Annotated in this window: 45 protein-coding genes (1 of these 45 running past the window's edge); 22 read left to right on the forward strand and 23 right to left on the reverse strand. The window is 44.1% G+C overall.

What is annotated here, in order from left to right; translation table 11 throughout:
- Nucleotides 1-76: 76 nt before the first annotated feature.
- The 6 genes from DFP77_RS11540 to nagB all read right to left on the reverse strand — a co-directional run bounded on the left by DFP77_RS11540 (nucleotide 77) and on the right by nagB (nucleotide 4456).
- Nucleotides 77-421, reverse strand: coding sequence for a fasciclin domain-containing protein (locus DFP77_RS11540; RefSeq protein WP_309477162.1), 345 nt, complete (start codon nucleotides 419-421; stop codon nucleotides 77-79).
- Between the two features lie 97 nt (nucleotides 422-518).
- The gene (msrB, locus tag DFP77_RS11545; protein WP_114412441.1) at nucleotides 519-1007 is read right to left on the reverse strand and encodes a peptide-methionine (R)-S-oxide reductase MsrB; all 489 of its coding nucleotides are present in this window, start codon (nucleotides 1005-1007) and stop codon (nucleotides 519-521) included.
- 198 nt (nucleotides 1008-1205) lie between these two features.
- Complete coding sequence (locus DFP77_RS11550) at nucleotides 1206-1415, reverse strand: cold-shock protein (protein ID WP_113915034.1); 210 nt, start codon at nucleotides 1413-1415, stop codon at nucleotides 1206-1208.
- A gap of 202 nt (nucleotides 1416-1617) precedes the next feature.
- Complete coding sequence (nagA, locus tag DFP77_RS11555) at nucleotides 1618-2781, reverse strand: N-acetylglucosamine-6-phosphate deacetylase (protein WP_114412442.1); 1164 nt, start codon at nucleotides 2779-2781, stop codon at nucleotides 1618-1620.
- Nucleotides 2778-3659, reverse strand: coding sequence for a glucosamine kinase nucleotide-binding domain-containing protein (locus DFP77_RS11560; protein WP_114412443.1), 882 nt, complete (start codon nucleotides 3657-3659; stop codon nucleotides 2778-2780). Before DFP77_RS11560 ends, nagA begins: the two co-directional genes overlap by 4 nt.
- Entirely contained in the window at nucleotides 3656-4456 is an 801-nt protein-coding gene (gene nagB, locus DFP77_RS11565) for a glucosamine-6-phosphate deaminase (RefSeq protein ID WP_114412444.1), read from the reverse strand. Before nagB ends, DFP77_RS11560 begins: the two co-directional genes overlap by 4 nt.
- 249 nt (nucleotides 4457-4705) lie before the next feature.
- On the opposite strand from nagB, the gene DFP77_RS11570 reads away from it, so the two are divergent.
- From DFP77_RS11570 to DFP77_RS11590, 5 genes are all read left to right on the forward strand, one after another.
- Nucleotides 4706-6001: an ABC transporter substrate-binding protein gene (locus DFP77_RS11570; RefSeq protein ID WP_114412445.1), complete on the forward strand. Its 1296-nt coding sequence runs from the start codon at nucleotides 4706-4708 to the stop codon at nucleotides 5999-6001.
- 125 nt (nucleotides 6002-6126) lie between these two features.
- The gene (locus DFP77_RS11575) at nucleotides 6127-7062 is read left to right on the forward strand and encodes a carbohydrate ABC transporter permease (RefSeq protein ID WP_114412446.1); all 936 of its coding nucleotides are present in this window, start codon (nucleotides 6127-6129) and stop codon (nucleotides 7060-7062) included.
- A 10-nt stretch (nucleotides 7063-7072) separates the two neighbouring features.
- Nucleotides 7073-7936: a carbohydrate ABC transporter permease gene (locus DFP77_RS11580; protein ID WP_114412447.1), complete on the forward strand. Its 864-nt coding sequence runs from the start codon at nucleotides 7073-7075 to the stop codon at nucleotides 7934-7936.
- Between the two features lie 34 nt (nucleotides 7937-7970).
- Entirely contained in the window at nucleotides 7971-9086 is a 1116-nt protein-coding gene (locus DFP77_RS11585) for an ABC transporter ATP-binding protein (protein ID WP_114412448.1), read from the forward strand.
- Between the two features lie 65 nt (nucleotides 9087-9151).
- Nucleotides 9152-9907, forward strand: coding sequence for a GntR family transcriptional regulator (locus DFP77_RS11590; RefSeq protein WP_114412449.1), 756 nt, complete (start codon nucleotides 9152-9154; stop codon nucleotides 9905-9907).
- Nucleotides 9908-9994: 87 nt separating this feature from the next.
- On the opposite strand, the gene DFP77_RS11595 is transcribed toward DFP77_RS11590, so the two are convergent.
- A complete protein-coding gene (locus DFP77_RS11595) occupies nucleotides 9995-11323 on the reverse strand; it encodes a DUF3422 family protein (RefSeq protein WP_114412489.1) in 1329 nt (442 codons plus the stop codon).
- Between the two features lie 274 nt (nucleotides 11324-11597).
- Between DFP77_RS11595 and DFP77_RS11600 the strand changes: the two genes are divergently transcribed.
- A complete protein-coding gene (locus tag DFP77_RS11600) occupies nucleotides 11598-12149 on the forward strand; it encodes a hypothetical protein (RefSeq protein ID WP_220235538.1) in 552 nt (183 codons plus the stop codon).
- A 2-nt stretch (nucleotides 12150-12151) separates the two neighbouring features.
- Here DFP77_RS11600 and DFP77_RS11605 read toward each other — a convergent pair whose 3' ends face one another.
- Nucleotides 12152-12694 carry a lipocalin family protein gene (locus tag DFP77_RS11605; protein WP_114412451.1) on the reverse strand — a complete coding sequence of 181 codons (543 nt, stop codon included), beginning with the start codon at nucleotides 12692-12694 and terminating at the stop codon, nucleotides 12152-12154.
- 98 nt (nucleotides 12695-12792) lie between these two features.
- On the opposite strand from DFP77_RS11605, the gene DFP77_RS11610 reads away from it, so the two are divergent.
- The 5 genes from DFP77_RS11610 to DFP77_RS11630 all read left to right on the forward strand — a co-directional run bounded on the left by DFP77_RS11610 (nucleotide 12793) and on the right by DFP77_RS11630 (nucleotide 18281).
- Nucleotides 12793-14259: a glycosyl hydrolase family 79 N-terminal domain-containing protein gene (locus tag DFP77_RS11610; protein ID WP_114412490.1), complete on the forward strand. Its 1467-nt coding sequence runs from the start codon at nucleotides 12793-12795 to the stop codon at nucleotides 14257-14259.
- A 107-nt stretch (nucleotides 14260-14366) separates the two neighbouring features.
- Complete coding sequence (fepB, locus tag DFP77_RS11615; protein WP_258861147.1) at nucleotides 14367-15398, forward strand: Fe2+-enterobactin ABC transporter substrate-binding protein; 1032 nt, start codon at nucleotides 14367-14369, stop codon at nucleotides 15396-15398.
- Nucleotides 15395-16411, forward strand: a complete 1017-nt coding sequence (gene fepD, locus DFP77_RS11620) for a Fe(3+)-siderophore ABC transporter permease (RefSeq protein WP_239544254.1) — start codon at nucleotides 15395-15397, stop codon at nucleotides 16409-16411. The genes fepB and fepD overlap by 4 nt, the downstream gene beginning before the upstream one ends.
- Nucleotides 16408-17424 carry a FecCD family ABC transporter permease gene (locus DFP77_RS11625; protein WP_114412452.1) on the forward strand — a complete coding sequence of 339 codons (1017 nt, stop codon included), beginning with the start codon at nucleotides 16408-16410 and terminating at the stop codon, nucleotides 17422-17424. The genes fepD and DFP77_RS11625 overlap by 4 nt, the downstream gene beginning before the upstream one ends.
- Nucleotides 17421-18281 carry an ABC transporter ATP-binding protein gene (locus DFP77_RS11630; RefSeq protein ID WP_114412453.1) on the forward strand — a complete coding sequence of 287 codons (861 nt, stop codon included), beginning with the start codon at nucleotides 17421-17423 and terminating at the stop codon, nucleotides 18279-18281. The genes DFP77_RS11625 and DFP77_RS11630 overlap by 4 nt, the downstream gene beginning before the upstream one ends.
- A 70-nt stretch (nucleotides 18282-18351) precedes the next feature.
- On the opposite strand, the gene entS is transcribed toward DFP77_RS11630, so the two are convergent.
- From entS to fes, 4 genes are all read right to left on the reverse strand, one after another.
- Nucleotides 18352-19665, reverse strand: a complete 1314-nt coding sequence (gene entS, locus DFP77_RS11635; protein ID WP_114412454.1) for an enterobactin transporter EntS — start codon at nucleotides 19663-19665, stop codon at nucleotides 18352-18354.
- A 73-nt stretch (nucleotides 19666-19738) separates the two neighbouring features.
- Complete coding sequence (locus tag DFP77_RS11640; RefSeq protein ID WP_114412455.1) at nucleotides 19739-28264, reverse strand: non-ribosomal peptide synthetase; 8526 nt, start codon at nucleotides 28262-28264, stop codon at nucleotides 19739-19741.
- An 11-nt stretch (nucleotides 28265-28275) separates the two neighbouring features.
- Nucleotides 28276-28500: an MbtH family protein gene (locus tag DFP77_RS11645; RefSeq protein ID WP_114412456.1), complete on the reverse strand. Its 225-nt coding sequence runs from the start codon at nucleotides 28498-28500 to the stop codon at nucleotides 28276-28278.
- Nucleotides 28501-28528: 28 nt separating this feature from the next.
- Entirely contained in the window at nucleotides 28529-29842 is a 1314-nt protein-coding gene (fes, locus tag DFP77_RS11650) for an enterochelin esterase (protein ID WP_181858542.1), read from the reverse strand.
- Between the two features lie 108 nt (nucleotides 29843-29950).
- Here fes and DFP77_RS11655 point away from each other — a divergent pair, with 108 nt between their 5' ends.
- On the forward strand, nucleotides 29951-32005 hold the full coding sequence (locus DFP77_RS11655) for a TonB-dependent receptor (RefSeq protein WP_114412458.1): 2055 nt from the start codon (nucleotides 29951-29953) through the stop codon (nucleotides 32003-32005).
- 51 nt (nucleotides 32006-32056) lie between these two features.
- Here DFP77_RS11655 and DFP77_RS11660 read toward each other — a convergent pair whose 3' ends face one another.
- From DFP77_RS11660 to DFP77_RS11680, 5 genes are all read right to left on the reverse strand, one after another.
- Nucleotides 32057-32743, reverse strand: a complete 687-nt coding sequence (locus tag DFP77_RS11660) for a 4'-phosphopantetheinyl transferase family protein (protein WP_181858543.1) — start codon at nucleotides 32741-32743, stop codon at nucleotides 32057-32059.
- A gap of 92 nt (nucleotides 32744-32835) precedes the next feature.
- A complete protein-coding gene (gene dhbA / locus DFP77_RS11665) occupies nucleotides 32836-33594 on the reverse strand; it encodes a 2,3-dihydro-2,3-dihydroxybenzoate dehydrogenase (protein ID WP_114412460.1) in 759 nt (252 codons plus the stop codon).
- Nucleotides 33591-34475 carry an isochorismatase gene (locus tag DFP77_RS11670; RefSeq protein WP_114412461.1) on the reverse strand — a complete coding sequence of 295 codons (885 nt, stop codon included), beginning with the start codon at nucleotides 34473-34475 and terminating at the stop codon, nucleotides 33591-33593. The genes dhbA and DFP77_RS11670 overlap by 4 nt, the downstream gene beginning before the upstream one ends.
- A gap of 11 nt (nucleotides 34476-34486) precedes the next feature.
- Nucleotides 34487-36139 carry a (2,3-dihydroxybenzoyl)adenylate synthase gene (locus DFP77_RS11675; protein ID WP_114412462.1) on the reverse strand — a complete coding sequence of 551 codons (1653 nt, stop codon included), beginning with the start codon at nucleotides 36137-36139 and terminating at the stop codon, nucleotides 34487-34489.
- The gene (locus tag DFP77_RS11680; protein WP_114412463.1) at nucleotides 36136-37311 is read right to left on the reverse strand and encodes an isochorismate synthase; all 1176 of its coding nucleotides are present in this window, start codon (nucleotides 37309-37311) and stop codon (nucleotides 36136-36138) included. The genes DFP77_RS11675 and DFP77_RS11680 overlap by 4 nt, the downstream gene beginning before the upstream one ends.
- 317 nt (nucleotides 37312-37628) lie before the next feature.
- Here DFP77_RS11680 and DFP77_RS11690 point away from each other — a divergent pair, with 317 nt between their 5' ends.
- The 4 genes from DFP77_RS11690 (at nucleotide 37629) to DFP77_RS11705 (ending at nucleotide 44988) form a co-directional block, all read left to right on the forward strand.
- A complete protein-coding gene (locus tag DFP77_RS11690) occupies nucleotides 37629-38681 on the forward strand; it encodes a FecCD family ABC transporter permease (protein ID WP_114412465.1) in 1053 nt (350 codons plus the stop codon).
- Nucleotides 38682-38684: 3 nt separating this feature from the next.
- A complete protein-coding gene (locus tag DFP77_RS11695) occupies nucleotides 38685-39536 on the forward strand; it encodes an ABC transporter ATP-binding protein (RefSeq protein ID WP_114412466.1) in 852 nt (283 codons plus the stop codon).
- Between the two features lie 66 nt (nucleotides 39537-39602).
- Nucleotides 39603-40841, forward strand: coding sequence for an MDR family MFS transporter (locus DFP77_RS11700; RefSeq protein ID WP_114412467.1), 1239 nt, complete (start codon nucleotides 39603-39605; stop codon nucleotides 40839-40841).
- A 151-nt stretch (nucleotides 40842-40992) separates the two neighbouring features.
- The gene (locus DFP77_RS11705; RefSeq protein ID WP_181858544.1) at nucleotides 40993-44988 is read left to right on the forward strand and encodes a non-ribosomal peptide synthetase; all 3996 of its coding nucleotides are present in this window, start codon (nucleotides 40993-40995) and stop codon (nucleotides 44986-44988) included.
- A gap of 52 nt (nucleotides 44989-45040) precedes the next feature.
- Here DFP77_RS11705 and DFP77_RS11710 read toward each other — a convergent pair whose 3' ends face one another.
- The 6 genes from DFP77_RS11710 to DFP77_RS11735 all read right to left on the reverse strand — a co-directional run bounded on the left by DFP77_RS11710 (nucleotide 45041) and on the right by DFP77_RS11735 (nucleotide 51206).
- Nucleotides 45041-45268, reverse strand: coding sequence for a hypothetical protein (locus DFP77_RS11710; RefSeq protein ID WP_114412469.1), 228 nt, complete (start codon nucleotides 45266-45268; stop codon nucleotides 45041-45043).
- Between the two features lie 184 nt (nucleotides 45269-45452).
- Nucleotides 45453-46757 carry an L-fucose:H+ symporter permease gene (gene fucP / locus DFP77_RS11715; protein WP_114412470.1) on the reverse strand — a complete coding sequence of 435 codons (1305 nt, stop codon included), beginning with the start codon at nucleotides 46755-46757 and terminating at the stop codon, nucleotides 45453-45455.
- 354 nt (nucleotides 46758-47111) lie between these two features.
- Nucleotides 47112-49466 (reverse strand): zinc/cadmium/mercury/lead-transporting ATPase, encoded by a 2355-nt coding sequence (locus DFP77_RS11720; protein ID WP_114412471.1) that lies wholly within the window; start codon nucleotides 49464-49466, stop codon nucleotides 47112-47114.
- Between the two features lie 95 nt (nucleotides 49467-49561).
- On the reverse strand, nucleotides 49562-49846 hold the full coding sequence (locus DFP77_RS11725) for a hypothetical protein (RefSeq protein WP_114412472.1): 285 nt from the start codon (nucleotides 49844-49846) through the stop codon (nucleotides 49562-49564).
- Between the two features lie 187 nt (nucleotides 49847-50033).
- Nucleotides 50034-50573 (reverse strand): hydrolase, encoded by a 540-nt coding sequence (locus DFP77_RS11730; RefSeq protein WP_114412473.1) that lies wholly within the window; start codon nucleotides 50571-50573, stop codon nucleotides 50034-50036.
- Between the two features lie 33 nt (nucleotides 50574-50606).
- Complete coding sequence (locus DFP77_RS11735; RefSeq protein ID WP_114412474.1) at nucleotides 50607-51206, reverse strand: pentapeptide repeat-containing protein; 600 nt, start codon at nucleotides 51204-51206, stop codon at nucleotides 50607-50609.
- A gap of 185 nt (nucleotides 51207-51391) precedes the next feature.
- Here DFP77_RS11735 and DFP77_RS11740 point away from each other — a divergent pair, with 185 nt between their 5' ends.
- The 6 genes from DFP77_RS11740 to DFP77_RS11765 all read left to right on the forward strand — a co-directional run.
- The gene (locus DFP77_RS11740) at nucleotides 51392-53221 is read left to right on the forward strand and encodes an ABC transporter permease (RefSeq protein ID WP_114412475.1); all 1830 of its coding nucleotides are present in this window, start codon (nucleotides 51392-51394) and stop codon (nucleotides 53219-53221) included.
- Nucleotide 53222: 1 nt separating this feature from the next.
- Nucleotides 53223-54392 (forward strand): ABC transporter ATP-binding protein, encoded by a 1170-nt coding sequence (locus DFP77_RS11745; protein ID WP_114412476.1) that lies wholly within the window; start codon nucleotides 53223-53225, stop codon nucleotides 54390-54392.
- A gap of 37 nt (nucleotides 54393-54429) precedes the next feature.
- On the forward strand, nucleotides 54430-55548 hold the full coding sequence (locus tag DFP77_RS11750) for an ABC transporter substrate-binding protein (RefSeq protein WP_114412477.1): 1119 nt from the start codon (nucleotides 54430-54432) through the stop codon (nucleotides 55546-55548).
- A gap of 98 nt (nucleotides 55549-55646) precedes the next feature.
- Nucleotides 55647-56501 (forward strand): inositol monophosphatase family protein, encoded by an 855-nt coding sequence (locus DFP77_RS11755; protein WP_114412478.1) that lies wholly within the window; start codon nucleotides 55647-55649, stop codon nucleotides 56499-56501.
- Between the two features lie 32 nt (nucleotides 56502-56533).
- Nucleotides 56534-57169 carry a dual specificity protein phosphatase family protein gene (locus DFP77_RS11760; RefSeq protein ID WP_114412479.1) on the forward strand — a complete coding sequence of 212 codons (636 nt, stop codon included), beginning with the start codon at nucleotides 56534-56536 and terminating at the stop codon, nucleotides 57167-57169.
- A protein-coding gene (locus DFP77_RS11765) for a LacI family DNA-binding transcriptional regulator (RefSeq protein ID WP_114412480.1) crosses the window boundary here: on the forward strand, nucleotides 57166-57671 show its 5' end (the start). Its footprint extends 511 nt past the window's final position; the window shows 506 of its 1017 coding nt (coding positions 1-506); its start codon is at nucleotides 57166-57168; the stop codon falls past the right edge of the window. The genes DFP77_RS11760 and DFP77_RS11765 overlap by 4 nt, the downstream gene beginning before the upstream one ends.

Below are 57671 nucleotides of genomic sequence, written 5' to 3' on the forward strand. Positions count from 1 at the left end.
CAAGTGGGTTAAGTGGTGATTAAATGTCGCTTCTGAGGAAATACTGTCACAAGCTGAAAGTCAGCTAAAAATTGTCTTACTTGTTCGTATGTTCCTTAGTTAAAGCCGCTTTGTTTTCTGGTTTCAATAAACCGGCTACGGCACCCTCTGGTAATTTATCAAAAGCAGCATTGGTTGGCGCAAAGACAGTAAAAGGACCTGGGCCTTGAAGAGTTTCAACCAAACCTGCTGCTTTAACGGCAGCCACTAATGTCGTGTGATCTTTAGAGTTAACCGCATTTTCAATGATATTTTTGCTCGCATACATTGGTGCGCCACCGACCATTGGATTAGCATTGTCATCAGTCGTTTTCATACCACCAGCAGAACAGCCAGCAAGTGTTACAATTGTTGCAGCAGAAACAAGACTTAGTAATTTCATTGTTATTCTCCAGTTTGTTTTTCCATAACAATTCGCCATGGTTATAAGTACATACGCAGCGAATTTAAAATGGTTTCATTTTTTTATAAAAAAATATTTAATCAGGTTGAAATACTAAAGAAATACCATTTAAACAATGGCGTAATCCCGTTGGTTGTGGGCCGTCATCAAATATATGACCAAGGTGGCTACCACATCGACGACAATGCACCTCAGTTCGCTCCATAAAGAAACCATTGTCTTCTTTTGTTCCAATCGCATTTGGCAAGCTGTCATAAAAGCTTGGCCAACCTGTGCCACTCTCATATTTTGTATTACTCGGATAAAGAGGAAGATCACAACCTTTACAGAGATACGTTCCCTCTCGCTTTTCATTCAGCAAAGGACTACTACCAGCACGCTCTGTTTTCTCTTCTCTCATTACTTGGTATTCAAAATCACTTAACTTTGCTTTCCATTGCTGCTTAGTTCGATACACCTCAAAATGTGAGCTAGAAGCTAATACCGCTGCAGTCGCGGGCATAGTTGAAAATTTAATAACACCTGCCGCGCAAGCCGCTTGTACAAGAAAATGTCGACGATTCATAACAAAACCTCCAAATAAAAAATGCCTAAATGCTTTTAGCAAATTCAGCTCATACTTAGAAATACGAGACAGGAGCAATAAAGTTTCAGAAAAAGGCTTTAGAAAAGGTTTTGGAGAAGGGTTTAGGGAAAGTTTTAAAGACAAAAAAAGGGCAAGTTCCGAAGAACTTACCCTTTTTTAAATATTCTTAGTAGCTAATTAAACTACTGTAATATTCTCTGCTTGAGGGCCTTTTTGGCCAGCAGTAACAACGAATTCTACTTGTTGGCCTTCAGCCAATGTTTTGAAACCATCGCTAACAATCGCGCTGAAATGTGCGAACACATCTGGGCCAGACTCTTGCTCGATAAAACCAAAACCTTTAGTTTCGTTGAACCACTTAACGGTTCCTTTCACTGTATTAGACATAAATAATCACCTGAGTTTTAAATAGCCCTAATGGGCCGGTTTTGCAAAAAAAATAGACTTGTACTTAGAAACTTTCAGGACGAGGATTTTATGAATAAAACAACGTATTGCAGAGTTAATAATTTTAGACTTCTTTCTAGCTTGTGCCGCCATATTATAGAGATTAACTTAGGATAGATAGCTTTTTACAACTTATTTTAAATTACCCCCACACCTTCTGCCCATCAATCCATGTTGATGTGACAAAATAATCTTCGCTTAAACCGACGAGACTGGCTCGGTATCCCGCTTTAATACGACCAAAAGATTGTTCTATTCCTAAAAATTCAGCAGGCCTTAAAGACGCCATTTGCAACGCTTCCATAGGTGTTCGCCCGATTAGGTGAATAGTATTACGTACGGCCGTTGCCATGTCTAAATCAGACCCTGCAAGAGTGCCGTCTTCGGTGGTCACTTTACCTTCGCTGCGCAGGACTTTTTTTCCTAAAAATGGCATTTCTTTTTCATCAGATCCAACACTCTGAATCGCGTCAGTCACCAAAAGCATGTGATCGCAACCTTTCGCGGCAATCGCGACTCGCATACTCGCAGGATGAACATGATGGCCATCGGCGATTAATCCGCACCAGGTAGGCTTATCCGTTTGCAATGCTGCACCAACCACACCAGGCTCACGGCTAATTAAAGGCGTCATAGCATTAAACAAATGGGTGAAACCACGAGCACCATCCATCACAGCTTGCCTTGCTTGATCATAATTCGCAGCAGAGTGGCCAATGCAAACAATAACGCCTTCGGCAACAAGCCATTCAATAAAGCCTTCTGGCACTTGCTCTGGCGCCAATGTCACCATAAGTTTTCCGCTACGACTTACTTCCAATAAAGCGGCCAATTTGCCTTCTGTCGGCTTGCGCAATTTCGATTCATTGTGAACCCCTTTTCGAATAGGGTTAAGATAAGGGCCTTCATAATGCATCCCTAAAATACCCGCCATGTTTTGCTTGAGTGCTTGGCAAACCGCTTGATGCGCTTGCGACATAATTTCGTAATCATCGGAAATTAATGTCGGCATCATGGCCACAGTGCCAAATTGAGCATGCACAGCCACCATGCGCTCTAATGCTTCAATAGTCGGCGTATGGTTAAACAAGGCCCCGCCGCCGCCATTGACATGTACATCAATAAACCCTGGCGCCAGAATATCAACCACGTCTGTATTTTCAGTGGATTGCTCAACAGCTAAATCAGCAACAGATGTAATAGAGTCAATCACTTGCCCTTTAAAGGTCACCTTTTGATTAGTGAGCCAATTCTCTCCATCGAACAAACGCTTGGCAAACAAGGTTGTTACCTTATGTTCCATCATATTGCTTTCCTTCCTATTTGAGCTTTGGCCATCAAAATGGCACCCGCCATAGCATCACCCTTTGGCTGACAAAAGTAAGGCAAAAAACGCTCTGGCAAATATTCTAAAATGGCTTCTGAGACCCCGCCAACTAAAACTATCTTCTGTGCACCTTTAGCTACCAAAGCGTCTAAATACTGACTGACCCACTCCACTTGTTGATGGATAATTTTCAGGGCAATTGGGTCTTTTTGCTGAGCAAATTGAAATACTTGCACAGCAAAGGCACCGTATTCTTTTGGCAAGGGAGCTTTGTTTTGATACAAGACATATTCTTCTGCAGACAAAGAAAATTCCGCATTAATGCTATCGGTAAAAGGTGTCGATGGAGAAATACCATCCAAGGCCGCTAGTGAATATTCTAAAGCAGCAAGGCCGATACGCGCCCCACTGCCCTGGTCCGATAAGGGAAACCCCCAACCACCAACAATGTTGAATCGTTCATTTTGATAAACAACCCCACAGCTGCCTGTGCCCAATATCAATAACGCGCCATCTTCGCCATTAAAGGCCCCTAAACAAGCCGCATGGGCATCGGTTAATAAATAACGCTGCCCAAAAGGAGACTTTTGAGAAATCACCAACTCTTGTTCCAATGGCTGATTAGCACCCGCTAAGCCTAAACCTAAGGTAATTTTTGCATAAACTTCGGGAGAAATATTGCCTTGATGGCACGCTTCAAGACAGGCGTTGATAATATTCTGCCAAGCGGCCTCGATACCAATTCTTGGATTACCAGAGCCACCGACGGCTTCACCCAATACATTACCATCGCCGTCAACCAAGCGGGCGCGGCAAAAAGTACCGCCGCCGTCCACACCAATATATAAACCGCTCATGCCAAACTTCCCTCGTGCAATTGTTGGCGTTTTTGCTCACACCATTGGTAATACTCTTTTAACGTTAACAAGCTAGCGGCGTCCTCATCTAATACTATGGTTGCCGCTTCATGCAGTTGCAGTGCTGACGCTGGACACATGGCAGATAATGGGCCTTCAATCATGGCTTTAACCGCCTCTGCTTTCGCTTTACCAGTAGCCATCAACAACACTGACTTGCTTTCTAAAATAGTACCAATCCCCATGGTTAGCGCTAAATGCGGCTGATACTCACCTTCTTCAAAAAAACGTTTATTCGCAACAACAGTCGACTCTGACAAGGTTTTAATACGCGTTCGTGAAGCAAAACTGGAAGTGGGTTCATTAAAACCAATATGACCATTTAAGCCAATGCCTAAGATTTGCAAATCAATACCACCAGCTTGCAGAATCCACTCCTCATAGTCCTGCGCGCTGCGTTTCAATACATTAACATCCTGACTGTCTGCAATAGGAACATGCGTATTCTCATCAAAGATATCGATGTGCTCAAACAGATAACGCTCCATGAAAGCTCGATAACTTTGTTGATGGGTATCAGCAATACCTATGTATTCATCTAAATTAAAACTAACCACGCGTCGAAATGACATCTCTTTAGCATGATAGCGCGCCACCAACTCTTTATATAAAGCAATGGGCGTAGACCCAGTCGCCAACCCTAAAACAGGATTCGGTTTGGTATTAATCACATCAACCACACGATCAGCCGCATACAAAGCCACACCATGAGCAGATGGGAGAATAATAACTTGCATAAGAACCCTCTTTCCCAACATGAGCAAACACAACCAATAAAATACCAATTAAAGCGTAAGATCAAATTATTTTCCATAATATTGTCATATTTATTTGCTTGACAACATAATTGGTGCTAATTTTTAAAAACTAGCAATACCTAATAAATACCATTTAAGTTTAATTACCTAATAAATACCATTTAAGTTTAATTACCTAATAAAAAGAACACTCACATCACAATTGGAAAACACAATCGGAGAGTAATCATGTTAAATGTTCGTTCCGCTTTACTTAACAAAAAACCGACAGCAACAACGGTTACAAAGCTCACTTGCTTAGCAGCGATCATGCTCAGCAGTACCGGCATAGCGCAAGCAGCAAATGGTTTATCTATTGAAAGTTGGCGTAGTGACGACGCTAATATCTGGTCAGATGTTATTATTCCAGCCTTCAACAAAAGCCACCCAGACACAAAAGTAAATTTCGCACCGACGCCTCCAACTGAATACAACTCGGCACTGCAGGCAAAGTTAAAAGCGGGTTCCGCTGGTGACTTAATCACTTGCCGTCCATTCGATACCGCTCTTGACCTTTATAAAGACGGCCACCTTGCCAAACTTAATGATTTAGAAGGTTTAAAACAATTCTCTGATGTTGCGAAAAGTGCTTGGGTAACAGATGACGGTAAAGATCAATTCTGTATGCCTGTTGCTTCTGTTTTACATGGTTTTGTTTATAACAAAGAAATATTTGAAGAGCTCAATTTATCGATTCCCAAAACACGCGATGAGTTCTTTAGCACTCTAGAAACTATCAAGACTGAAAGCCGTTACATTCCGCTAGCTATGGGTACTGCTGACCAATGGGAAGCCGCGACAATGGGGTTCCAAAACATTGGGCCGAACTATTGGAAAGGCGAAAAAGGTCGTAAGGCATTATTAACAGGCGAAGAAAAATTAACTGATAAAGCCTATGTGGACACTTGGAAAGAGCTTGCCAAGTGGAAACCGTATCTAGGTCGAGGCTTTGAGGCACAAAAATACTCTGATTCACAGAACCTATTCACTCTAGGTCGAGCAGCCATATACCCAGCAGGTTCTTGGGATATTCAGACATTCAACAATCAAGCGGATTTTGAGTTTGGCGCCTTCCCGCCACCCGTTGCTAAAGCTGGAGACACTTGCTACATCAGTGACCATACCGATATGGGTATTGGCATAAATGCAAATTCCACTAACAAAGAAGCTGCTAAAGTTTTCTTAAACTGGATGGCCAGCAAAGAATTCGCCACACTTTATGCCAATGCGGTACCGGGCTTCTTCCCATTGTCTAATCATCAAATCGACATCAAAGACCCAGTGGCGCAAGAGTTTATGAGCTGGCGTCAGCAGTGCGAGTCGACCATTCGTAACTCTTATCAAATCCTATCTCGCGGTACGCCAAACTTAGAGAACCAACTATGGAACGTTAGTGCTCAGGTTATCAATGGCACCATGACACCAGAAGAAGCCGCCAAAGAAACACAGGACGGTTTGGAACAATGGTACAAACCTCAGCAATAAGTTACACCCAACCCTGACCCTCTCCCCTTGAAAATAAGGGGAGAGGGTAATAACTAGCCTGCTCCTCGCCCTGCCAAGGGGGAGGCTGGGAGGGGGTTAAGATTAATAACCATTTGAGATGAACTATGACGCCATCCAACCAACATGACGAAAAGAAACCTTTCCCATGGCACTTGGTGTTTTTCCTTGGGCCAGGATTGCTGATTTACGTTGTTTTCAGTGTTTACCCCTTGCTCGATACACTCGTATTAAGTCTGTATAACGAGCAACAGGGACAAAGTAGCTTTGTCGGCTTGCAAAATTTTATAACCTTGGTAACGGACGATACTTGGTCACAAGCTTTCTGGAACGCACTCGGCAACAACTTCAAATTTTTCGCCATTCATATGCTTGTGCAAAACCCTATCGGTCTGCTTTTGGCTGTTTTATTAAGCGCGCCAAAATTACGACTCTCTGGCACTTATCGAACGCTCATTTTTATGCCAACTATGCTTTCTGTGGTTATCATCGGCTTCGTTTGGCAGCTTTTACTAAGCCCTATCTGGGGAATTTCAGAAGACTTTCTTTATAACATTGGCCTTGGCCAATACTTCGATGCATGGCTTGGCAAAGAAGGCAGTGCGCTAATTACTTTGGCCTTTATCTCCGTCTGGCAGTTTGTCGGTATTCCGATGATGTTGATCTACGCCACCTTGTTGAATATTCCTGACGATATTGTCGATGCCAGCGTGGTAGATGGCGCTAATTCATTCCAGACTTTTTGGCACATTAAATTGCCATTGATTTTACCGACTATCGCCATGGTCTCGATTTTGACTTTTGTGGCGAACTTCAATGCTTTTGAATTGATATACGCCGTGAAAGGCGCTCTTGCTGGCCCTAACTTCTCAACGGATTTAATGGGGACCTTCTTCTACCGAACCTTCTTTGGCTTCCAGCTACAACAAGGCAGCGCTTCCATGGGTGCCGCGGTGGCTACTCTGATGTTCTTAATCATTTTGGTGGGCGTTATGTTGTTCCTATTCTTTATTCAACGTCGCATTCAGCGATTCCAATTTTAAGGAGGCTATGATGAAACTATTAGATCGGCTTATGCCCTCCTCTGGAATAAGACAAGTCCCAAAAAGCGTCACGATACATGCCGTGTTATTGGCCTACACCGTAATTGCCCTTTTCCCAATTATTGTTGTTGTGATCAATGCCTTCAAAGAGCGTCGTGCTATTTTCCGCGACCCACTCGGCTTGCCAGACAGTGACTCCTTTACCTTGGTGGGCTTCCAGCAAGTACTTCTGAGATCTGACTTCGGTTTGTATTCGTGGAACAGCTTAGTTGTTACTATTTTGGCCGTCGGCTTAGTACTTTTACTAGGCGCAATGGCGGCTTGGGCACTGACAGAATACAAATTTAAAGGCAACTTGCTGATTACCTTTTTGTTTGCCATGGGTATCATGATTCCCATTCGTCTGGGTACGGTAAGTATCTTGAGCCTGATGGTTAGCTTGGACCTTGTGAATACACTTACCGCTCTGGTGTTGGTATACATAGCCCAAGGCTTACCGCTTGCTGTGTACATCTTGTCAGAGTTTGTACGCACTATTCCGAAGGAACTCACCGAGGCAGCCCGTTGCGATTCCGTTAGCGAATATAAGATTTTCTTTTGTGTCATCTTGCCACTATTGAAACCCGCGATGGCGACCGTCGCTGTATTTACCATGATTCCGATTTGGAATGATTTATGGTTCCCGCTGATACTCGCTCCAGGGGAAGAAACACGCACTATTACCCTTGGCGTACAGCAATTTGTTGGGCAATACGTCACGGACTGGAACTCAGTATTATCCGCCTTAACCTTGGCGATCGTTCCTGTACTGATCCTATATACCATTTTCTCAAGACAATTGATCCGCGGCTTAACCAGCGGAGCGGTCAAATAACAGTTTATATCTTTGACCGTTGGAGGTTTATTTCATGGCTAGTGTAAAACTTAACAATATTAAAAAGCGCTTTGGCGATGTTGACGTACTTCATGGCATCGACCTTGACATTAAAGACGGTGAATTTGTCGTGTTGATTGGCGAATCCGGTTGCGGAAAATCAACTCTATTACGTTTATTGTCTGGGCTAGAAGACATCACTGAAGGTGACTTATATATTGACGAAGAGCGCGTTAACGGGCGCTCACCAGCCAAACGTGGTATTGCTATGGTGTTTCAATCGTATGCCTTGTATCCACATATGAATGTGTTCAAAAACATGGCGTTTGGCTTAAAAATCTCAGGCAAAGACAAACACTTTGTAAACAACAAGGTAATGGAAGCCGCAAAAAAGCTAAAGATTGATCATCTACTGGAACGATTACCTCGAGAGCTGTCAGGTGGCCAGCGCCAGCGTGTCGCCATAGGCCGCGCCATTGTACGAGACCCGAAAGTCTTCTTATTTGATGAACCTTTATCTAACTTAGACGCTTCCTTACGGGTTCAAACGCGTGTCGAACTTGGCAAACTTCATCAGGAGCTAAAAGCCACCGTAGTGTATGTGACTCATGACCAAGTAGAAGCCATGACATTAGGCGATAAAATTGTCGTCATGAACAAGGGTCGTGTAGAACAAGTCGGCGCACCTTTGGATTTGTACCACCATCCCAAAACCCAATTTGTTGCCGCTTTTATTGGTTCGCCAAAGATGAACTTTTTAACCGCAAAAATCAGTCAACCTGACCCAGAGAACACGCAACTTGTGCTAGAATCCGGCCGCGCCATTCAGGCTTGCATTGATACGTCATCGCTAAACAAAGGCGACATAGTGCAACTTGGATTACGACCAGAACATATTGCGCTCGAATGCGAACACAATACCGTTGAAGGTACTGTTACCTTGATAGAACACCTTGGCGAACTGTCCTATTTGTATGTCGATATCGGTCAGGAAGGCGAAATGGTGCTTAAAGTAGATGGCGATAATCAACACCAAGCAGGCGACAAAATCACCTTTGGCATTCAACCTAATCGACTGTATTTATTTGATCACCAAGGTAACGCCTTAACGAGGGTCAACGCCCATACGTCTGCGGCTATCCCCTTTTAACGCTGGAATACTTAGCCCTTAGCAATAACAAGTACGGGAACCCCTTCCCGTTCAGGACACTGACTATGAACCAAAATCGCGTTAATGAGTTATTTGGTGCTGCCGAAGAACTGAGAGAAAAAGGCATTCCTCTCTATATGCAGGTAAAGAAAGCCATTTTAGCGTCTATTTCTGCAGGTCGAGTACTTGGCGGTGATACGCTGCCGCCAGAACGCGATCTTGCTAAATATCTTGATATATCAAGGGTGACAGTACGCCGTGCAATCGATGAGTTGGTGAAAGAGGATGTTCTAACTCAACGTCAGGGTGCAGGCACTTTTGTCAGCGAGCGGGTGGAACAACCACTGAATCACTTGCGCAGTTTTACTGAAGTCATGAAAGCCCGCGGCAAAGCCATTACGTCTAAGTGGTTGGATCGTTCTTTGGGAATGCCCCACGAAGATGAGTGCAAAGCGCTGGAACTCTCTCCAGAACAAGAGGTAGTTCGCTTTTATCGTTTGCGTTATGCCGACGACAAACCCATGGCTCTCGAGTTAGCAACGATCCCAAGCAATTACATTCTTAACCCTTTTGCAATGGAAGGATCGCTATACGATTTATTAGAACAACAAGGCTGCCGCCCTGTTCGTGCATTCCAACGCTTGCGAGCAATAAGTATTGATGAACAGCGAGCCCAGTTGCTCGACATCCCAGAGCTTAGCGCTGTGCTTTACATTGAACGTACCGCAGTTACGCAAGCTGGCACGCCCATTGAGTTTACGCGCTCATGGTTCCCTGGGGATTCTTATGATTTCGTGGCGGAAATTCATAACACCATATAATCAGTATTTCTCTATTCAGACGCAAAAAGGCTTTCTACGTTAAATTAGAAAGCCTTTTTTCTAGGGTTTGGCTTATCAAAACGCCTGCTATTTTTCTTCTTTTGCTTTAGCTAACAACAAAAACCGCTTATGTATTTTTCGTGTCGCAAACCACACACTTCCAACAACAAGAGGCACTGACAAACCAATCACTAGACTTTTATCGAAATTCAGACCTTTGTCGTATACCGCTTCGATCAAAAATTTTAACAACCCAACACTGTAGTAACTAATTGCAGCAACTGACAGACCTTCAACCGTATGTTGCATGGCAAGCTGAATCTTTGAGCGACGATCCATGGAGGTTAGCAATTGCTGATTCTGAGATTGAATCGACATTTCTACTTGGGTGCGCATCATGTCTGACACCCTATCAATTCGGGTCGAAAGACTCTCTAAATGGTTACCAGCTGTATTACAAGTCCGTACGGCAGGCGTTAGTCGGCGAGTCATAAATTCGGTGATGGTTAAGTGCCCTGATACTTCGTCTTCTTTCAATTCAGTTAAGCACTTTAATACTAGCTCGTGATACGCCCTTGTAGCACTAAATCGAAACGTGGTCTTCGCTCGAGTCGCTTCTACCCAAGCGGCCATTTCAATTAATTCACTCAACAAAGCCTGTTCATCAAGAGGCTCTATTGCATCAGATAAGTTGGCAGTGGTTTTTGCCAACTCTTGATCCATAGCAACCAGCTCGGCATTGTATTTACGTGCCATAGGCAAAGCCAGTAACGCCATTAATCGGTAGGTTTCTATTTCAATAACACGCTGCACCATCCGACCTAGCTGGCTGTCACTCATGTTTTTGTTATAAATCAAAAACCGCCCACAGCCGTCGCTGTGCAACTGAAAACTAGTCCAAACTTGTGCATCGCCATTTTGTGGGCGACTGCCAACTAAACGCATCCCTTCAAAATGACTCTTCACCAAGGCTAAATCTGGTTCAGGTATCGTTCGTGCATCTTCAATAGCTATATGAAAAGCAGCGATGACGGCGCCTGGGATAGTAGAAAGCCAATCGACAGGCAAACACGACAAGGCATTTTGATCAAAAAAACCAAGCCTAGAATCGACTTGGCCATGTGTGATTATGTAAGACGTGAACTCTAAATGTTTATCACGACGTATTTTACAATGCCCAAAATCAACTTCAATACAGGCCCCATCTTCTTTTGGAGGAGTGCCAGAAAAGTATTGATACAGCGAACAAAAATGTTCGAATTCAGCTTTTTTTTGCTCCGGCCTCAAAATAACCGCAAGATAGCTTATTCTGGCTGGGCTAGGAAGAACTTGGAAAGGACGGGAATGCAATTCTGCATACAAGGAGTCACGTAATGGATGGACATCTAATCCGTACGAGTTGTTAACCTGATTCACTGTATTGTTCCAACTAATATTGGTTAATGTCTGTTCAGCAAAAATCCTATTAAGATAAACACGTGCGGAATAAAACACATAATCTACCCAGTGATATCTATAATATTCGGCTTTTGCCTCTTCTTCTTGTAACCCAAGCATATCATCAGACATAGAAATTCATACTAAATCTTACAGCTTTGTCCTCCTCCTACTTAATCAAGGTAAGGACACAGCAGCAATCTGTGCTTATACTAGAAATGAATTAAAGATGATAAAGCAGGTTAATAGCATAATGTCGATGCCAATCATAAAATCTAGCCTTCTAATACTTAGCTTAGCCATGGCAAGCAACCTTACCTATAGTAGCAGCTTGGTAGAGTTTGGAAAAAAATGCTTGGTAAAAGAGGACCGACTTAATAAAGCCCAAAATAGATTGGAAGCACTGTCTCTTCGAGCGGAAAGAAAACAAAGAAGAAGTAATAGATCAATAGATCGTTTAGATCGCTATCAGGCAGAAAAAGAACTGTTAGAAATCGATATGGCAGAGTGCAGCGAAACCACGCCAAATAGTGCTTTTTGCCACCAAGTTCGTCTTAGGTTTCACGAGATAGCCTATTTAATTCAAAGCGCAAAAACAGACAGTGTCGGAAGTGGCTGGGGTGGCAATGATGCCATCACCGATTATGAGATCACCAAAGATAACTTCAACCGTCGCTATGATGACTTTCTTGCTCTTTGCCGAGATTCAAATGCTCATTATGCCCTGATACAAACTCCAGAAGCCTACGCTGAAGTCTGTTCAAGCGAGGCGGCCAAGCAATCGGTCACCTGCACATTGTTTTGATCTCACGACCCCTTTGGGGTATGCACCACTGTCACCAACTTATCCATGGGGAAACCTAACGCTTCTGCTTTGGCTAATAACCGACGTTTCACGGCTTCAGGCATAGTAGGTGTGCGAGATAACAACCAAAAATAATCACGGCTTGGGCCGGATATCATGGCGTATTGATAGTCTTTTTGATCCAGTTCGAAAATAACATAAGCGCCATAAAAAGGCCCAAAAAACGATACCTTCAGATGCCCTACATTAGAAGAGTTAACAAAATAAGCCCGCCCTTCAGCTTCTCGCCATGCTTTATCTTCCGCGGAATAACCGCGATTCAATACAGATACTCCGCCATCCTCTCGCATAGAATAGGTCGCCGTCACCTCTGACAAACCTTCTTCAAAAGCATGATCTTGGCGGACGATTTCATACCAAGTCCCTAAATAACGTTTAACTTGAAACTCAGTCACGGGATCAATGTTTTTAGGCGCACTGGTACAACCCATCAATAAAGCGCAGCCTGCAAGCAAAATCGTCTTTATCCCATTCGTTATTTTCATCTAAGTATCCTTTATAAAAAATGGTACATGTAAAGCATCATAAAAATGTCACACTTTTATCGCAGTCTAGTAAAACCTTTTATGAGGGATATGAACTCTTGTTTTATTCTAGATTGCAAAGACGGCACAATATTCATCAAAATAAATCGCTGCTCGTTAATCTTAACAGCACGACACCCATTACCACTATAGACCCAAGATACTTATCTTTCTCGATTGATATTTCCGTATTGGCTGGTGGTTTCTGGTGGGAAGGCAGTGAAGGCACACAAAGAGGACTTGGCACACAACGAGTTCCTCCTTTGGATTTAAACCAAGAAAAACTGAATTTATTAGTCAAAGGTCTTGGTAGTGCCTACGTACGTGTCGGTGGATCAGAAGCCGATAACGTCACTTATTTCACCAGTAAAAACATGAATAGTGAAGCCTCTCCAAACGCTCTGCTTCTTACTCGGGATATGTGGCATCAGCTTCATGATTTCTGCCAGCGAAATGCATTAGCCCTCATGTTTACCATGAAATATGGTCTATTCGAGCGGCGTCAACAAGGTAACTGGCAAGCAAGCGAAGTCAAAGCGCTGTTAGAATATAGCCAAGAGCACGGACAAAACATCGACATTTGTGAACTGGGCAATGAACTCAATGCCTATTGGGCGTTTCATGGATTAACGTCTCAACCCAGTGCGCGAAATCTTGCCAAAGACTACGATACCTTTATCCGTTGTGTTCGCCAATGTAGCCCAAATAGCAAGGTTGCAGGCCCAGGCAGCGCTTTTTGGCCAAGAATCGGAGAAGCCATCAAACCGTTGAGTAATATTTCCGCACCATTCCTAAGCTACCTAGAAGAACCTCTCGACATTGTTGATTGGCATTATTACCCATTTCAAAGCAGCCGATCTCCGGTTAAAACCCGAGCAGCAACCATCAAAAATATTCTCTCACCAAGCTCTCTTATGGACTATGAGCGATATTCGAGGCAACTCGAAAAACTTCGTGACCAGTACCAGCCTCGAGCACAACTTTGGACAGGAGAGACTGGCTCAGCTCAGTGCGGTGGACAAGCCAAGTTATCAGACCGTTTTGTATCCTGCTTTTGGTGGGCCGATCAATTAGGAAGAGGCGCGAAAATCGGCCAAAAAGTCATGATAAGACAGAGCTTAATAGGCGGTGATTACGCTCTTATTAACCGCCAAACGTTAAAACCAAACCCCGATTATTGGGTCAGCTGGCTCTGGGGCAAACTCATGGGTGAGCAAGTTTTTGATGTTCACAGCAACGACCCTTTTGTACAAATTTATTGCCATAGTGCCAAAAAAGTAGGCAAATGCACCCTTCTTATCATCAATATGTCTGCCAATCCCAAAATTTTACACTGCAACGGTTTTGGTGCCAAAAAGAAGCGCTTTGAAATCACCGCGGACTCTCTCACTTCAAAAAAAATTCGTATCAACGGCCTCAAACCAAAATTTAGAAATGGCAAGGTCAAACTCAGTGATTTCCCTAAGCTCTCCAAGCTCAACCTCGTCAGCCCTTATAGCATTAACTTCTGGTGTTTTACTGTGTAACAAATAGAGACACTTAAAAAAATAAATGGAAATGATTGTCAATAGTATAAATATTCTATTCTCATCTATATAATGGCGCGTTCTTCTCGGTCTACAGGATTTTAGACATGGTTCGCTTTATGACACGCTTCACACCAGTTTTCGCTCTTCTTTTTTTAAGCCTTACTTTAGCAAGCTGTGATCAATCACCCACAGCCGCGCCAGACAAAACACAGTTAAAAATAGATCAGGTAGAAAAAAGCACATCGGGTTGGCCAAGAAAAATCATGACCCCGGAAGGTCTGCTCACTCTTAATAAAAAACCAACCAGAATTGTGTCCACCAGCGTCACCTTGACGGGGACGTTACTTGCTATCAAGGCCCCCCTTGTTGCTTCTGGCGCTACTATGGCGAATACCAGCGTAGCATCTGAACAAGGCTTTATGCGCCAGTGGGCAGACATCGCAGAAACTCGAGGTGTCACTCCCCTCTATCAAACCGAACCCAATGCCGAAGCGATTATCAAGGCCAACCCAGATCTAATCATCATTTCTGCAACTGGTGGAGATTCCGCCCTCAAGCTCTATGAGCAACTTAAAGATATCGCACCAACATTGGTTATTGCGTATGACGACAAAAGCTGGATGCAATTAGCGAACATTTTTGGTGACCTTCTAGGCTTAGAAGAACAAGCGAAAAACATGATCCAACGCTTTGAACAAGAAGTGGAACACACCAAAACTACGATCAACTTACCGCCTCAACCGACCACGGCCATGGTCTACTACCAAGACGACACTGGTGCCAATATTTGGACCTCAGAATCTGCACAGGGTCGATTATTACAAGAACTTGGCTTTACTCTAGCTGACGTCCCTGAGAGCGTAAAAGGCAATATCAGCATGGGGATTCGTCATGACATTATCATCGCTACTGGGGAACGCTTTCCTGATGCGGTAACTGGCAATACTACACTACTGTTTTCAGCCAGCTCTGATAGAGAGCAAGCCTTTATAGATAACCCTTATTTACATGAAACAAGTTCTGTACAAAACCATCAGGTATTCGCCGTTGGCGAAGACACTTTTCGCTTAGACTATTACAGCGCCACCAATTTATTGAAGCGATTGCAAATACTGTTTGGGCGTGAAAAGTCATGACCCATAACACAATGTCTGCGTCAAAGAACAAGCGATACGCTTGGTTGTTCGCATTGCTGCTATTTTTACTCATTATTATGATCGCCAGTTTATGCATTGGGGCTAAGCCGATTTCCATGGGCATTCTGTGGAATATATTCATGGGCGAAGAGCATGGACTGGCTAAAACCATTGTTATTGAAGGTCGCTTACCACGCACTTTAAACGGGCTTTTTGTTGGTATGGCGCTTGGAACGTCTGGCGCACTGATTCAGGCAATAACCCGAAACCCTTTGGCGGACCCCGGTATTCTTGGCGTTAACTTAGGTGCCAGTTTAGCCATCGCGATCGCCATCGTTTTTTTAGGCGCAACTCAGCTGACCGAATTTTTTGGTTATGCGGCTCTGGGGGCTTTTTTAGCCAGTTTATTAGTATATTTCGTTGGTAGCATCGGCGGTGGTAGAGCCGACCCACTGAAACTGACGCTAGCAGGGGTTGCCATTGGCGCTGTGTTTGGCGGTATTAGCTCTGGCCTTACCCTTTTCAACCCTAGCGCATTTGATCAAATGCGTTTTTGGGCAGTTGGTAGTCTAGATATTCGCGCGATATCTGTCCCATTATTTATTGCCCCTATTGTCATTGGGGGCTGTTTGTTAGCCATATCGATTACCCCAGCCCTTAATGCATTTGGATTAGGCGACTCTTTGGCATCTGCACTGGGCAGCAAACCCGCTCGCATTCAGTTATTGGGACTAATAGCGGTTACATTACTTTGTGGCGCTGCCACTGCGGCGGCCGGCCCCATTGGCTTTGTCAGTCTAATGATGCCACACATTGCTCGCTGGATGGTGGGCCCAGATCAACGCTGGATCATTCCTTTTTGCTTTATTTTAACGCCCATATTGCTATTAATCGCTGACATCATCGGGCGTGTCTTAATTGTTGGGGAATTACGGGTTTCTATTGTTACAGCGTTTATCGGCGCACCTATTCTGATTTATTTAGTGCGCAGAAAAGGAGCTTCTGGACTATGAAGATCGATCGTCCCCACTCAATAACAATAACTAACTTTGTCAGCCACTACCCAAAGCAAATCATTTGTCTTTTTACTCTTTTGTTGGTCACTGCCACACTTTTTTTTGGCCAACACATTGCCGAAAATGCTCAAGATATTTGGCAACTTGTTACAGGCCAAGCAGATCCCTATCAATCCATTGTTGTGTGGCAATGGCGAGCATCCAGATTGTTTGCCGCCTTAGTGCTCGGTGCGGCGCTAGGAATCAGCGGTGCCGTATTTCAATCATTGGTTCGTAACCCTTTGGGTAGTCCTGATATAACGGGTTTTAATGTGGGAGCCTTTACTGGGGTTTTGTTGTCTATTGCTTTGTTTGGCAATCTCTATTGGTTCAGTGTGTTGGGCGCAATTTTGGGCGGTCTTTTTTCTGCTTTGCTCGTCTACTTATTCGCCTACCGAGATGGTCACTCCGGTTTTCGATTAATTATTGTCGGCATCGCGATTAGCGCCACCCTTTCTGCGTTTAACCAATGGCTGATTCTTAGCGTTTCATTAGAAACAGCAATGACCGCCGCGCTTTGGGGCGCTGGCACACTTAATGGTATGACCTGGGTGCGTATATTGCCCGCCGCGGTGCTCATTGCGGCCTTTATCCTCTGTGCTTTTTTGCTTAATACTCGGATGAAGTTGCTCGAAATGGGCGACGATACCGCGGCTTCTCTGGGCGTTTCAGTGAATAAAACCCGTCTCGCCCTAATGTTTGTTGGCGTTGCTCTAACCGCTGTCGCCACCGCCATCACTGGCCCAATAGCCTTCATTGCCTTGGCGGCGCCTCAGATAGCAAAACGGCTTGAAAACAGCGCGAGTATCTCATTGGGATCATCTGCTCTAGTAGGCGGTTTATTATTACTTAGCGCAGATTTTATCGCGCAACATAGCTGGGAAGGCTCGACATTACCGGTAGGACTCATCACCGTGAGCTTGGGTGGTATTTATCTAGTGTTTTTAATTATTCGTGAGGGAAGAAAATGACGGCGACAGTCACAGAAATTCATCAGAACAAACCGAACAACAGCACCTCTAAAGCGCTGCCAAAACTTTCTTTGTCGACCCATTCTGTTGCCCTAGGTTACGATCAAACCATCATCACCGACAATCTATCGATTGATATTCCTGAAGGAAAATTCAGTATCATTGTTGGCCCAAATGGCTGTGGAAAATCCACTTTGCTAAGAGCGCTGAGTAGATTACTGCCGCCAAAATCTGGCCAAGTACGACTAAATAGCCAAGACATTCATGCCTTACCGACCCGTGAGGTAGCAAAAATACTGGGACTCTTGCCACAAAGCGCCATTGCTCCAGATGGAATAAAAGTGGTCGATTTAGTCGCTCGTGGCCGTTTCCCCCATCAAAAGTGGTTTCAACCTTGGCGCGAACAAGATCAGATAGCCGTTGAGTCTGCAATGAAAGCAACAGGCATCATGGAGTTCGCTCAGCATCATGTTGATCAACTGTCTGGCGGGCAAAAACAACGTGTGTGGGTAGCAATGGCCTTGGCTCAAGAAACACCGTTACTGTTATTAGATGAGCCAACAACGTACTTAGATATTGCCCATCAAATTGAGCTAATGGATTTATTTCAAGACTTAAACCGCCAACAAGGTCATACCATGGTGGCGGTTCTGCATGACCTTAATCATGCTTGCCGATACGCTGACAATCTTATTGCTATGAAAGAAGGGAAAATCATTACTTCTGGCGCCCCAAAAGACATAGTCACTGAAGCGCTTATTGAAGACGTATTTGGCTTACCTTGTATTATTATGGAAGACCCAGTTTCAGGTACACCGTTAATCATTCCCAAAGGCCGACAAGTGTCGTTGAGCTGAAAGCTATAAATAAAAAATGGCGATGCCCTGCGACATCGCCATTTTTAAGGTAACACCCTCTAAATAGTCATTACGCCGTTACCTCTTTTGCTTCGACGGCTTCTTTTTTATCAGATCCTTCTTTAGCAACATCCTCATCAGGGAAGAGCGTGGTATCGATCAAGCTGACATTTCGTAATGAGCGATTTCCGGCACTTAATAATACCGTTGCTGCAGCACAACCAAAGCCAAGGGCGACTAACCCCATAATCGGTGACAACACCTTTACGAGTGCACCAATGCCTAATGCACCGGCAGAATCCCCTACTACATCTTGCGCAGTCCAGAAGCTACCAATTCGACCTAACATGTGATCTGGCGTGTGGCCCTGCACAATTGTGTATTGCAGCAAGCCGCCAATAGAACCGAGATAACCAAACACAGCCAAGGCCAGCAACATAACCACTAAATGCCCCATAAACCCCAATGCAGCGACACACAAGAAGGATAAAAATGCCGTGAACAACATCACCATCCCAGGCCGTTTCGCATGACGAACCCAACCGCTAGTAAGTGCTCCTAACGTCGACCCAACAGGCACTGCCGCGTACATAAGGCCAACTTCAAACGCCCCGCCACCAAACGCGGTTGCCGCTAAAGCAGGAAATAAAATACGAATAGATTTGGTGACCGCTTCTAGCGTACCCAATGCAACAACAGCACGAATAATTTTATGCGTAAACACAAAGCTAAATCCGTCCATTAATGAGCGAATGGGGTGCTCTTGAGGCCCACCTTCTTGCGGCTTCATATTCGGCAGGGTAACCAAGGTAATTAACGTACAAAGCGTTCCTATCGCTGCTAAGGTATAGTTCCACGTCACCCCAAATGACACAATCACCACACCGGCAACAGCGGGTGAAATGACCGACCCAATTCGGACAATTAACATGCTCAATGCGCCTGCAGTTGGCAAGTTTTCTCGACCAACAAGGTGAGGAATAGACGCCATTAGCGCCGTCATTCCAATGGCACTGAAAAAACCATCCCAGAGAGAAATGGCGTAAACAGCCCACAGACTTGGCTCTGACAAATACGCATTGGCTGCAAGCAAGACAAAGCCAACACCGCAAATAAAGCGCGAAAATAGAATCAGCCATTTACGGTCCATCCTGTCCGCTAGGACACCACCTAGCATCAGACCAACAAACATCCCCATTCCATCTAACGCTACGGCAAAACCAACCTGTAAACTGGATCCCGTTAACTCATATATCTGTACCGGCACGGCGACATTTAGCATGCCAATACCCAGCACAGACATCAGCCGAGCAATGAAAATAGCGCGAAAGTTTCTATTGGTTTTTAGCAAGCTAAAATCCAACATAATATTCGATTTTGACATATACACTCTTTAAATCTGGCGCGACATTTCGCCGCGCTCTAATACGATTGAAGTTGTTGTTTTAAAGCTATAGCTATGAGACTAATTGGTTAAAAACAGGCCCCAGCGCATTAAGTGCTTCAGGCGATAAAATATCTTCATGCGCAAACTCAAAATGATGCTCTTCAAGCTCATCGACATAAGGCGCCCAAGTCGCTTGGATATCCATGCCTTCTGGCAGGGTTTTATCTGCCACAAACAAAACAGCTTTGCCTTGATAACGCTGCGTTTTTGCCTTTGAAAGTAAAACAACCGAGTCGGCATAGTTCTGCACAATATCGGCAAACATGGCATCTTGTGCTTCTTCAACCTGCTCATCTAACATATCTTCCGATGTATCCATGAACTTTGTCCTCTCACGCTCAACTTCATGCTGAATTTCAGCATCAACAGATTCGGACCAATCTTGCTCGTCGGGTGGATAAGTATCCAACAACCCAAGAAAGCTCACCTCCTCGCCTATTGCTTGTAATCGAACCGCCAGAGCGTGAGCAATAACACCGCCTAAGGAGTAACCAATCAAACGATAAGGCCCTGTTGGCTGCCTCTCTCTTAGCACTTTAAAGTGCTGCTCGATAACACCGTCCATATTAGTTTGTGCTGCAATGGGCCCATCTGGCCGTGGAGACTGCAAACCAATCATGGGAAAAGTGTGCGATAGATAACGAGCAAAGCCAGCATATTGCCAAGCAAAACCAGACGCAGGATGAATACAAAAAATAGGTAAGCCAGTACCCTCTTTTATCGGTAACACCGCCCCAAAGCCAGACAAGTCGCGACTGCGTGTCAGGTCTTGATTAGCAATTACCAGCGCTAATGATTCAATAGTTGGGGACACCATAACCTGACCAACCGTAATATTTAGCTTCAATACCTTACGCAGCTCTGAAACCAAGCGCACTGCCAGAATAGAATGCCCGCCCAAGGTAAAAAAATCATCACTCGCATTAAGGTCACTCACGCCCAATATCTTAGAAAAAGCATTGGCTATTTCAGTTTCAAGGCCTAATTTGAGCGCCCTTCCTTTTCTCACCCCTAAAAGGTCAGATGGTTGCGGCAAGGCTTTTCGATCAAGCTTTCCATTCGCACTTAGTGGCATAGCCTCTAGCTGCAATACTGCAACAGGCACCATATGGGCAGGCAATAATTCACTCATAGACGTGCGGATTTGTGCGGTGTCCAACACCCCTGAACGACTAGTGACATAGGCCACCAATTGACGAGCATCTGCGCCCATTGCACTGTTGTCTTGACCTAATGTTTTCGCCACAACAACAGATTGATCCACGCCGGTTTGTGCCGCGAGCACTTGCTCTATTTCACCCAACTCAATACGTTGACCACGAATTTTAAGCTGGTCATCGCTTCGCCCAAGGTATTCAACAGCCCCATTGTCTAACCAACGAACCGCATCACCAGTGCGATACATGCGCTCACCATTGGCTTCTGGGTCAGCCACAAAGCGAGTGGCGCATAATTCAGGCCGACGCCAATAGCCATCTGCAAGCTGCACACCACAAAGATACAGTTCTCCTGCAACACCAATAGATACAGGACGCAGGAAGTTATCCAGTATACGCAGCTGGGTGTTCCAAACAGGATAACCAATAGGCACACCAACGCCTTTTAGCTGAGCTAAATCGTGACCAAAAGCAGGATAATAAGAGACATCCACTGCCGCTTCCGTTGGTCCATATAAATTATGAAGTTCGCAACCAACACTTACTTCGAATTGCTTTGACAGCTCAACAGGCAAAGCTTCACCACTACAAAAGACCCGTTTCAAACTATGACAAATTGCTGAGTTTTCATCGCCTAAGGAAGACACAAACGCAGCCAGCATAGAAGGTACAAAGTGCAAAATGGTAATCTTATGATCGATTATCAATTGCTGTAATTGAAGCGGATCACGATGAGACTCTGGCGGTGCCATATGCAATTTGGCCCCCACCATAGCACCCCAAAAGAATTCCCAAACCGACACATCAAAACTGCAAGGTGTTTTTTGTAGAACAACATCTTCTGAAGTCAGTGGATATTGGTTTTGCATCCACAAAATACGATTCACAATCGCTTGATGAGAGACTAGAACCCCTTTCGGCCGCCCCGTTGAACCCGAGGTATAAAGCAAATATGCGGCTTCATTTACTCTTAAAAGAGGTGCATTCCAGCTATCTAGTACTCGCTGTGATTCAACACTTTCAGCTGATCTAATCGGTGAATCATAAAAGTACTGTTTGCTAGTCGTCACAAAGCGGCTCGCTTCGCTTGCTAACGTAATCAATGCTGCTGGTTTGGCATCGTCCAGCATGTAGTTGAGTCGATCATCTGGATACCCAGTATCAAGAGGAAGATAAGCAGCACCCACTTCAATAGTTGCCCACAAGGCAAGACTTAACTTAACGGAACGAGGCAGTGCAACCGCCACAACATCACCAGATTGAACACCTAAAGATTGTAGTTCTTTGGCCAGCGTAACAACTTGGTAACGAGCCTCTAAATACGTTAATTGATACTCATCATCAGATACACAAACCTGATGTGGTGTCAGACTAGCCTGCTCCATTAAACCATCACGGAGCGTCATTCTAGGCAAAGCCTGAAAAGTGTCATTCACGCTTTTTGTTATGGCTTTTTCGGCTGGTAACCTAAGATCTAATGCTTGCTGTGGCGAATTGCCATCGCTTAACAACGAGGTTACTAAGCTATCGAAACGTGCTATCAGATCATTAATTTCAGTACCACCTCGATACTCAAACAGCAAGTTTAACTGCTCAGCAGGCAGAGCTAATACCGTCAATGGATAATGAGTAAAGCCACGGTTATACACTTCTGAAAGTCGAATTCCTTGGTAGTCCTGAGCAAATAATTCTGTTTGCTCAGGAAAATTTTCCACCACCAGCAAGGTATCAAATAAATTAGCGTGCCCTCCTAAGCGTTGGATTTCAGCCAACCCTAATCCGTCGTGTTCTAACAAACCAACTTGTTCATATTGGACTTGTTGCATTTGCTCCCATAAGGTCAATTCAGGCTGTAATTGCACACGGACAGGAACCGTATTACTGAATAGCCCTATATGTTCTTCTATTCCCGCCACATCAGAAAAGCGACCAGAAACGGGGGTACCAAAGATCACATCAGAGCGACCTGTTAAACCCGAAAGTAAGTTAGCCCACAAGGTTTGCAATACACTATTTAAGGTAAGTCCTCGCTGCTGATAACAACTTTTGAGCTCGGTAAACTTATCCTCGGAAATTGTCAATGTATGAGTTGTGACTTGCGATGAAGGCGGTTGATCCGCAAATAGCAGCGTTGGCGTGGAATCCGCTAATGCCCCTTTCCACGCCTCTCGCATCACCGTTTTATCTCTAGACATCAATCGCTCAACAACCTGAGAATACGGAACTGGAATAGCAGATAATTCAATAGCACTATTGCCATAAGCAGTAAGCAAATCACGAATTAGGATAGGCGTTGACCAGCCATCAACAACTAAATGATGGGCGTTTAAAAACAAGCAATGTTGATTATCTGACATACGAACTAAAACAGTATGCAACAATGGAATACCTGCCGACTGAAACGCCATAAAATCTCGGCTAAGTTCTTCGTGCTCAATGTCCTGCAATTGTTTTTGTTGGGCTAGAATATCTTGATCCGTTAAATCAATTACCTGTAGTGGCACCCAATTTTTCCGCTCGCCACACCGCCAAGGTAGAATTTGTAACGCGGTATTGCCTTGAGAAAAATCAAATAAGGCGCCGAGTTGAGGGTGCCTTTCCATTACAGCCCCTAACGATGCTTTAAACCGCTCAGTGTCCATAACACCAGAAAATGTTAGGCGTACTAAAGAGCTATAACGTGCATCCTTAGCACTACTCTCCTTTTCTAGCTGCGCATGAAAAAGTAGTCCTTCTTGCAAAGGTAAAGCAGGCAAGATGGCTTGTAAGGAACCATATTGGCTTCTTAACCTATGTAAATTCTGCTCACTCAGATCCAAATTTTTCAGATCTTCTGGCACCAAGGTGTCCGCCGCTATAGCTTGGTGCGTTTGAGCGAATTTACTCATAGTCAAGGAGACTGCAGACAACTGATTAATCAGCTCTTGGGATTCTGCAGGCGCTATTTGTTGAACATCGTGATCAACATAAATGGCTAACTGCGGAGCGCCCTGACTGTCATCCACAAAAATATTTAATTCTAACGCATAGGATGATTTCAGCTGATCGGATTGATGTACTTCAAAGGTATCTTGAAAATAGCGTTCGCCTTGCAGCAGAGAAAGATCATCCCGCTGAAAACGGCCAAGGTAGTTAAATAAAATTTGCGGGGCTACTGTGTTGCTACTCTCAGCAAGTGAAGTCTGATCACTCAAATAGCGCAACACACCATAACCCACACCATCATTGGGCACTCTGAGTAGGCTACTACGCACCAACTGTACGACTTCTTCATAAGGCGCTTCAGGATGATTAAGATCAAATAATAGAGCGTCTTTTCCGGCCAAACGTATCGGGTATTCAGCGGTAAACCAGCCCAAGGTTCGAGTCAAATCTAGCTCACCAACCTCAGCACGACCATGGGATTCCAGCATCATTGAGATGTCTGTCTTCTTATATTGCTTAGCGAGAGCAATATATAAAACACTCAAAATAGCCTCTTGCGGCTGACACTGATATTGCTTGGGTATTACGTCTAATAAGAGTTTAGAGACGTTCTCATCTAATAAAATCCGTTGATGCGCACGCTCATTAGAAGCTTCGCGCGCTATCAGTGGCTTACCTTTTCGTTGCTCCAACCAATATGCTTGCTGGGACAACCAGCGAGGCATCTCATCTGCCAGAACCTTTTGCCAATCTATTAAGCTATTGGGTGAATTTGATAAGCTTCTCTCTGGGTCTTTCAATAAACCCGCTATATCAGAAAAAAGAATTCGCCATGACATCCCATCTATTATCGAATGATGCATAACAAACACAGCCGCTTTTTTATTGTCATTACGCAAATAAGCCACTCGCATAGCAGCAAAAGGCTCATTTGATTCAATGCGAACAAGCTGCTCGAAAGCATCGTCTGCCAAATTCGATAAAGCGCCTTGTTTCTCAAATACTTTTACAAAAAAAGCATTTTCAGAAGAGCCGATCTCAAGGTGAGAAGCATGAACCTGAGCCGCAAGAATGCTATGAGCCGCAATCAGTTTGGCAATAACCTGTTCAAACTGCTGATGTGACATAGAATCTGGTAAAGCAAAACATACAGCCTGAAAATAAGGCTGGTTAAGACCTCCAGCTTCCTGCATCCATTGATAAATAGGTAAATTCGATAGCTGACCAGATTGAACACTTGGCCGCTTTTTAACAGCATCTACTCGTGATAATCGCGTTGCTATTGAACGGATTATGCGGCTTTCAAAAACATCTTTTGCGCGTAAAGAATAACCCTCTTTTCGCGCCAAACCGCCTAAAGACATAGCGACAATACTATCACCACCCAACGCAAAAAAGTCGTCATCAATAAAGACACAATCTAGATTCAAAACCTTCTGAACCCATTCGCACACCAACGCTTCTTTATCGTTCTTTGGCAAAATTCCACGGCTACGAATAATAATAGGGTCAGGTAGCGCGTTTCGATCTATCTTACCGTTTGTGTTTAATGGAAATTGCTCCAATAACGTCACAGTAGCCGGAACCATATACGAAGGAAGTTGACAAGACAAAACATCTAACAGGGCTCGAGCTTCATTTTGTGTTGCTTGCTCATCAGTAGTCATTTTTTGATAGTGATCAAGTACGACATAAGCATCTAAACGATGCGTACTGCCCAGTTTATTGGCGACAACAAGACTGCTTTTCACGTTTTCAATTGCATTCAGAACCGTCTCAATTTCACCAGGCTCAACACGATGACCGCGAATTTGGACCTGATGATCTATCCGACCAATAAACTCAACTTGCCCATCCTCTAGCCATCTCGCTAAATCACCCGTTCGGTACATCCTCTCACCCAATTTGAATGGATTAGCAATAAAACGAGCTGCGGTTAATGAACTTTGATTTAGATATCCATGCGCCAAGCCAGGACCTGAAACATAGAGCTCTCCGGTGGTTCCAATGACAACTGGCGATAGGCTGGAGTCGAGAATATAGGATTCCGTATTGGCGATAGGACGACCTATCACGACTTGGTCCGAGTCTTTTATATCGGCTCCTAGGCTGTCTACCGTATTCTCCGTAGGGCCATAGTAATTTCTAACATTCAATGCTGGGTAACGTCGTGCTTGTTGCCATAAACGAGAAGATGGTGCTTCGCCACCAATGTAAATTAACTCAGGAAAGCACTTGGCTGACTCTATCGCCTCAAGATCAAAAAGCTGAGCCAGTACCGTTGGAGGCAGATCGGCGGCATGAACATGATGCTTATTAAAATACTGCTTAATAAGCTCAGAATCCTTACATATTTCATCGTCAACAATATGAAGGGTGTGTCCAAAGCACAGCCAATATAGCGAGTCCCAACTGGTATCAAATGAAAAAGAAGCGGTCAGCATGGCATTCACATTCAAATGCTTTTCTGCCAACGCCTTGCCATCGCGTAGCCAATGGGAAAACGCTAAATTAACTAAACCTTTGTGAGCTATCGCCACCCCCTTTGCTTTTCCAGTCGAACCAGATGTGTACATGATATAAGCCAAGTCATCTGACGAAGGAAAATCAAACACGGCTTTTAAGGGATCTTTTTGATTTACTGATTGTATAAAACTGGCATCATCAACTGACACAACAGATGTCGTATCAGACACGTTAAAGCCATAAGCATCACAAGCAATCAATAATTGAGGCGCAGAGTCTTCTAGCATCCAATTAATGCGCACTTCAGGATAAGTCGGATCGATAGGCAAATAATGAGCGCCTAGCCCCATGGTCGCAAACATGGCGTAAACCATGCGCTCGTCTCGCGGTAAAGCCAGCCCAACACAAGCGCCCTTTTTCACCCCAAACTCATTCAGCACTTGCGCCCATTTTGCGACATTGTCATTTAATTGTGCGAAGCTAATTGACTGATCTTTCACTACGAGCGCTGGCCTAGTTGCCAAAGAAGGATCTAATCCATGAAACTGTTCAATCAAACTCGCATATTGACTGTTAGATCCAACTACCCCCTTCTGCCAACGTTGAACCTGCAATTGCTCAGAGGTTAGTAACGTTGAAACATCGGCAATACGAGCTTCAGAATCACCTAAAAGTCTTTCAGCAAATTCCTCAAAACGCTGCAGATGCGTATTTAACAATTCGACATCGTATTTTTGATCATTCCCCACCCATTCTATGTGAAGGTCACCACTGTCAAAGTGCAAGCCGAAATCCAGATCTTCAACAGGTCCAGCAGCAAGATGTTCTATTTTTGCAGCGGCCTCACCAAACGAGAGGTCATAATCAAACAGCCGCAAGTTTAATGTTGGACCATATAAGGCTTCTCCCACACGATTTAAATCACGAGAAATTTGCTCAGCATTGTATTTTTGGTGCTTGCGTATGGCTTTCAAGCTTTGCTTTATACGTCGCGTCAGCTCAAAAATACCGTCTTCCAAATGCCCTTCAATAAAAACGGGCAAGACATTCACCACTGGCCCAAGCGCACTTAAAGAAACACTGCCAACGCGCCCCATAAATGGCAAACCAACCGGAACTCGCCATTGCCCCGTCATTCGAATCAAATACGCTGAGATCAATCCCATTGCCAGATCAGCAACGGTAAGATTAGAAGAAGGGAATCGATCTAGGCAGCTTTGTAAAGCTGAACCACCAATACGGCCATTTACTCTAATTAAACGCTGGGATACCGACGCATTTCCTGCCTCCGTCAATGCATCGCGATTAGATAAACTGACCACATTAGGTAAATCGGAACAGTATTCTGTCCAGAAAGCTTTATCACGTTGGTATTTATCTGATCGTTTATAGGCTTGCTCCTCCTCTACCACCTGAAAAAAAGAGGCATAAGGTGAGTTAGTGATGGTTTTTTGCAGAACAAGCGCCTGATAAATACTCGCCACTCTGGCGGTAAAGGCATTAAAACTGAAACCATCTAGCATGATATGGTGAAAACGCTGATACCAAACGTACTGCAGGTCTGACAGTTTAAAAACAATCTGACGAACCAATGGCATAGTCGAAGACAGCGTCAACTCAGCGTCCAAGTCTTGCTGAATAAGCGAATCCATATAAGCTTGTCCATCACTTTGATTCGAGATGTCCATCCATGCAGGAGTAAACTCGAGATCACTGCAATCCAACTGTTGGGTCGGAACGCCATTATATTCGCGATAAACAGCCTGTACGGTATCGGCTTCTTTCAACCCTAGCTGAATAGCTTCTAGTAAATACTTAGAATCAAGATTCCCTGTGATGTGGACCTTATGCGCAATAGTAAAGGTATTACGTTGTGAAGAAATATGATCGGCTAGCCATATGCCCATCTGCACATCCGTAAGGGGTGCAACCGTACTATCCTCTAAGCCTATCGATTTATTAATGCGCGATGCGATGTTATTTTCCATAATAAACTTCTTTAAGAACCGCTAGAAAGTGAAGGGGAATTTTGTGGGCGAATATCCGTCCAGTTCGTTTCGATATATTCAAGACAATTATCACGAGAGCTCGGCCCAAAAGCCTGTTGCCAACCTGCTGGTATAGTCTTAAAAAGCGGCCATAAACTATGCTGCTGCAGTGCATTTACTAAGACCAAAAACGCCAATGAATCATCGTCAAATGGGTTAATTGCTTCATTACTCATTTTTTTCTCCCTGTCTAATTCAGTAAAGTTAAGATCTAGCTGGTATTAAATGTCGCAAACCATCAACAAGACCTGAGCGCCATGACAACCAATCATGACCACCACAAACTATCTCGTAATGCACCTGTCCGCCTTTTTGCTGAATCGCTTGATAAGTCGCTTCGTTATATAGACACATATCTGCTTCGCCACTCCCTACATTCAAAAAAGCTTGTAAATGAGAAACACTTATTTGATTTTTGAGGATTTGGTCGGCAAGGCTATTTGTAGGTACATTCTTAATCCATTCGTTACTAGAGGTCGTATTATTAGGTGCTCGCATTCGACTATCTTCTGGCCACCAAAACGAGCCAGACAAACTAATCACTTTTGAAAAATACTCTGGAAAGGTAACGCCTGCGTACAAGGCAGAAAGTCCGCCTAAACTCTGGCCTGCGACAAGAAAATCAGACACGGAGCAATCTTCCTGTGCAAGTTCTGATGTTACTGTTGGCAAAAGCTCATCTAACAAAGACTGCCAAAAAGAGCTGTAGCAACCCAGCTCTTTCCAGCGTGTCGGCCCATCTATTGAAGGCACCAAAAGGTAATGAGCAGGTGCTATTTTAAAGGTGTCTGTTAAATACTGGAGAACCGATAGTGTGCCACTTGGCGCTCCCCATTTTTGCCCGTCAAGCAATACAACCAATGGTGCGTCACTCGTTGCGGTCGAGAAAAGCCAAGCAGTTCGCTGGTTATCTAACTCTTTTGAGGACCAATTGATCGCATGCACACGACTAGCTGAAATAGCATTCAACTCTCCACGATCCCATTCTTGCCAACCCAATTCAGCTGCGGCTTTAGGAAGATGAAGCGGTGAACTTATCCCCCACCCCGAAATCAATTCAGGTAATGGATTTAATGGATCAGAAATCTGATTTACGGCAACAGACATCCACCAAGCACGTTGCGCTTCCCTAGAACCATCGCCCATTTGTCGTACAGAATCTGGCAACTGGTGCTTTTCTATTGGAATAAAGGAATAACTGCCTCGCCAGTTAGAATTGATTTGTAACTCTCCCAACCACACATCCGTACCACTTATTCGATGAAGGCAAACCGGATCCCAACTGTGATGGTCTGTCAACGAATTAACATCAAGCAACACACTTGCAATGCTTGATTCATATTCATTTCCTTGAGGATCTTGCCAAACAAACAACACGGAGCTGGTTTGCTCGCTTTCCTCTTGTATAAAAGGCGCTCCTGCAGAACTGACGCTTTGCCACCAAACATTGCTGCCAACCTGCTCTTGGCAAACACCAAAATATTCCAGCCATGCTGGCAACGTAGATTCCTTATTCAACACATTCATCCTTTATTTCAAAAATATGAACAAATACTATTGCGAATCATTCTCGTTATCAATAACATTAACAAAATCTTTACTTCATTGATGCAAAAAAGGATAAATATGTATCACTCCAAAAAAACCTCATCCACTCAATTACCAAGCTCCCTATCAACAATTGCTATTGCGGTCATTAGCATTAATGCGGCTTGCGTCTCATCGAGCGTACTTGCTGAAGAGCCCATGGCGCTTCCTGCATTAGTTGTAACGGGTGAAAAAATGGATAAAGACATTAAAGAAACCACAACCGCGGTGACGATTATTCGTGGCGAGGATGTTGCAAAAGGAGACGCAAAAACCATTAACGATGTTGTAACAAAAGCCCCGAACGTAATAACAGCCGCATTTGGCACTGTTAACATTCGTGGTATTAATGGTAGCGGTGCAGCTACTGGCTATTATGCAACAGTGAGCGGCAGTAGACAGCGGGTAAACACTTCTGTGGATGGTGTTGCGGATGCATTTACTGGCTACAACTTTAGTGGATCTGGTGTATGGGATATTCAACAAATTGAAGTACTTCGTGGCCCACAATCGACCTCTCAAGGTGAAAACTCCATTGGTGGTGCCGTATCAGTAAAAACGAATGATCCGACGTTTAATCCTGAAGCCGCTGTACGCCTTGGTTTAGAAACCTACGAAAATGGCAATATAATGAAAAACTTGGCTGTCATGACTTCTGGCCCAATTACTGAAAACGTAGCTTATCGTTTAGCTGCTGATACCACAGATGGAAAAGGCTACTTAAGTTATGCTGGTGACACAGATAATGTTCCTGTAGATCCAGAAGAGTCAACCAATCTAAACCTTCGCGGAAAATTACTTTGGAAAGCTACAGACGACTTATCTATTAAAGTCACTGCAAACCGTCGTGAAGCAGAGGGAAGCTACTTGAACTGGGCTGATTGGAATAATGGCCCAAGCAACACAAATGAAACACTGACTCTTGGAAATAGAAAAAATACTCGCATACAAGACTCACAAGTAAATAATCTTTCTACCGAAGTAAATTACGTCCTAAATGATAGCTTAACAAGCATAACAACTCTATCTAGCAACAACCAAACCAATAGATTTGATCAGTATCCAAGAGAAGAAACATATATATTTAAAGATAAAACCCATACTTTAGAAAGCCGCCTACAGTACACACCTACTGACTCTGCACTGAATGGTTATGCGGGGGTAATGCTTGCTGATAGAGATAACACGTTGGACAACGTAAATACACAAGGTAAAACAGAAGAAACTCGAATAGGACTCTTTGCCGAAGGCCACTACGCCATCACAGAGCAACTAACCTTAATCGCCGGTGGACGCTTCCAGCGTGAAGAACAAGATCGCTTTTATGCGGACAGTGACACCACCTACATAAACCAATCTGTAGATGATAATTACTTTTTACCTAAAATTGGTGCAACATACGCAATAACAAGCCAAACGACAATTGGCTTATCAGCACGTAAGGGCTATAACTCAGGAGGTATTGGATACGATGACGGCTATTCTTCTGGGGTTACTGAGGCTTACAACTTCGACGCAGAAACAGTAAATGCATTCGAGCTTAGCTCAAAAACATCGCTAGATAACGGTGCAAGTTTAAACGCAGCCTTATTTTACAACGACTATAGCGACTATCAAGCAACTGATGATAATCGCCTTCGAAACATTACAAAAGCACATACTGTTGGAATTGAAGTTGAAGCCAATCAATGGTTGACAGAAAACTTAGAATTTCGCCAATCTATTGGGATGATGAAATCTGAAATTGATAAGTACAGTAGCTTTCAAAGCAATGAACTATCTAATGCGCCTGAATGGAATGCGGCTTTGGGATTCACTCAATATATAGGTGATAACTTAACAATAGGCGCGGATGTAACTTATGTTGGAGAATATTACTCAGATTTAGAAAATTCATCGGACTTAAAAGCTGGGAACTATACACTTGTAGACGCTAACGTTGACTATACAATAGGTGATTTGCTGATAAGTGGTTACATTAAAAACTTAACAGACGAAGATGTTGTCTATCTTATCAGTGGAACAGGCGATCGAGCTCGAGCCTCTGTAGGTCAAACACGCACTATCGGCCTAAGCGCTACCTACCGCATGTAATCGGGTAAACATATAAAAAAGCGACACCGAAAGGTGTCGCTTTTTTGTTCGTTAACAATACGCCCAAGTTAATAGGTGCCCTTCTTGCTCCTTATACCCCCCATGCAAGACAAAACCAAGCGGCACTCTCTGACTTAACTGCCGCTTTACTTGAAACTCAAAATACTCACCTCCTTCACAAGACGTCAACTCAACATCTCGAAAGTCAAAAAACTCGCCCACCATAGGGTAAAGTGATTTATAAACACTTTCTTTAAGTGAAAAGAGAAGCAAGATTGATAACTCCTTTTTAACTCCAGCAGATATCAATATCTCAAACTCACACTGCAATCCTATTGAATCAGTTACATTTAGCATTTCGGCATTACCAAAAGGCTCTAAATCTATGCCGATATACTGAATCCCTATTTGCAATGATCGGAATAAGACTGCAACCGCCTGATTATCCGTATGGGATATACTGCCTGTGTATTCGTTTGGCCATACAGGTGCACCATCTTCAGATTTTGCGATATCTACTTCAGGCACACTCAAAAAATTTTGTGCGTGCTTAACTGCAAGCCGCCCTGCCAAAAAGGTTTCTTTACGCTTATTTCGCCAATTGTTATAGCCTGATGGTTTTGCAACACTGACCTCATAGTCTGTCGCAACTAAAGACCCTTCTTTAAAAACAAAATGGCTCACATGTAAAACATGAGATCCAGGTAACAGTATTTGTGTTTGAGAATAACCGCTCACTTTAACATCCATATAAAAAAGCTCGATATGAAAATCATACCGAGCAAATTCATTTATTTAAAAGGAAATATATAGTTCTCGATACGAAACCTCTACGCGTTTAGCGTAGCCCCACCATCCGCAACCACATCCTGCATAGTAATATGGTTCGACATATCGGAAGCAAAGAACAATACCACTTGAGCAATATCACTCGGCTGAGCAATTTTACCTAATGGAATACCCAATTTATATTGCTCTGGAAAACCTTTGATAGTATTTTTCTCAGCTTCATCATCAGCCCATAACATTCGCTGCATAGGTGTGTCGGTGGAGCCGGGGCACACAAGGTTACAACGTACGCCATAAGGGGCAAGCTCCAATCCTGCCGTATGGCTCAATGCAGACAAAGCCGCTTTCGATGTACAATAGGCCGACATATTTTGCCTCGGCACTTTTGCTGCATTCGAGCTAATAGTGACAATTACACCACTCTTTTGGCGTTTAAAAGTAGGTGCCGCATGCTTAATCATTAAAAAAGCACCGCCCGCATTGACGTTAAAACAGCGCTTAAAATCATCCAAGCTTGTTTCTTCAATACTTCCCAAATGCAATATTCCCGCACCATTCACCAATACATCTAGTTGTGGAAAATCACTCAGTATCTCCGACACAACATGAGAAACAGCCTCCTCATCGCTAATATCTAAAGTTACACAGTCAAAACTGTAAAAATCACCATCAAACGCTAAATCAAAGCCGATAACTTTGGCACCAAAAGAAGTAAATTGATTCGCTACCTCCAAACCAATCCCGCTTCCAGCCCCCGTTACCCAGACAGTTTTACCTGAAAAATCTAATGGATTAATCATGCCGCTAACGCTCTTTTATTTTGAATAAGGTGCCACCAGCCATTTAGTGTTGCAGCACTGGCCAATTCCTGAAAAGAAACCTCAATTCCCAACGCTTTCCATTTGGTGACCAATGACATAATTTGAATCGAATCAAGGCCATAATCAATCAACTCTTCATCGGCATCAAATTCCTGGATATCTTCATCATCAAGGAAGGCAAAAACTTGCGCTTTTAACTGCTCAAAGCGAAAGCCAGTGTCCACAATATCAGTTGCAATCAACACCTCTTTTGTTGAAATCACTCGACCTGTTCTTCCTCCTGTAAAGGTTAATGCCTGTCTATGCTCATCTTCACTGAAATCGGCCAAGGCATCACCTATCATGAAAGGCTGAATATCACGCATAAAGGCATCTGCAGCAGTAATCATGCAGCCAATATGAGCATAAACACCACCAACCAATAACTGGTCACGTCCCCAACTCTGCATAAGCTCCTGAAGGTTCGAACGATGAAATGCGCTATAACGCCACTTAACTAAAACCGTATCACTTTCGTCTGGAGCCAACTCTTTCACAACCTGTTGTAACTCAGGAAAATCATTTAAGCCACTCCCCCACATATCATTTAATAAAGCACGATCTTCCGGCTTCTGGTCATTGGGCTGCGCGGTATAAACAACGGGAATATCATTGGCTCGGCAATAGGCTTTTATAGCCGCAAGATTTTGTTTCAAGGTGTTGATCAGTTCCGAATCAGCACCGTAAAAGCGCAGAAAGTACGCCTGCATATCATGGATCAAAAACACGGCACGCTTTGGCTCCAATACCCAATTCACTTTTTGATTGGGAAACGTATCAGCGGTTGGCATAGGATAAGAAGATATCGTTGGAATGCTCATATAAAGTCCTTTTATAGTGTTTTATCTAATTGAGAAGTAAATTGTGAGTTATGCTGTAAGCGCTTGCGTATCAACTCGCGTAATGCAACCTTGTTAGGCTTGCCAACAGGAGTAAGGGGAAGAGAATCAATAAATTCAAACCGATCAGGCACTTTGTAGTCAGCCACACCAAGGCCTCTTAGATATTTACGCAAATAGAGACTTTTCATGCCATGACTAACCACTTTAGGAACAATAAAAGCACAGCTCTTTTCTCCCATCATACTGTCAGGCATAGAGACAAGCGCACTGTGCATAATTAACTCATGCTTTAATAAAAGGTTTTCTATTTCTTCTGCCGCAATTTTTTCACCACCGCGATTAATTTGATCTTTATCACGCCCGACTACTGTCAAATACCCTTTATCGTTACGGCATACCAAATCCCCCGAATGATAAAACCCTTCCTCATCAAACACCTTGGCATTATGTTCTGGTGAATTGTAATAACCACGAATGGTGTATGGGCCACGAGTAGCCAACTCGCCTATTTCCCCTGCAGCAACTTCTTCGCCCTCGGCATCAAGTACTTTCACCTCATCAAGCGAACACATGGGACGCCCTTGTGTGGTTACTATTGTCTCAATGTCATCATCCAATCTGGTGTAGTTCACCAAACCTTCCGCCATACCAAGAATCTGTTGCAACTGACAGCCCAATATTTCGGGTACTTGTCGAGCAAGGCTTTCACTCAGTTTTGCACCACCAACCTGCATTAGCTGCAAAGAAGATAAAGACGAATTATTGGACGGTGCCGCTTGTAGCCACAAAGCCAAAGCAGGAGGAACCAAAGCAGTAACAGTCACTTGATGGCGTTCGATTAATTCGAAACACGTACTCGCGTCAGGACTTGGTGACATAACAACGCATCCACCAACATGAAAAACGCCAAAGGCACCAGGAGAACTAAGAGGAAAATTATGAGCACAAGGTAACGCACACAGATACTTTGTAGTGGCCGTAAAGTGACAGATCTCAGTACTACGACGCACACTAAAAAAGTAATCGTTATGGGTTCTTGGGATTAGCTTTGGCGTACCTGTACTGCCACCAGAAAGCTGAAAGAATGCAACCTCATCAGCCTTGCTTGGTATTGCCATTAACAATGTACTTGTCGATGACCCAAGTACATTGTTAAGGGTCTCAGCCCATTCTGATTTACCAACTATCAAAGCGTGTTGTAACTCTTTTGACAATGCACTCAACGTGTTGAAAAAAGCACCATCATGAAACAAAGCGTGTTCATCACTGGCAATAATAATCTTAGGTTCAATTTGTGTGACGTAAGCAGTTAACTCCATTTTGTTATGACTAAACAACGCGTTAACAGGAGCAACACCAAGACGCATAAGCGCAAAAAACACCACATAAAATTCGGCAATATTAGGAAGCTGGACTAATGCAGTATCTCCAGCTCGTAAACCGAGACCCTGAAAATACACAGCTAAACGTTTAGATTGAGAGCACAAATCTTGATAGTTCAACGATCTTTCACCACAAATAACTGCAATATTTTCTTGTGGTGCGTTGTCAATTAAATCCAGTAATGGCCGATCAGTCCAATAACCCTTTTCTCGATATTTCTCGGCAAACGATTCTGGCCAAGGCGTAAAAGCAATACTCATATCACATCTTCCTTTATTCCAAATGCATTCAGCATGGTGCGCATTTTAGCGCTGGTTTCTAACCACTCACTTTCTGGATTTGAATCAGGCACAACCCCAGCTCCAGCGAATAAGGTCACCTTGTTACCTGATACTTCGGCACAACGTATGGCAATAGCCCATTCGCCGTTACCTTCTGCATCACACCAGCCAACTAAGCCACTGAAAAAACCACGCTGATGTGGTTCTAGCGCTGCAATATGTTGCTGCGCGGACACAGTTGGTGTGCCACACATGGCCGGCGTTGGGTGTATTTGTTTAATAAGATCAAACATGGAGGGAGGATTTATTGCTGGAAGTGTTGCTTCAATGTCCGTTGATAAATGCCACATTGTTGGTGTCGCAATTATGCTAGATTCTTTTCGCTCCCCAAGACTTTCTACAACAGGCAACAGCGCCGCTCGAATGGCATCTACAACAAGGCGGTGCTCATATTGATCTTTCGCTGAATTTGCAAGAGTTTTTGCAGCTTGTCGGTCAGCGTCAAGATTGTCTAATCGTTTAGCAGACCCTGCCAACGGGTTTGAAAATATCTTGTTACCCTGCTTTCTAAGAAGTAATTCAGGGCTAGCACCAATTAAAACACTGTTTTTAAGGGGAACACTAAAGTGATAAGCGCTTGGGTTTTGCGCCATAATATTAGACAGCAAGCGTGGAACATCAACTTTTCTATCCAAGGTTAACTTCAGTATTTTAGATAAAACAACTTTTTTCAAAGGACTGTTTTCAAAGGAAGACAGCGCCTGCTCTATTATATCTAAAAACTCCGTATGACTTGGAGCAAAGCTTTGCTCACTTGCGTGATGAATAAAGTCCTTATCGACGAATGATGAGAAAGTACGATCCAGAGGCTTAACTCTTTCATGCCACTCAGGCACCACCAGTTGAGCCGGTTGATTCATGTCAAATGGAATAGCCCCTACCACAATAGGATTACACCTTCCTTGAGCTTGTTCTCTTTGAAAAACAGCCTGAACCTCTTGATGAAAAGTATTACTTAACAGTGGGATAGAAATGCGCTGGCGAATACCATTAGTACGCACAAGGTTGGAATTCGAATTGAATAAAAACACATCAGCTTGCGGCCGCTCAGAAACTAAAGCATTGGTATGTTCAGGGAAGGTAATGTCCATAATATCTCCTGTAATGATAACCATTATCAAAAAGAAATATAAACTTATTGATAATCATTTTCAATTACAAGTACGATAAACTCTTGTAAATTATCTGTAAGCATCGCTACATCATGGAAATATCTATCTATAAGCACAGAGATAAAAAACGGAAAGATGATAATGCGTCTTAAATTCACTTTAAATTCTAATAACCTCTTGATAAATTCCTCTCTATCCGTAAGATTCCAAACGAAAATTATTCTCAAATATAGTGCAGTCTCTCCCCTTTACATAACGGAGCAATATTCATCACTTAATCCTGATGAAAACTATTTATGCAATCAGATCTAATCTCTGATGCGGTTTCAAACCAACGTCGTAGCGAAAAGCGTCGTTGGTCGGTCATCAGCATCCTACTCATCATTCTTGTCTTTTCTTTTGTATTAGACATCGCAACAGGCCCTTCTTTGCTAAACGTGAGAGATGTGGCTAAAGCGCTACTGAATCTTATTGGTTTTCCTGTCGAAGTAGATGCAACAACACAAGTCATTGTATCCAGCTTACGATTACCAATAGCTATTATGGCTGTCGTGGTGGGTGGCGTATTAGGTGTGGGTGGCGCTGAAATGCAAACTCTACTTAATAACTCTATGGCGAGCCCCTACACATTAGGAATGGCGGCTGCAGCGGGGTTTGGTGCTGCTATGATGTTGTATTTCGGCTCTTTAGGCATCAATACAAATATTGCCGTGCCTTTAGGGGCCTTTGTTTGCTGTATGTTAGCTGCTACATTTTTATTTGCGCTAGCCACTATGAGACACATTAGCTCAGGACAACTTATATTGGCTGGGATCGCTTTATTATTCCTTTTTCAATCTCTATTGTCGCTTGTGCAATTTATATCCTCACCGGAGCTAAGCCAACAAATTCTATTCTGGCTTTTCGGCAGCTTATCAAAAGCCTCTTGGAGCAATCTTTCTATTATCGCCAGCGTCACAGTAGTCTGTATGTTCTTTTTAATTCGTGATGCTTGGAAACTAACCGCATTACGATTAGGTGAAGAAAGAGCAAAAAGTCTTGGTGTTAATATCACTCAGCTCAGGTTACGAACTCTGCTGATCGTCGCTGTAATGACGGCAACCGTCACCAGTTTCGTTGGCATTATTGGATTTGTCGGCATTGTGGCACCTAACATTGCTAAGATGTTAGTAGGAGAAGATCAACGTTTTTTCTTACCTCTGTCGTTTATTATCGGAGCTTTTTTACTCTCTAGTGCGTCTGTTTTGTCTAAAGTTATCGTGCCTGGAGCCCTCTTCCCAATAGGTATTGTCACCGCCATCATTGGCGTGCCATTCTTCTTTTGGTTGATCTTAGGTAAAAGGCGCTAATCCATGCTGACAGTAAATAATCTTAACGTCACCCTAGACGACCTCGTTCTAGCCAATGATATGTCGTTTGCCTTAGAACCAGGTAAAGTAAACGTAATTATTGGACCAAATGGCACAGGTAAAAGCACGCTATTAAAAACCTTGTTTGGCGATATTCACGCTAAATCAGGCGCCATTTCTTTTGATAACGAAACACTCCAGCGCAAGCAGCTATCTCGATGGCGCAAGCAGTTTGGTTATATGCCCCAAGATATTCGCCTCGATGTGGAATTAAGTGTTTTAGAAGTTGTGTTACTTGGGCAATTAAATACTTTAGGTTTTCGCTTGGATGACAGCGTTATCGAAGAAGCGCTATCCGCTCTAGATAAGATAGGTCTGTTGCATCTTGCAGACCGCCAAGTAAATAAGCTGAGTGGCGGTCAGTGCCAAATGATTTTATTCGCTCAAGCTTTAATGCGTAAGCCTAAAATCCTCATGTTAGACGAACCTGTCAGCGCATTAGACTTACATTTTCAGCATGTTCTTCTTGATCATCTAGATGCGCAGACCAAAGAGCAAGGCTGGATTACCATCATGGTACTTCACGATCTTAACCTTGCCGCTCAATATGCTGACAATCTGCTCGTTCTTAAAGATGGCAAACTGGTTGCCAACGGTCACCCAAGCGACATTCTCACACCGTCTTTGGTAAAAAATGTCTATAACGTCAATGCTGATATTACCAAAGATGCCTCAGGGATTCCTTTTGTACGCACAATTAGAAACATCCGGGGGGCTTCTACCAGCAAGACTACAGAAGCAAATCATCAGCCTAAGACTAAAAAAATAACAAGTATCGCTGAGGGTATTATCTGATCGCTCTAGGCTCGGAAATCGATTGTTTCACGTTATTATTTTATTAAGGCTTACAATCACACCATCATGTTTTCAAAACACCTAATAAAAGATTGGCAATTACTCTCTCCTGCCGGCCGAGTATTGGTCATTAATGGTTTCACATTCAATCTTGGCTTTTACATGCTACTACCCTACTTAGCTGATCACTTACAGCATAATTTGGGCATCAGTGGTTGGTATGTTGGTGTGATCATCGGGCTTAGAGTATTAAGCCAGCAAGGCATGTTTCTAGTTGGTGGTACCTTAGGGGATAGACTAGGCTACAAGCGCCTCATTCTATTGGGTTGTGCCGTTCGCATTATTGGTTTTACCTTACTCGGTGTTGGTCAGACTATTCCCACCCTAATTTTAGGAGCATTTTGCTCTGGCTTTGCTGGCGCACTTTTCACGCCGAGCAGCCAAGCTTATTTAGCCTCGGAATACCCAGAGCAAAAAGCCAGAGATAAAGTCTTCGCACTGCAAAACCTTACGTCCGGAGCAGGAATGTTACTAGGACCATTGGTAGGCTTATCTCTACTCTACTTCGATTTCGCTTTAGTTGGTGTCATTTCAGCGGGGTTATTTTCCTTACTATTTGTTATTCAATGGTGTTTCCTACCTGAACTAGAATCACAAAAAAATACAGTACACGCCCATTCGCACTTTTGGAAACAATGGAGCCAAATGCTTAGGCATAAATCATTTATGCAATTTGTGTTGTGTGCCTCAGTCTATCAATTATTATTCCACCAGCTTTATATTGCTGTTCCCCATGAAATTCGCGCCGTCACTCAAGACGTTAGTATCATTACTTGGGTTTTCGCAACCTCTTCTATTATGGGTGTATTAATGCAAATGCCTGTAAGTCGGTTCGTGGAATCTCGCTTGGGAACAGCGCGTGGCGTTGGGTTAGGTATGGCTATTATGGGCTCCAGCTACTTATGGCTCAATATTAGTCTACCGTGGCTACCAGCCTTGCCATTCGTTATTTGTGCGGTCTTTTTTAGCCTTGGCTCTATGTTAGTGTTCCCGCTGTTAGGCTCTTATGTGCCTAAATTTTGTTCACCTAAAGAGCTAGGTAGCCATTACGGTTTGTATTCTTGTGTAGGTGGTATTTACGCGTTTATCGGCAACATCAGCACCGGTTGGCTGTTATCTTCAACAAACATAGATCATGCTTGGGTTTGGTCAGGACTAGCGAGCTTCGGAATTTTGTCTGGCGCACTGCTCTTCTTACAAGTAAACCAACATGCTAAGCGTCAAAATATCGGCTTAATGCAATAAAACATCATGCCATGCAGTTATACATTCATATATATGTAAATATTCACTTAATAACTTAATACTAAGATAACTTTATGTTAATTTAAGTAAAAATTTAGCGCGCTTTAATCACGTGCTTCAAATGGACTATATTTTTTGCAGGAGCAAACAAATGATTAAAAGTCATAGTAATTGCTATGGTTCAAAAGAACCTATTTATCAACAATCATTTGCATTCCCCCTCTCTACCGCCCAACGCGGACAATGGATCGCCCAAAAATTAGCCCCTAAAAATACTGCCTTCAATATTGCCGAATATGTGGAAATTAAAGGGAGCATTGATACTATTCACTTCACATCCGCTATAAAGCAGCTCATCAGCGAAGCTGATTGCATTCGCAGCCAAATAATCGAAGAAAATGACTCAACCATCCAAATAATTCAACAAACAGATGAAGGTTATTTTTCTTTACTGGACGTGAGCGATACTGACAATCCTCATCAAGCCGCAATAAAGTTGATGACAGATGATATGATGCAACCACTTACAAAGCCTGGCGATATGTTATGGCGCAGCGATCTTATTAAAATAGCGAATAAACATTACTACTGGTACCACCGCTGCCATCATGTCGCTTTAGACGGTTTTGGAGGCAATTTACTTACCCTCAGACTCGCTCAAATATACAACGCACTAGTCAAGGGTCAGGATACAGGAGCCAATCCTTTTGGGTCACTGGCGTCACTAGTTGAAAGTGAAAATGAATATAAATCCTCTAAACGTTATAAGAAAGATCGTCAGTACTGGCTAGAAAATCTAATCAACTTGCCCGATACTGCATCACTTTCACAAAGGGTAGATCCATCACAAAAGAGCAAGTCATTACGACAATCGCTAACACTATCACAAACACTAAAAGACAAGTTAACAGCTGTCGGACAACTGGTTAATGCTAGCCTGCCACAAACTCTTATTGCTTTAGTTGCCGCGTATTTTTACCGTATGACAGGTGCAAACGATTTAGTTTTCGCGATGCCAGTTACAGCAAGGTCCCAGCGATCCCAACGCAATACTCCAGGCATGATGGCTAACGCTGTACCTATTCGACTAAGCTTATCAACAGAAATAACACTAGAAGAGTTAATTTCCCAAGTATCTAAAGTTGTACTAAAAGCGCTTCGCCACCAACAATATCGTTATGAAGATTTAAAACGAGACCTAGGGCTAATGTCTGCAGGGCAGCAAATAGCTTCGCTAGGCGTCAACATTGAACCCTTTAACTACGACTTAACCTTTGGTAGTTGTTCGACATCGTTGCACAACTTAAGTAACGCGCTAATCGACGACCTCACTGTCTTTATCTTTGACCGCAATGACAATAACGGTTTAAAAGTCGAATTCGATGCCAACCCAACACGCTATACAACAGGCGAGTTAAAAAACCATTTAGCACAATTTGAGCGCCTAGTAGACGGCATGATACTTTCGCCAAGCACCCCTATCAGCAAAGCGACGCTATTAAGCGAAAGTGAACGCAATAAAATTTTGCATGCTTGGAACGATACAGCTAGTCCGATTCCTCAAGAGTCCGTTGTGGATGCCTTTCAAAAGCAAGCCTTTAGTACGCCCTTTGCTCTTGCCGTTTCTTCTTCAGTGCAAAACTCTTTAAGCTATGCAGAACTAGACGGACTGTCTAATGCTTGGGCAAACAAGCTGATAAAAGAGCAAGTTTGCCCAGGAGACTTAGTAGCAATCGCACTAACACGAAATACAGATATGTTAGTTGCTTTGCTCGGCACATTAAAAGCGGGAGCGGCTTATCTACCACTGGACCCAGATTTTCCAGAAGAGCGTCTTCGCAGTATAGTTGAAGACGCTAAGCCAAAATTAATACTCAGCTGTCATGACGCCATTAGCCAGCTTCCCAAAGTTAAGACGCCAATAATGCTCATTGATGAGCCACATTCCGATATTTCCTTAGACAGCAACGCGACTCCCCCTACTGGAATCACAATCCAAGGAAATAGCCCTGCCTATGTTATCTATACATCTGGTTCTACGGGTCGACCAAAAGGAGTAGAAATCCCACATGGCGCCTTGATGAATTTCTTATACGCTATGCAAAAAGAACTCAATCTTACAAGCCAAGATAAGTTCTTAGCTGTTACCACCATTTCATTCGATATTTCTATTCTTGAATTGTTCTTACCAATGACAGTTGGAGCATCCGTAGTGATTGCTGATAGGAAAACCGTTCGAGACCCACAAGCTTTAACAGAGCTCGCTGTCAAAGAAGGCGTAACCTTGCTCCAAGCTACACCGTCTCTTTGGCAGGCATTATTACCAACATACAGCAATGAATTACACGGCATTAAACCTTTAGTTGGAGGCGAAGCGCTACCAGGTCAACTCGCTCAAACAATGGCAAAACTTGGCCACCCTGTAGTCAACCTATACGGACCAACAGAAACAACGATTTGGTCAAGCATTATGCCCCTTACAAAACAAACAGACCTTCGTCACCCTCCAATTGGCAGACCGCTTCTAAATACTCAAATGTATGTTTTAGACCACGCAATGGAGCCTGTTCCAGTAGGTGTAACAGGCGACCTATACATTGCTGGTGATGGTTTAGCCCTAGGCTATTACCAACGACCAGACTTAACAAACGAACGCTTTATCTCAAATCCATACGGCAAAGAGGACAGCCGCCTATACATTACAGGAGACAAAGCTCGTTGGCGCCAAGATGGATTGTTGGAGTACCAAGGCCGCGACGACCATCAAATTAAAATCCGCGGCTTCCGTATTGAAATTGGTGACATAGAATCCGCTTTGCTGGCATGCCGTGAGGTTATTCAAGCCATAGTTGTTGCTCAAACCTCCCCCAATGGAGACAAGCAGCTGGCGGCCTACGTTATACCTGTAGACACCAATCTTGATACTAGCGAACTTCGTCGCCAGCTCATTAATGTACTGCCTGACTATATGGTTCCTGCACACTTCATATTGCTGCACAAAATGCCATTAACGCCGAATGGAAAGGTAGACCGTAAAGCCTTGCCATTGCCGTCTTGGCAAGCGTCTAATAGCTATGAGCCACCAAGAAATCAATTAGAAGAAATGCTCACGACCCTTTGGGCAGAGACACTAGGGCTGACTCTTGTCGGCATCCGCGATAGCTTTTTTGAAATTGGCGGTGATTCCATATCCGCAACAAGGATTTTGAATCACATCCAGAAGAATTTATTAGTTGAGGTGCCATTAGGTGTTTTGTTTAAAGCTTCCACTATTGCTGATCTTTCTGACTATTTAAGTAGTAGCGAAGACTGGGATCCGATGATTAGCACACTTCCGATCAAATCAAGTGGAACGGATTCTCCGTTGTTTTGTGTTCACCCTGCCCTAGGCCTTTCTTGGGGCTACTCGGGACTGCTGCGTCATCTGCCCAAATCAACTCCCGTATATGGTTTGCAAGCAACAGGGTTGCGTCATGCGGCACGTTTGCCAGAATCCATAGAAGAAATGGCTGAAGAGTATTTATTACAAATTAAGCGCATTCAACCTCAAGGACCATACAACCTTCTAGGCTGGTCTTTTGGTGGCTTAGTTGCCCATGCAATTGCGGAAAAACTGCAAGCACAAAGTGAAACAGTGTCTTTTTTATGCATGCTAGACAGCTATCCTTACAAAATTGGTTATCAACAACCACAAAATGAAGCGGACATCGTTAGAGCGGCCCTACTCTTCCTTGGTTATGATCTCAGTACATTGGAAAAATTGCCGATTAACAAAGAAGAATTAGCGTCGTTGTTATGGCGAGATTATGACGATTCTTCCATGTCAGTGGTTCAAGACATTCAAAAAAGCCAAGCCGATATTATGGAAAGAGTTCAAATAATTATTGAAAACAACTTAGCACTCGCTGGTCGCTTCAAACCAGGAAAAGTTAATGCCGACTTGCTGTTTTTTGTGGCCGAAGAAAGTGCAAATGGTTCCATGGGCAATATTCTAGAGCATCAATCAAATGCATGGATATCAAGAGTGACAGGAAATATAGAAGTTCATAAAGTCCCTTGCCGACATCAAGACATGCTGGATTCTGAGCCCCTCAGTATCATTGGTCCAATCATCCATGAACACGTATTAAACGCTAAAGCCAAGTAGCTACTAAATGAATAGCCGTCAGCATAATGCTGACGGCTATTCATAGCTCCTATCACCCAATCAATAACGTAATTGCTCTAACCCACAAAACGGATCTATCATCTATCGCTGTCGTTTCACAAAACGTTAAACGCCCAACGATTCCATCAACTACGGCTTTTTGCACTTCCAATAAAGGACTGTACGCGTTGATGTAAGTTGGCAGCCAGTCATAGTTTTTCGTACCCAATGCCATTCTGGCTTCAAACACTGTGACTTCAAAGCCTTCATATTCCAGCATATTAGGTACCTGGAGTGGTATAGCTTCAGGAATCAAAAATGTTTTTGATTCCTGTCGATATCACTAAATCACAAACTAGCACCCTTAATCGCTTAACGAATGATAAGGAAGTTAATACACAAAGTCACAGGTAAAAAAAAGCCCCGCATCCGCGAGGCTATTTAGCATTCATTATAACCAGTAATTAAACAGAGGCGTTTTTCACTGAGAACATACCGTAAGCTGCTACAATTAAGAAACAAACAGCAGGCACGACATAGGATGTGATAGCCCCGTATTCATCGATAGTTGCACCTTGTATTAATGGCATCACGGCACCACCCAAAATAGCCATGACCAAACCCGCAGAACCGAATTTCGTATCGCTACCAAGACCGTCCAATGCGATGCTGTAAATGGTTGGAAACATCAAAGATAAACAAGCTGAAATAGACACAATTGCCCAAACACCAGTTACACCTGGCACCATGACAGCATAAAGACACAACACACTGCCCAACAAAGCCAAAATACTCAACAATACAGCGGGACGGAAAAAGCCCATCAACCAAGTCATCACAAAGCGCGATACCAAGAAAATAATCAAACTGTACTGCAAGTAATCAGACGCACTGGCTTCGGTACCGCCAAGTGTTTCTTGCACATATTGAATGGTAAAGGTCCAAGTACAGGTTTGCGCTGCCACGTTGAAGAACTGTGCAACCACGCCCCAACGGTATTGTTTTCTAGTGAGCAAGCGTCCAAGTGTCGCTACAAAATCAATCTTCTGCACTTCATCAACATTGATCTTATTAGCCGATTTAGGCACACGCATAAAATAGATAAGCGCCCAGATGATCATCAACACAAACGCCATGCCGACATAAGGTGTCATCACACTGTTTAACTCATCAGCGCGAATACTAAGCAAGGCTTCTGGCGCCATAGTCGCTCTTTCTTCTGCCGTGGCCGTGTTTAGATTCGGTAGAATCAATGTCGCTGCCAAAAACACACCGATGTTAGTACCTACAGGGTTAAACGCCTGAGCCAAGTTCAAACGACGTGCAGCACTGCCTTCTGGCCCCATGGTCATCACAAATGGGTTCGCCGAGGTTTCTAAAATAGATAAGCCTGCGGCCAAAATAAACAAAGCAGCTAAAAAGAAACCATAGGTCATCGAAACACTGGCAGGATAAAACGCCAAAGCACCTAAAATCGCCAAGCCTAATCCTGTCAACACGCCCGCTTTATAAGAGTAACGGGCATTGATAAACGCAGCAGGAATCGCCAAGCAGAAATACGCGCCATAATAAGCGAACTGTACTAAAGCCGATTCAAAGGTGCTCATGGTAAAAATTTTGCTAAACACTTTTACCAAAGGATCTGTCATGTTGGCGGCAACGCCCCATGCAGCAAAACAGGTAATCAATAAGATAAATGCGATTTTCATGTTCGGATAAACGAACGGAGCAGATAAGGATTTTTCTGGAGCTGTATTTTGATTTTTCATAAAGCAAACAACATCTATTATTTTATAGTTGGATGGCAGGATATACTGCAATTTGCCCCCAAAAGAGACAGACTAAAAGCACTTCACCACCATCAGACATTGATATAGGCCAACCGTAGTTAGGACAGTATTTTGGTAGATTTAAAACCACCAAAAGCGCCCTTTCTACGACCAACATCAAACACAAGGTGCGAAATCCTACCACCAACTTTCTATAAAAATGCGCTTGCAGAACAAAACTTAGCGCTCTGTAAACGAATTGATATTTTCTTACCCATTTCATTAACATAAATGAAATATTGATGACTGGCGGTTCATTTTATCAGTCAAAACAAGATACTAAACATAGCCTATTCACTTACTGGTATTCTTTCTGAGCAACCTTAATGCATTCGCAGTAACCAAGGCCGTTGCGCCAGAATCCGCCAACACGGCAAGCCAAAGCCCAGTTAAACCCAACAAGGTTGTCACCAAAAACACCGCCTTTAATCCTAAGGCAATGGTGATATTTTGACGAATATTGACATTGGTCGCACGGGATAAGCGAATCATCTCAGCCAAGCCTTGCAAACGGTTATGCGTCAGTGCTGCGTCCGCCGTTTCTAACGCCACGTCTGTGCCACTCCCCATCGCAATGCCTATGGTAGATGCCTTCATCGCTGGTGCGTCATTAATACCATCACCCACCATGGCGGTGGCTTGTTGTTGATTCAATTCAGTCACCGCGGTGACTTTATCTTCCGGCAACAAACTCGCGCGGTAATCTATGTTCAGCTCCGCGGCAATCGCCGCTGCGGCACGGGCATTATCACCGGTTAGCATTACACCATTAATACCCAGATCAGCTAAGTCTTTAAGCGCGGCTTTAGCGTCATCGCGTAATCTATCCCGCAACGCGATCAAACCGAAAAGCTCGCCATCTTCAAGTACAACAACGACCGTTTTACCTTCTTCTTCAAGGCCAATAACTTGCTGTTGAATAGCATCCTCTAATGCTCGTTCTAACTTACTTGGGGCGCTTATACTTATTTTCTTACCCGCTAAATCCCCTTCTACACCAACGCCTGCCAAGGTTTTACGATTATCTGCATGAGCTAGAGTGACGCCCTGCTGCTCGGTGTAATCCACAATGGCCTTCGCCAACGGATGATGAGACCCCATTTCAACGGCCGCTGCTGCAGCCAATACATGGTGCTCAGTAGCCTGATTAAACGTCACCACATCCGTCACGCTTGGCTTACCTTCTGTGAGGGTGCCTGTTTTATCAAAGGCGATGGTTTTGATTCGACCCAGTTGCTCTAACGCCAACCCCCCCTTAATCAAAGCTCCTCGACGAGTTGCCGCGGCCAATCCAGAAGTGATCGCGGCTGGCGTAGAAATGACCAAGGCACAAGGACAGCCAATCAACAGCAAAGCCAAACCACGATATATCCACGTATCCCAAGGCTGAGCAAAGGCCAAGGGTGGAATCAAGATCACCAAAACAGAAATCAGCATAATCACTGGCGTGTAAATGCGACTGAATTTATCTAAGAAACGCTCAAGCGGTGCTCGGCGCTCTTCCGCTTCTTCAATAAGATGCAAAATTCGATCAATGGCGTTATTCCCCGGTTTCGATACTACTTTGAGTCGTACAACCCTATCGGCCAACAAGCTACCAGCGGGAACTTTTTCATCACGCAATCGTTCAACAGGAACCGATTCTCCAGTCAACGCGCTTTCATCGAAACTTGCCATCTCGGACAAAAGCTCAGCATCCGCAGGCAAGCGTTCACCCGGCGACACTTCAATTTCATCCCCTGGACGTAAATCCGCTATAGCGATTTTTTGACGCTCACCATTTTTGATAATCAAGGCTTCTTCTGGCAGCAAGGCCATCAAGGCGCTGACGCCCTTGCGCGCGCGATTCGCCGCAAAAGATTCCAAGCACTCGCCAATCATAAACAGCAACAACACCATGGCCGCTTCTGCGGTGGCACCGATAAATAACGCGCCAACGGCTGCCACACTCATTAAGGTCTCAATGGCAAACGGCGAACCGCTGCGCATCATGCGCCATGATTTTTTCACGATGGGCACTAAACCAACCAGGGTGGTAACAATAAACGCCGTCTCACCCAATACAGGATTAAATTGCGTTACCCCCCAGCTGAATAGCATCAGTACAGCCAACCCGACAATCGGGCCGTATTCTCGCAAGTTTTCAAAAGACAACAATGATGAGGAAGCTTCTGGAACCGCCGTTAAAGGCTGTAAATCAAAACCAATGCCTTTTACGGCTTCTTGGATTTTTTCAGACACATCAGCATCCGCCGAAACACGTAATTTTTCGGTAGAAAAAACCACATTGGCGCTCACCACGCCATCCACAGAAGATACAGCCTTTTCAATGGAACGCGCACAACTGGCACAATCCATTCCGCTGACTCGCCAAGTATAATTTTTTCCGGTTAATTGGGCTTCAGAGGTATCGTCAGCTTCCGCGGAAGCACAGCAACTGGCGTCGCCTTCGTCATCCGAAGAACTGCACTGACTTTCTTTTTTTCCACTATCTTCGCTTGCGCAGCAAGAGGAAACCTCACTTTGCGTGGAACAGCAAGAGCTACTTGTTTCTTGATGTACGTGTGATGAATGATGTTTTGATTGGTGACACTGGCATGAAGAATGAGATTGGCAATTTTCTTTATGTTGACCTGATAAATGATGCATACATCTCTCCTGTTATGAGTCTATAACAAGAGTGTAGACCTTGGAGTACAGTCCAAGGTCAAGCAGCAGTTTGATATTTAATTTAAAAAGTGTGTTTACGCTTTCACCGAAACACCTTCTATTTCTAATACCGTTTTCGCGTCAGTGCGTTCCATGATTTTCACCAAGGCCGATTGTATCACTTCGTCTTCACGCACATCACTTTGGCCCGCAAAACGCTGATCTTGTGGCTCTGCGCCTTCTTCAGCCGTAAAAGTCACAACCACTTCTGTGGCGATTTCTTCTGTTTCGCCGAAGTACGCAATGGAAAGTTGCGGATAACCTTTGAAACCCATTTTTACTTTCTTCGCGATACGCTTTTTAGATTTGTCTATGTTCATGTTGCCTGCCTAGAGGGAAAGGTATTGAGTATCAATAAAAACTATTGCTGGATTAAACCACAAAGCAGACTAATCAAGGTAAGTTAAACATAAAATAACCCCACCCTAGGGACCCTTTTGCCAAGAAGATGGGAACAAAAAGCTCTAAACTCCTCCCCCTGCCAAGGGGGAGGTTGGGAGGGGGTAATCACTTAATTAAACTAAGCGCCGCTCTAAATTCATCCGCTCGACAATCTCCAATCAATTCAAACAAGCACATTTCCAGACTAGTCACTTCCGCGCCTTTGCGAGCTAACTTGGCGAGCGCCATGCCTTTGTTCTCTATCGTTCGAGATGATACACAATCGCTAACCAATTCCACGTCATAACCTAAATCCAACAAGCCTAGCGCACTTTGATACACACAAATATGCGCTTCGATGCCGGTAATCAGCCACGAGTTCATCTTGGCCTTTTTAACCGCCTCGACAAAAGCTGGTTCGCCACAGGCACTAAAGGAATACTTAGCAATAGGTTCAACCCTATCCAAAACTTCGCGTAGTTCTGGCACAGTTGCGCCCAATTTCTCTGGGTTTTGCTCCAACCACAGAATCGGCATTCCCAATAACTTGGCGGCTTTTACTAGCGTGACCAAATTGGCAATAAAGGCCTCGCTGTCATGAACAATAGTCGCGAGCTTTCCTTGAACGTCTATTACTACCAAACCGGTTTTGTCTTTTCTTAACATGCAGCTTTCCTTTTTTGTTTTTGTACGAGAGCTTTATACCAATTTAATACCAAGGGACGTCAGTAAACTTACCGCTTCATATCGACAAAAGATGGCGTTTTTAATGGTGTTTTTCTTCACATCAATATCGTAGTTTGTCGCGCCGTTAAAATCTGCACCGGTCAGATCCGTGTTCACAAACAAACTGTTGGTTAAATCGGTGCCAGTAAAACGCGCACGGGAAATCCTTGCTTCTCGAAAATCCACGTCATGCGCTCGGCAATCTTCAAACACGACACCTGATAATTTCAAGCCGTAAAACGACGAGGCATTCACTAGACATTCTTTAAAAAATAACGGCGCACCGAGCTCCAAGCCACGCCAATAGGCTTTGGTCCAATCCACGCCCAGCACTCTAGATTCATAAAACTGTACATCTGAGAACTTGCTGTTTCTCACATTCACTGCCGTTAATTTGCACTTACGGAACTGACAATCTTTGAAAGTACAAGCATCAAAGAAGGCTTCACTGAAATCACAAGATTCAAATACGCAAGACTCAAATACCTTACGACTCACTTTGCCCTGCTCCATCGACAAATCCATAAAGGTCTTGCCATAAAAAGCCTCATCGTCCGGCAATACATGTTCCATTACACTCTCCCGTTACTAGAAAAACTAAAGTAACAAGAGATGTCTACGCGCTCAATCTAATAAGGCTATTTAGCTTAAAAAACCGTTCGCAAATCTTTTATTGCACATATGTGCAAAATGTCATCGCTTTGTCATAGAGGAAGATTATTGTTTAGAAAATTACATGTTTTTCTAAGGAATAACCTATGACCATCTTGCTCACCGCAGCAGAGCAAAAAAAGCCAAATATTTGGCGACGCGCAAGGCATTCATTTGCTGTTGCCCGACACGAGCCTGCCAATTTGATTGGTCTTGTTCTGGCTATTTTCTTTGCTTATTTGATTCTTGCACCTGTGCTCTCCATTCTCGTGGATTCCTTTATCGTGCAATCCGGAGACGAAGCCAGAACCCACCAAGACGAAGGCAGTTTCACTCTTTACTATATTGTTCGCACTCTGTACTCACGCATTTCTGAAATCCTTTTATGGCAACCTCTCTACAACACCTTAGACATTGCGGCCAGTACGGTGGTGTTTTCCATGAGTATTGGCGTAGCGCTGGCGTGGTTAGTGAATCGCACCAACATGGCAGGACGCGCTTGGTTCGCCACAGCACTGATTGTGCCTTTTATGTTGCCGACTTGGACCTTCGCTCTCGCTTGGACGACGATTTTTAAAAACCGTACTGTTGGCGGACAACCTGGCTGGCTAGAATCTTTAGGAATCACCACTTCAAACAGCGTGGCTTACGGCTATTTTCCCATCGTTTTTATCTTGGTTTTGCATTACACGCCCTTGGTCATTTTGATTGTCGGCAATGCGTTACGTCGCCTTGATTCGCAAATGGAAGACAGCGCTCGGGTACTTGGTGCGCCATCACGAACCATTGCTTTTTCTATTGTTCTGCCGTTAATTCGCCCTGCCTTAATGTCTGCCGCTTTATTGATTTTTGCCGATTGTATTGGCGAGTTCGCCGTGCCTTATATTTTAGGTTTACCAGTGCGCTATGACACCTTGGCAACTGGTTTGTATCGAGCGCTAGACACCCGTCAAAACGGCGTGGCTGCGGTCATTGCTGGCGTGATTATGATCATCGGTGTGATTACCTTACTGATTGATGTGCGCATGATGAAAGAGGCTCGCCGCTTCGTCACTGTTGGTGGTAAAGGCAATATGGACAGACTGCGCAAACTAGGCCGTATGCGCTTGCCAGCATCTGGCTTTGCGGGGGCCTTTGTATTGATCGGAGTAGTTCTGCCGTTGCTGACCTTATTCTTATCCACCATCATGATTTTGCCCGGCCGTTTTACACTGGAGAACTTCACCTTTGACTATTGGATTGGCAGTAATTTAGACACGGTTGCCCTACGCAATGGCATCTTGCTAACACCAGAATTTTGGCAGGCCGCGTGGAACACTATTGTCATTGTTGGCTCGTCTTCAATGATTTCTGGTGTGCTAGGTTTGCTGGTCGGTTACGCAGTATTACGCTGTTCATTCAAAGGCGTTGGCTCATTTTTACGCCAAATTACCTTCTTGCCCTATTTGGTTCCCGGCATTGCCTTTGCGGCGGCGTTTTTATCTTTGTTCGCTGTTTCGCGCGGCCCGATTCCAGCGCTGTACGGCACGCCAGCCATATTAATTATTGCTCTAGTGGCTTCCAAAATGCCCTTTGCCAGTCGATCAGGTATCGCTGCCATGACACAGCTGGGCAAGGAACCGGAAGAAGCGGCACGTATTGCTGGTGCCAACTGGTTTAGCCGCATGACTAAAATCATTATCCCAATACAAGCAGGGCCATTGGCAACGGGAATTCTGTTGCCTTTCATTTCCGGTATTAAGGGCGTCAGCCTATTCATTATCTTGGCGATTCCATCCACGGATGTTCTCACCACCTATTCACTGCGTTTACTCGATTACAACTACGACCAAGCCGCCAATGCGGTGGTCTTGATGATTGCACTTATCGCTTGGCTTGGCACCGTCTTGATCCAAAAGATCTCTGGTACTGGTTTGGCTCAAGGTCTGGAGAATTAATATGCCTACAATCTCATTAACCAATCTAACGAAATGCTACGACGGCAATACTGAACCTTCCGTTGACCAAGTATCACTGACAGTGGAAGACGGCGAATTCATGTGTTTGCTCGGCCCGTCGGGCTGTGGCAAAACGACGATTTTACGCATGATTGCCGGTATCGAACATTCCACCAGCGGCGAAATTGCCGTAGACGATTTGGTGGTCGATTCAGTTCACCAATCCTGTTTTATTCCACCGGAACAGCGCCGTATTGGTTTTGTATTTCAAAACTATGCCCTTTGGCCTCACATGACAGTAGAACGCAATGTGGACTTTGGTTTGCGCTTACAAAAAGTACCAGCCCAAGAGCGCAAAGAGCGCTGTTTGGATGTGATGAGCAAGCTACGCATTTTGGAATACGCAGACCGTTATCCGTCTCAATTGTCTGGCGGCCAGCAACAGCGTGTTGCCTTGGCACGTATGCTGGCGGTGAATCCAGGTGTGCTGCTCCTAGACGAGCCATTATCGAATCTAGATGCGACTCTGCGACTAGAAATGCGCGCCGAGCTACGTCGCTTACACCAAACTTTTGGTACCACGATTATTTTTGTTAGTCACGACCAATGGGAAGCCATGACGCTGGCCAACACCATTGCGGTGATGAATAAGGGACAACTACAGCAAATCGGCACACCCGATGAAATTTACGCCGAGCCAATTAATCGCTTTGTGGCGGAGTTCATTGGCAACCCAAAAATCAATATGATCAAGCTCACAGAATCATCGAGCGACCAAGTCGATATTGCCAACCATATCCTAGCAAGGTTAGAGGAAAGCAAACACGCTGAAGCCTGCGCAATTCGTCCTGAAGAAATTGTGCTATCCGATAAAGCCAATGCCAACACCTTGCCAATGACAATAGAAAACATCATGCCAACGGGTGGCAGTTGGGTGATTGAACTGAGTTTTGGTGATGACCGATTGTTTCACTCTACGCAATCACGTCCGGTATGGCGTGAAGGTGAGCAAGTTAATGCGTATTTACCTACCCAATCATTGCACTTTTTTGACCAAACAGGCCATCGTCTTGTACTGCCAGAAAGTCACATCGACTACACCAATGTGTTTACAAATATGACTCGTTCAAGCCAAGCACCAAATGCTCAACCTTTCGTTAATCAAGCATAGAAGACTCAAACTTAAACTCGAATCTAAGGACAATGTTATGACTTTCACCATGAAAAAAAGCCTTATTGCATTAACCGTTAGCCTAGCCTCACTTGGGTCTGTTTCTGCATCAGCAGCAGACTCGTTTGATCTTCAAGCATTAATCGCAGCCGCAAAACAAGAAGCACCGCTAACTGTGTATGATTCCACAGGGAAAATTGTTAAACAGGCGGAATCCTTCAGCAAAAAATACGGCATCCAAGCAACGGGGATTAAAGCGAAAGCCTCACAAATTCTCGAAATTGTCAGCCGTGAAGCGAAAGCCGGCAATGTGAAAGCCGACGTTGCCATTCTGGCCGATGCCCCTGCAGGTATAGAGCAGCTTTTATCAAAAGGTTATGTCACCAGCTGGGTTCCAAGCGATCTAGCTGAACACATTCCAGCAACCTACCAAAAGCCGCTTACTGTGGTTTTAGCTCCAAACATTTGGGCTTATAACACAGGCCTTTATGACTCCTGCCCAATCACCAATATTTGGCAACTGACCCAACCAGAGTGGCAAGGCAAAGTCGCCATGCAGGATCCGCTTGGCAAACCGTCTTACACGGATTGGTTTAATCAGCTAGCCACACACCACGACAAAGCCATGGCCGATGCCTATCAAACCGAATTCGGCAAACCATTAAAAACCAACGAAAGCAGCGCGACGGCAGCGTTCGTAAAAGCCCTCGCAGAAAACCGCCCATTGGTCACCAGTTCAGACACTGAAGCCGCCAACGCCGTTGGCGCACCAGATGTGAAGGATAGCTTTGTTGGCATGGTCAGCGCGGCTAAGTTCAGAAACAATAAAAATGGCATGAAGCTTGGCCTTTGTGCCGACATGGTGCCATTTAGTGGCTGGAGCTACCCAGGCTTAGGCTTTATCACCACAGGTACTAAGAGCCCTAACGCTGCGAAACTTTTTATTCGTTACATGATGACAGCTGAAGGCATAGCGCCACAGGGTGTTGACGGTAAAATGTCCACCAATCAGACCGTTAAACTGCCTGCTAACGAGCCTTCAGGCATTGATAAAGTGCGCGATCAAATCATGGGGTATGACGCATCCACAGCAAAATCGGATTGGGAAAGCCGTCAAGATTGGCAAGATCTGTGGAGCCTAAGCTTCAAGAATTAAACCGTAAAAGGCTTTAGCGATTATTACTAAGAATGAAATCAGTTGGGACGAATTTATCCCAACTGATTTATATATAACAAATAGAAAAGGATCCCTCCTTGACCCTCCACGACATCAAAGAAAGTGAATTAGAAAAACGTGAGACCGCTCTGCATGACATTACTCTTAGCGCAGGAGCATTAGCACTGGAACGCTATCACGCCAGAAAACCGGGCGACTTTACCATGAAAGGCCAGCAAGACTTTTTAACAGAAGCCGATGCGCTAGTAGAAGAACACATTCGTCAGGCTATTCATCGGCTTTTTCCTAACGATGGATTGCTTGGGGAAGAAACAGGAGGCTCAGTCACCAACCCATCCCTTTGGGTGGTTGACCCCATTGATGGCACGGCCAACTTCGCCCGTGGCATCGATCATTTTTGTATTTCCATTGCTTTTGTTCATAACGGCGAAACACTACTTGGTGCGATCTACAACCCTACGACAAACGAAATGTATGTAGCGCGCAAAGACCACTACGTCAGCAAAAATGGTCAGGCGCTGCGAGTTTCCACTATAACAGATACCCATAGCTCCTCCTTTGAATTAGGATGGTCTACACGGGTTCCCCAAGAAATCTACTTAGCAATCGTTTCTTCATTATTGGCAAGTGGCACCAATATTCGTCGTGGCGCATCTGGCGCGTTAGCATTGGCTTGGGTAGCAGAAGGTAGAACTGACGGCTACGCTGAATCACATATGAATGCATGGGATTGCTTAGCAGGTTTACTCATGGTGCGTGAAGCTGGCGGTCGAACAGGCGTTTACCCTCAGACTCACCAGGAGATAGCCCATGGCGGAGCCATTCTAGCCGTCGCTCCTGGTGTCGCGGAACAGTTTTCCAATGACACCATGATATCTTTGTCCACTAAGACACATAACCGAAAAGAAAATCAGTTTGGACTGACTGCCTAATCTGTTGATCCCATACAATGAAAGAGACAATTATGACCACCGAAAAAGTAAAAAAGCGCTACCCTCGTCCACCAATAAGCCTAATTGAGAGCAATATTCCGGGCTGGGGAGTGGATATCTACATTGGCGGCTCGACTGGTGTGGCAGACGCAGAACTACTTGAAAAACATAATATTAAAGTGGTGCTTAACTGCGCGATAAATCTAGATATTGACCTTGTAAACTCACAAGGGCCTAACCCACCGGAGCACCTGCTAAAGCATGGTTGGGCGCCTGTGCGTTATTACAAAATTGGCATGATCGATGGCCCTGGAAACCCTGAATCCATGATATTGGCAGGTTATCACTTAATGCGTTCAGCTCTAGATCAGGTACTGCCTGAAAAAGCCTCCTATAAAGTTCGTGAAAAAGGCAATATTTTGGTGAATTGTCGTGGTGGACGAAGTCGTTCCGTCACTATAGTTGCCCTATTTTTGCATTTAGAATATCCAGATCGCTACCCGACACTGGATTCTGCCATTGCACATATTCGGGAAAAACGAGAGCTTCACCCAGATGAATGGTATGAAACCCCAAAACCCGCCTTAATTCACCTAGCAGAACGTGCCGCCAGCATGGAAAAGGTACTGCGCGACGCGAGCTTTGGTCAGGATATGAGAAAAGCATGAAAAACCAGCAACCGAAAAATATCGCCAGCGCCGCAGAAGTAGCCAAACTCGCTGGCGTTTCTCGGTCTGCTGTTTCTCGCACCTTTACCCAAGGTGCGAGCGTCTCCAAAGACACTCGTGAACGTGTACTGGCTGCTGCTGCAGAGCTAAATTACCACGTCAATCATCTTGCCCGTGGCTTATCTAACGAGAAAAGCCGCCCCGTTTGTATTCTTGGTGCTAACCTGAATGCACCCTATCAAGCTAGCTTACTTGATGCCCTCACCCAGCGTTTGCAATTAGCTGGCCGGGCGGTGATGGTAATAAATACTTCTGGTGGTGAAGCCAGTGCTGATGCAGCATTAAGACAAACGTTAAATTATCGCGCATCGGCGACTATTGTGTTATCCGGCACTCCACAAACCACCTTGATTGAAACCTGTGTAAAGAGCGGCCAGCAAGTCATCCTTGTGAACCGTGCTGGACAGTTTGAAGGCACTGATCACATCAGTATCGACTATCA

This window comes from Marinomonas foliarum, assembly GCF_003337275.1.
Lineage (GTDB): Bacteria > Pseudomonadota > Gammaproteobacteria > Pseudomonadales > Marinomonadaceae > Marinomonas > Marinomonas foliarum.

Coding starts and splice junctions, on each gene's coding strand:
- DFP77_RS11705 (WP_181858544.1), top strand. CDS start 40,993: ATGATTAAAAGTCATAGTAATTGCTATGGTTCAAAAGAACCTATTTAT.
- DFP77_RS11680 (WP_114412463.1), bottom strand. CDS start 37,311: ATGGACATTACCTTCCCTGAACATACCAATGCTTTAGTTTCTGAGCGG.
- DFP77_RS11690 (WP_114412465.1), top strand. CDS start 37,629: ATGCAATCAGATCTAATCTCTGATGCGGTTTCAAACCAACGTCGTAGC.
- DFP77_RS11655 (WP_114412458.1), top strand. CDS start 29,951: ATGTATCACTCCAAAAAAACCTCATCCACTCAATTACCAAGCTCCCTA.
- DFP77_RS11745 (WP_114412476.1), top strand. CDS start 53,223: ATGCCTACAATCTCATTAACCAATCTAACGAAATGCTACGACGGCAAT.
- DFP77_RS11575 (WP_114412446.1), top strand. CDS start 6,127: ATGACGCCATCCAACCAACATGACGAAAAGAAACCTTTCCCATGGCAC.
- nagA (WP_114412442.1), bottom strand. CDS start 2,781: ATGATGGAACATAAGGTAACAACCTTGTTTGCCAAGCGTTTGTTCGAT.
- DFP77_RS11585 (WP_114412448.1), top strand. CDS start 7,971: ATGGCTAGTGTAAAACTTAACAATATTAAAAAGCGCTTTGGCGATGTT.
- DFP77_RS11760 (WP_114412479.1), top strand. CDS start 56,534: ATGACCACCGAAAAAGTAAAAAAGCGCTACCCTCGTCCACCAATAAGC.
- DFP77_RS11750 (WP_114412477.1), top strand. CDS start 54,430: ATGACTTTCACCATGAAAAAAAGCCTTATTGCATTAACCGTTAGCCTA.
- nagB (WP_114412444.1), bottom strand. CDS start 4,456: ATGCAAGTTATTATTCTCCCATCTGCTCATGGTGTGGCTTTGTATGCG.
- fepD (WP_239544254.1), top strand. CDS start 15,395: ATGACCCATAACACAATGTCTGCGTCAAAGAACAAGCGATACGCTTGG.
- DFP77_RS11590 (WP_114412449.1), top strand. CDS start 9,152: ATGAACCAAAATCGCGTTAATGAGTTATTTGGTGCTGCCGAAGAACTG.
- DFP77_RS11630 (WP_114412453.1), top strand. CDS start 17,421: ATGACGGCGACAGTCACAGAAATTCATCAGAACAAACCGAACAACAGC.
- DFP77_RS11645 (WP_114412456.1), bottom strand. CDS start 28,500: ATGAGTAATGAAGCAATTAACCCATTTGACGATGATTCATTGGCGTTT.
- DFP77_RS11730 (WP_114412473.1), bottom strand. CDS start 50,573: ATGTTAAGAAAAGACAAAACCGGTTTGGTAGTAATAGACGTTCAAGGA.
- fepB (WP_258861147.1), top strand. CDS start 14,367: ATGGTTCGCTTTATGACACGCTTCACACCAGTTTTCGCTCTTCTTTTT.
- DFP77_RS11695 (WP_114412466.1), top strand. CDS start 38,685: ATGCTGACAGTAAATAATCTTAACGTCACCCTAGACGACCTCGTTCTA.
- DFP77_RS11550 (WP_113915034.1), bottom strand. CDS start 1,415: ATGTCTAATACAGTGAAAGGAACCGTTAAGTGGTTCAACGAAACTAAA.
- DFP77_RS11580 (WP_114412447.1), top strand. CDS start 7,073: ATGAAACTATTAGATCGGCTTATGCCCTCCTCTGGAATAAGACAAGTC.
- DFP77_RS11720 (WP_114412471.1), bottom strand. CDS start 49,466: ATGCATCATTTATCAGGTCAACATAAAGAAAATTGCCAATCTCATTCT.
- DFP77_RS11570 (WP_114412445.1), top strand. CDS start 4,706: ATGTTAAATGTTCGTTCCGCTTTACTTAACAAAAAACCGACAGCAACA.
- DFP77_RS11640 (WP_114412455.1), bottom strand. CDS start 28,264: ATGGAAAATAACATCGCATCGCGCATTAATAAATCGATAGGCTTAGAG.
- DFP77_RS11600 (WP_220235538.1), top strand. CDS start 11,598: ATGTCGATGCCAATCATAAAATCTAGCCTTCTAATACTTAGCTTAGCC.
- DFP77_RS11540 (WP_309477162.1), bottom strand. CDS start 421: ATGAAATTACTAAGTCTTGTTTCTGCTGCAACAATTGTAACACTTGCT.
- DFP77_RS11700 (WP_114412467.1), top strand. CDS start 39,603: ATGTTTTCAAAACACCTAATAAAAGATTGGCAATTACTCTCTCCTGCC.
- msrB (WP_114412441.1), bottom strand. CDS start 1,007: ATGAATCGTCGACATTTTCTTGTACAAGCGGCTTGCGCGGCAGGTGTT.
- DFP77_RS11605 (WP_114412451.1), bottom strand. CDS start 12,694: ATGAAAATAACGAATGGGATAAAGACGATTTTGCTTGCAGGCTGCGCT.
- DFP77_RS11625 (WP_114412452.1), top strand. CDS start 16,408: ATGAAGATCGATCGTCCCCACTCAATAACAATAACTAACTTTGTCAGC.
- DFP77_RS11740 (WP_114412475.1), top strand. CDS start 51,392: ATGACCATCTTGCTCACCGCAGCAGAGCAAAAAAAGCCAAATATTTGG.
- DFP77_RS11560 (WP_114412443.1), bottom strand. CDS start 3,659: ATGAGCGGTTTATATATTGGTGTGGACGGCGGCGGTACTTTTTGCCGC.
- DFP77_RS11710 (WP_114412469.1), bottom strand. CDS start 45,268: ATGCTGGAATATGAAGGCTTTGAAGTCACAGTGTTTGAAGCCAGAATG.
- DFP77_RS11735 (WP_114412474.1), bottom strand. CDS start 51,206: ATGGAACATGTATTGCCGGACGATGAGGCTTTTTATGGCAAGACCTTT.
- DFP77_RS11670 (WP_114412461.1), bottom strand. CDS start 34,475: ATGAGCATTCCAACGATATCTTCTTATCCTATGCCAACCGCTGATACG.
- dhbA (WP_114412460.1), bottom strand. CDS start 33,594: ATGATTAATCCATTAGATTTTTCAGGTAAAACTGTCTGGGTAACGGGG.
- entS (WP_114412454.1), bottom strand. CDS start 19,665: ATGTCAAAATCGAATATTATGTTGGATTTTAGCTTGCTAAAAACCAAT.
- DFP77_RS11675 (WP_114412462.1), bottom strand. CDS start 36,139: ATGAGTATTGCTTTTACGCCTTGGCCAGAATCGTTTGCCGAGAAATAT.
- DFP77_RS11725 (WP_114412472.1), bottom strand. CDS start 49,846: ATGAACATAGACAAATCTAAAAAGCGTATCGCGAAGAAAGTAAAAATG.
- fucP (WP_114412470.1), bottom strand. CDS start 46,757: ATGAAAAATCAAAATACAGCTCCAGAAAAATCCTTATCTGCTCCGTTC.